The organism is Longimicrobiaceae bacterium (assembly GCA_035936415.1).
Taxonomy (GTDB): Bacteria; Gemmatimonadota; Gemmatimonadetes; order Longimicrobiales; family Longimicrobiaceae; genus JAFAYN01.
Genome location: DASYWD010000330.1, coordinates 1 through 42409, shown reverse-complemented (window position 1 = coordinate 42409; position 42409 = coordinate 1). Strand labels below are relative to the sequence as shown.

At 72.1% G+C, this 42409-nt stretch carries 37 protein-coding genes and 1 tRNA gene; 25 read left to right on the top strand and 13 right to left on the bottom strand.

Features of this window, described 5'->3' with window-relative positions:
• Positions 1–848 (bottom strand): serine/threonine-protein kinase (locus VGR37_13630; GenBank protein ID HEV2148437.1); only part of this gene is annotated, 848 nt, incomplete at its 3' end.
• A gap of 64 nt (positions 849–912) precedes the next feature.
• Positions 913–2208, bottom strand: coding sequence for a L,D-transpeptidase family protein (locus VGR37_13625; protein HEV2148436.1), 1296 nt, complete (start codon positions 2206–2208; stop codon positions 913–915).
• A 226-nt stretch (positions 2209–2434) separates the two neighbouring features.
• Between VGR37_13625 and VGR37_13620 the strand changes: the two genes are divergently transcribed.
• The 3 genes from VGR37_13620 (at position 2435) to VGR37_13610 (ending at position 4075) form a co-directional block, all read left to right on the top strand.
• Positions 2435–2517 (top strand) — tRNA-Ser (locus tag VGR37_13620).
• Positions 2518–2598: 81 nt separating this feature from the next.
• Positions 2599–3351 (top strand): class I SAM-dependent methyltransferase, encoded by a 753-nt coding sequence (locus VGR37_13615; GenBank protein ID HEV2148435.1) that lies wholly within the window; start codon positions 2599–2601, stop codon positions 3349–3351.
• Positions 3352–3421: 70 nt separating this feature from the next.
• Positions 3422–4075, top strand: a complete 654-nt coding sequence (locus VGR37_13610) for a hypothetical protein (GenBank protein ID HEV2148434.1) — start codon at positions 3422–3424, stop codon at positions 4073–4075.
• A 19-nt stretch (positions 4076–4094) separates the two neighbouring features.
• On the opposite strand, the gene VGR37_13605 is transcribed toward VGR37_13610, so the two are convergent.
• Positions 4095–4727, bottom strand: coding sequence for a TetR/AcrR family transcriptional regulator (locus VGR37_13605; protein ID HEV2148433.1), 633 nt, complete (start codon positions 4725–4727; stop codon positions 4095–4097).
• Positions 4728–5198: 471 nt separating this feature from the next.
• On the opposite strand from VGR37_13605, the gene hppD reads away from it, so the two are divergent.
• The 7 genes from hppD (at position 5199) to VGR37_13570 (ending at position 13798) form a co-directional block, all read left to right on the top strand.
• Positions 5199–6311: a 4-hydroxyphenylpyruvate dioxygenase gene (hppD, locus tag VGR37_13600; GenBank protein ID HEV2148432.1), complete on the top strand. Its 1113-nt coding sequence runs from the start codon at positions 5199–5201 to the stop codon at positions 6309–6311.
• A gap of 10 nt (positions 6312–6321) precedes the next feature.
• Entirely contained in the window at positions 6322–7533 is a 1212-nt protein-coding gene (locus tag VGR37_13595; protein HEV2148431.1) for a PLP-dependent aminotransferase family protein, read from the top strand.
• Positions 7533–8639: an Ldh family oxidoreductase gene (locus VGR37_13590; GenBank protein ID HEV2148430.1), complete on the top strand. Its 1107-nt coding sequence runs from the start codon at positions 7533–7535 to the stop codon at positions 8637–8639. The genes VGR37_13595 and VGR37_13590 overlap by 1 nt, the downstream gene beginning before the upstream one ends.
• Positions 8640–8808: 169 nt before the next feature.
• Positions 8809–9573 carry an alpha/beta fold hydrolase gene (locus VGR37_13585; GenBank protein ID HEV2148429.1) on the top strand — a complete coding sequence of 255 codons (765 nt, stop codon included), beginning with the start codon at positions 8809–8811 and terminating at the stop codon, positions 9571–9573.
• A 37-nt stretch (positions 9574–9610) separates the two neighbouring features.
• Positions 9611–10738 carry a capreomycidine synthase gene (vioD, locus tag VGR37_13580; GenBank protein HEV2148428.1) on the top strand — a complete coding sequence of 376 codons (1128 nt, stop codon included), beginning with the start codon at positions 9611–9613 and terminating at the stop codon, positions 10736–10738.
• 38 nt (positions 10739–10776) lie between these two features.
• A complete protein-coding gene (gene gntD, locus VGR37_13575; GenBank protein HEV2148427.1) occupies positions 10777–11811 on the top strand; it encodes a guanitoxin biosynthesis L-enduracididine beta-hydroxylase GntD in 1035 nt (344 codons plus the stop codon).
• Between the two features lie 91 nt (positions 11812–11902).
• Positions 11903–13798 (top strand): methyltransferase domain-containing protein, encoded by a 1896-nt coding sequence (locus tag VGR37_13570; protein ID HEV2148426.1) that lies wholly within the window; start codon positions 11903–11905, stop codon positions 13796–13798.
• A 117-nt stretch (positions 13799–13915) separates the two neighbouring features.
• On the opposite strand, the gene VGR37_13565 is transcribed toward VGR37_13570, so the two are convergent.
• From VGR37_13565 to VGR37_13555, 3 genes are all read right to left on the bottom strand, one after another.
• On the bottom strand, positions 13916–14794 hold the full coding sequence (locus tag VGR37_13565) for a DNA/RNA non-specific endonuclease (protein HEV2148425.1): 879 nt from the start codon (positions 14792–14794) through the stop codon (positions 13916–13918).
• A 103-nt stretch (positions 14795–14897) separates the two neighbouring features.
• Positions 14898–17519, bottom strand: coding sequence for a DNA mismatch repair protein MutS (gene mutS / locus VGR37_13560; protein ID HEV2148424.1), 2622 nt, complete (start codon positions 17517–17519; stop codon positions 14898–14900).
• Positions 17520–17715: 196 nt separating this feature from the next.
• Positions 17716–19911: a S9 family peptidase gene (locus VGR37_13555; GenBank protein ID HEV2148423.1), complete on the bottom strand. Its 2196-nt coding sequence runs from the start codon at positions 19909–19911 to the stop codon at positions 17716–17718.
• A gap of 231 nt (positions 19912–20142) precedes the next feature.
• Here VGR37_13555 and VGR37_13550 point away from each other — a divergent pair, with 231 nt between their 5' ends.
• A complete protein-coding gene (locus tag VGR37_13550; GenBank protein HEV2148422.1) occupies positions 20143–21567 on the top strand; it encodes a Na+/H+ antiporter NhaC family protein in 1425 nt (474 codons plus the stop codon).
• A 74-nt stretch (positions 21568–21641) separates the two neighbouring features.
• Here VGR37_13550 and VGR37_13545 read toward each other — a convergent pair whose 3' ends face one another.
• Complete coding sequence (locus VGR37_13545) at positions 21642–22100, bottom strand: hypothetical protein (GenBank protein HEV2148421.1); 459 nt, start codon at positions 22098–22100, stop codon at positions 21642–21644.
• Positions 22101–22285: 185 nt separating this feature from the next.
• On the opposite strand from VGR37_13545, the gene VGR37_13540 reads away from it, so the two are divergent.
• Complete coding sequence (locus VGR37_13540; protein HEV2148420.1) at positions 22286–23635, top strand: glycine--tRNA ligase; 1350 nt, start codon at positions 22286–22288, stop codon at positions 23633–23635.
• A gap of 111 nt (positions 23636–23746) precedes the next feature.
• On the opposite strand, the gene VGR37_13535 is transcribed toward VGR37_13540, so the two are convergent.
• From VGR37_13535 to VGR37_13520, 4 genes are all read right to left on the bottom strand, one after another.
• Positions 23747–23917: a hypothetical protein gene (locus VGR37_13535; protein ID HEV2148419.1), complete on the bottom strand. Its 171-nt coding sequence runs from the start codon at positions 23915–23917 to the stop codon at positions 23747–23749.
• Entirely contained in the window at positions 23914–24057 is a 144-nt protein-coding gene (locus VGR37_13530; protein HEV2148418.1) for a hypothetical protein, read from the bottom strand. The genes VGR37_13535 and VGR37_13530 overlap by 4 nt, the downstream gene beginning before the upstream one ends.
• A complete protein-coding gene (locus tag VGR37_13525) occupies positions 24054–24713 on the bottom strand; it encodes a DedA family protein (protein HEV2148417.1) in 660 nt (219 codons plus the stop codon). Before VGR37_13525 ends, VGR37_13530 begins: the two co-directional genes overlap by 4 nt.
• A 179-nt stretch (positions 24714–24892) precedes the next feature.
• Entirely contained in the window at positions 24893–25249 is a 357-nt protein-coding gene (locus tag VGR37_13520; GenBank protein HEV2148416.1) for a hypothetical protein, read from the bottom strand.
• Positions 25250–25318: 69 nt separating this feature from the next.
• Here VGR37_13520 and VGR37_13515 point away from each other — a divergent pair, with 69 nt between their 5' ends.
• The 8 genes from VGR37_13515 to asnS all read left to right on the top strand — a co-directional run bounded on the left by VGR37_13515 (position 25319) and on the right by asnS (position 34351).
• Positions 25319–25453, top strand: coding sequence for a hypothetical protein (locus VGR37_13515; protein HEV2148415.1), 135 nt, complete (start codon positions 25319–25321; stop codon positions 25451–25453).
• Between the two features lie 111 nt (positions 25454–25564).
• Positions 25565–27292 (top strand): sodium-dependent transporter, encoded by a 1728-nt coding sequence (locus VGR37_13510; protein HEV2148414.1) that lies wholly within the window; start codon positions 25565–25567, stop codon positions 27290–27292.
• 25 nt (positions 27293–27317) lie between these two features.
• Positions 27318–28520, top strand: coding sequence for a hypothetical protein (locus tag VGR37_13505; protein ID HEV2148413.1), 1203 nt, complete (start codon positions 27318–27320; stop codon positions 28518–28520).
• A 235-nt stretch (positions 28521–28755) separates the two neighbouring features.
• Complete coding sequence (locus VGR37_13500; GenBank protein ID HEV2148412.1) at positions 28756–29511, top strand: metallopeptidase family protein; 756 nt, start codon at positions 28756–28758, stop codon at positions 29509–29511.
• 102 nt (positions 29512–29613) lie between these two features.
• The gene (locus tag VGR37_13495) at positions 29614–30477 is read left to right on the top strand and encodes a hypothetical protein (GenBank protein ID HEV2148411.1); all 864 of its coding nucleotides are present in this window, start codon (positions 29614–29616) and stop codon (positions 30475–30477) included.
• Positions 30474–32243, top strand: coding sequence for a DNA polymerase/3'-5' exonuclease PolX (gene polX / locus VGR37_13490; protein HEV2148410.1), 1770 nt, complete (start codon positions 30474–30476; stop codon positions 32241–32243). The genes VGR37_13495 and polX overlap by 4 nt, the downstream gene beginning before the upstream one ends.
• Positions 32191–32853, top strand: a complete 663-nt coding sequence (gene nth / locus VGR37_13485) for an endonuclease III (GenBank protein ID HEV2148409.1) — start codon at positions 32191–32193, stop codon at positions 32851–32853. Before polX ends, nth begins: the two co-directional genes overlap by 53 nt.
• 97 nt (positions 32854–32950) lie before the next feature.
• On the top strand, positions 32951–34351 hold the full coding sequence (gene asnS / locus VGR37_13480; GenBank protein ID HEV2148408.1) for an asparagine--tRNA ligase: 1401 nt from the start codon (positions 32951–32953) through the stop codon (positions 34349–34351).
• Positions 34352–34559: 208 nt separating this feature from the next.
• Here the strand turns inward: asnS and VGR37_13475 are convergent, their stop codons facing one another.
• Positions 34560–35708 carry a hypothetical protein gene (locus tag VGR37_13475; protein ID HEV2148407.1) on the bottom strand — a complete coding sequence of 383 codons (1149 nt, stop codon included), beginning with the start codon at positions 35706–35708 and terminating at the stop codon, positions 34560–34562.
• A 393-nt stretch (positions 35709–36101) separates the two neighbouring features.
• On the opposite strand from VGR37_13475, the gene VGR37_13470 reads away from it, so the two are divergent.
• Positions 36102–36677 carry an HD domain-containing protein gene (locus tag VGR37_13470; GenBank protein ID HEV2148406.1) on the top strand — a complete coding sequence of 192 codons (576 nt, stop codon included), beginning with the start codon at positions 36102–36104 and terminating at the stop codon, positions 36675–36677.
• 124 nt (positions 36678–36801) lie between these two features.
• On the opposite strand, the gene VGR37_13465 is transcribed toward VGR37_13470, so the two are convergent.
• Positions 36802–37791 carry a HEAT repeat domain-containing protein gene (locus VGR37_13465; protein ID HEV2148405.1) on the bottom strand — a complete coding sequence of 330 codons (990 nt, stop codon included), beginning with the start codon at positions 37789–37791 and terminating at the stop codon, positions 36802–36804.
• A gap of 167 nt (positions 37792–37958) precedes the next feature.
• Between VGR37_13465 and VGR37_13460 the strand changes: the two genes are divergently transcribed.
• The 4 genes from VGR37_13460 (at position 37959) to VGR37_13445 (ending at position 42028) form a co-directional block, all read left to right on the top strand.
• Positions 37959–38501 carry an RNA polymerase sigma factor gene (locus tag VGR37_13460; GenBank protein HEV2148404.1) on the top strand — a complete coding sequence of 181 codons (543 nt, stop codon included), beginning with the start codon at positions 37959–37961 and terminating at the stop codon, positions 38499–38501.
• A gap of 122 nt (positions 38502–38623) precedes the next feature.
• Positions 38624–39133, top strand: a complete 510-nt coding sequence (locus tag VGR37_13455) for a hypothetical protein (GenBank protein HEV2148403.1) — start codon at positions 38624–38626, stop codon at positions 39131–39133.
• A gap of 10 nt (positions 39134–39143) precedes the next feature.
• Positions 39144–40511: a HEAT repeat domain-containing protein gene (locus VGR37_13450; protein HEV2148402.1), complete on the top strand. Its 1368-nt coding sequence runs from the start codon at positions 39144–39146 to the stop codon at positions 40509–40511.
• Between the two features lie 194 nt (positions 40512–40705).
• Positions 40706–42028: an NCS2 family permease gene (locus tag VGR37_13445; GenBank protein ID HEV2148401.1), complete on the top strand. Its 1323-nt coding sequence runs from the start codon at positions 40706–40708 to the stop codon at positions 42026–42028.
• The last annotated feature ends 381 nt before the right edge of the window (positions 42029–42409 follow it).

Sequence of the window (42409 nt, the reverse complement as noted above, 5' to 3'; positions counted from 1 at the left end):
GCTTCGGCCATGGCCCCGGCGTCGGGGAAGCGCTCCTCCGGGCGGATCCGCAGCGCGCGCTCCAGCACCGCGCGCAGCTCGGCCGGGGCCGCCGCCCAGCGCCCGCGGACCGGGAGGGGGACGTCCTCGCCGGCGCGAATCCGCTCGCGGTCGTCGTCCTCGAAGGGCCGCTCCCCCGCGAGCAGCTCGTAGCCGATGAGCCCCAGCTGGTACACGTCGGAGGCAGGGGTCATCACCCGCGCGCCGCGGAGCTGCTCCGGGGAGGCGTAGGCGGGGGAGTAGGCCACCATCCCGGTGCGGGTGAGGTCGTGCGCCGGCTCGGCCTCCAGCGGCTTGGCGATGCCGAAGTCCAGGAGGCACACGGACTCGATCTCCTCCCCGCCGGTCAGGAACACGTTGGCGGGCTTCACGTCGCGGTGCACCAGCCCCACCCGGTGTCCGGCCGCCAGCCCCCGCGCGGCCTCCCGGAGGACGCGCACGGACTCGGGAAGGGAGAGCCCCCCGGCCGCGGCGGCCTCCTTGAGGTCGCGCCCCTGCAGGAGCTCCATGACGATGAAGTCCAGGTCGAGCTCGGGGTCGGTGCCGTAGTCGTAGATCTGCACCACGTTGGGGTGGTGCGGGATGCTCGCGGCGGCGGCGGCCTCGCGCCGGAAGCGCGCGCGCAGGTCGGCGCGGGCGTCGCCCCCGCCCGCGGGGAGGCTCACCACCTTCACCGCCACCGGACGGCCCAGGTTGCGGTCCACGGCGCGGTAGACGACGCTCATCCCGCCGCTCCCGATCAGCTCCCGGACCTCGTAGCGCCCCGCCAGGGTCCGCCCCTGGAGCAGCCGCTGGTACGCCTGTGTCATCGGTCCCTCCCGGCCGGAGCGGCGGGGAGGAGCCCGCGCTCCGCCCCGCCCTGCGTCGTTCGGCTCATCCGCGCCCGGCGGTGTCGGCGCGGCTCCGCGCCGAAGGCCGTCCGGCGGTGGCGGTGTCGGAGCGGGTGTCCCGCGCGGCCGCGCCGCCGGTGCGGGTGTCGCGGAACTTCACCGGCGTCCCCTTGGCCACCCGCCTGCTCAGGAAGAGCGCGTCCCAGTTGGTGAGGCGGACGCACCCGGCCGAGGTGGTGTAGCCGATCGTCTCCGGGGCCTTGGTCCCGTGGATCCCGTAGTGCGGCTCCGACAGGTCCATCCACACCACGCCCACGGCGTTGTTGGGGCCTGCAGGGATCATCGCCTCCGGCTTGTCGTCCGGGACGTGCGCCAGGATCGACGGCTGGTAGTGCCAGGTCGGGTCCTCGGTTACGGAGACGATCCTGAAGTCGCCCTGCGGCGAGGGGTCGTACGAGGAGCCCAGGGTGGACGGGAAGTGGTACAGGATGCGCCCCTGGGCGTCCAGCGCGTGCACGAAGCTTCCCTGGCCGGACACCTCGATCCGCGCCACCTGCCCCTGCGCGCGGAACTCGGGGTCGCGCACGTTGGGGACCTGGATGGTCTGTCCGGCGCGGAGCGAGTCCAGCTTCGCGGCCGGGTTCAGCTTCTCCAGCAGCTCGGGGGAGACGTGGAAGGTCTCGCTCAGCTTCTCGGAGAGCGACTCGTAGCAGGTGCACTCCATCTTCGCGATCTGGTAGATCGCATCGTCGCCCTCGGGGAGGTCCACGAAGGGCCCCTTCACGTCCTCGGCGGTGAGGGTGTGCGCGCGGACGAGCTGCGCGGGCGCCCCGGCGAGCTGCACCAGCCGCGCGAAGGTGACGCTGTCCATCCGCGCCGTGGCGGGGAGCCCCTCGCGCTTCTGCAGCCAGTACACGGCCTTGGCGGTGTTCTTCCCCCAGCGCCCGTCGATCACCCCCGGCGAGAAGAGCGCGCGGTCCAGGAGGATCTGCGTGCGGAGCACGGTGGGACCGGCGACGTCGCCGTGCACGGGGAGGTGGACGGGCCCGCCGTTGACGCTGCGCGGGGTGATCTGCTCCCACTTCTCGGGGTTGCGCGCGGCGTCGCCCGCCGCGGCGGAGTCCAGCTGCACCACGGACTGCCAGGAGGCGTCCAGCCGCCCGCGCTCCAGCTCTTCGCGGGTGAGGCCGCGCTCGTCGCCCCAGTAGGGCGCGGCGGGCCGCGGGGTGCTGGCCCGGGCGACGCCGCGCTGCGACTGGGCGCGAGCCTCCGGCTCCTCGTCGCCGCCGCACGCGGCGAGCACGAGCAGGGCGGCGGGGATGTATGCGAATCGACTCATCTGGTTGTCCGGTTTCGCGTTGCACTGCGCATCGGGTGTGCCCGCGTCGTGCAAGCGGTATGCCCGGTGGGAAACTCCTGCGGGGGCGCGGGCCGGCGGGTCCGCGGGCGCGCGGCCCGGGCGGGGAGGGTGCGTCGAGAGGGGCGGACGGGTTGACGGGGAGGGGGAAAACTCCGAAATTTCGGGGTGCGCCGGGTCGGCCCTTCCGGGGGCGGGCGCGGTGCGGGGAGGGTTGGCAGAACGGCTATTGCACCGGTCTTGAAAACCGGCGTCCGAAAGGACTTCTGGGTTCGAGTCCCAGGCCCTCCGCTGGCCCCCGTGGCGCGCCCGTCGCCGCGGGGGCGTCCTTCTGCAGGCCGCCGTCCGCCACCCATCGCACCCTGCGCCATCATGCCCGGACCCCGGGAGGCGGCGTACACGCCGCGCCACGTCTTCAGCCGCAGCCGCATCCTCGCCTGGAGCCACCGCAGCCGCTTCCGGCGCGCCCGGATGCTCGTGCGCCCGTACGCGGGCGGGCGCCTGCTCGACTACGGGTGCGGCGACGGACTCTTCCTGGAGATGGTCCGGGACCTGTTCCCGGAGCGGGTCGGCACCGACGTGTGGGAGGCCCAGCTCGACGAGTGTCGTGAGCGGTACGCCGGCGACGCGGGGGTCTCCTTCCTCTCCCCGGCCGCCCTCGGGGCGGAGCACGACGGCGCCTACCCCGTGGTCACCTGCATGGAGGTGCTGGAGCACTGCCCGCCCGCGGAGCTGGAAGGGGTGCTCCGCGACCTGGCGCGGCTGGTGTCGCCCGGGGGGGTCGTGCTGGTCAGCGTCCCGGTGGAGCTGGGGCTCAGCCTCGCGCTGAAGCACTCCGTTCGCCTGGCGGCGTCGCTGCGCGGGCTGGGGCCGTACCGGGATCCCAACGAGCTGTACCGCCCCGGCGAGTTCCTGCGCATGGTCTTCGCCGGGGAGCGGACGTCGATCCCGCGGCCGGTCTACTGGTACGGACAGCACGGCCACAAGGGCTTCAACTGGCGCAGCCTGAGGGCCAGGCTTGCGCAGACGTTCGTGGTGGAGGACGTCTCGTTCTCGCCCCTCCCGCCCCTGCGCGGCGTGCTCAACAGCCAGGTCTGGCTCCGCTGCAGCCCGCGTCCGCACTAGCAGCCGCGTTCTTCCCCATGCGGCACCGGGCTTCCCGGGCCGCTCCACCCTCCAGCGCAGCATCCTCCGCATGGCCGTCCTCGTTCCCGCCCGCGGCAGCGAGCCCACCGACCCGGTCCGGGTCCGGGCTTTCGCCGCCTTCTTCAAGCGCTACATGAGCATCTCCTCCGTGGTGGCGGCGGCCCTGCCGATCCCCGTCACGGCGTTCGGGGTCATTCCCACGTACGGCGCCCACACCGGGCTGCTGTCGGCCTACACCTCGCTCTTCTGCTTCCTGGCGCTGGCGTTCATCTTCTACTCGCGCCACCAGTTCGCGCGGGTGATGTTCTCGGAGACGGTGTCCGGCAGCGCGCTGCTGAGGGCCGGGGCGTGGCTGCACCGCACGCTCGTCCAGCTCCTCCCCCTGGTGCTGATCGTCGGCTCGGCGTTCTGCCTGTACCGGTACCATTCGCTCCTGGACCTGTCCGTGGCGGCGGCCCACCCGGAGGAGGGCTCTCCGCTCGCGGGTACGCCGCTCGACCAGATCCCCCTCGGCACGGAGCTGGTGCTCTACTACATCGGGATCTTCGTCTGCGCGGAGGCGGCGTTCATCGTCATGGCGATCCGGGAGTACCTGCAGGACCTGGTCGGCCTTTCCGAGCAGGACCTGATCTTCGGCCGTGAAGCAGAGGATGCTGCGGAGCGGCGCCCCGACGGGCAGCCGATGATCGCGGCGGTGGGGTGACCGGGCGAGGTCACTCCGGTCAGCCCGCCTGCGCGCTGGGCATCGGCCGCGGGGACCCTGGGGAAGCCGCGCCGCCCGCCGGTGCGAACCGCCGCGCGAGCACCTCGCCGACCTCCCGGAGCGGATAGTGCTCGGGATCGAGCAGGTACTGCTGTACGCCGCCGTCCAGGGCCGCGACCAGGGCGCGCGCCTCCGTGGCCGGGTCGCCCGCGCCGGCTCCGGCGAGGAGCGCGGCGATCCTCGGCTCGAGCGCGGCCCAGTGGGCCGGTACGTCCCGCCCGAGCTCAGCGAGCACGTCCGGCTGCATCCGGAGCTGGTACACGAACCGCCAGGTGAGCGGATCCGCGCGCACGAGGCCGAGTGCGGCGTCGACCAGCCTGCGCAGGCGATCCGCCGATGGGCCGTCTCCGTCCGCCGCCTCCAGGGTGCGCTGCACCTGGCCCATGCTCCGCTCGAAGATGGCGCGGAGCAGCTCCCGCTTCGCCGGAAACCAGTTGTACATCAGGCTGCGCGAGACGCCGGCCTCCGCGGCGATCCGCCGTACCGATGCGCCGGTGTAGCCGTGGCGGGCGAACATCGCCAGCGCGCTCTGCACGATGTCCTCCCTGTGGTTTGCACTCTTGGGCTGCGAGCCCTCCGCTGAGCGCGTCATCTGCTCCTCCGGGTTGCGCATTTTCCGTCCTCTGAAGCCGGAGGACGTCGACCAGCTGAGCAGGGGCGCAACCCGGGTGCCTGCCGGCCGGGACGCGCTATTCCCTTACGGCTGCAGGCTTTGCGCGATGCCGGGAGGTGGGCGGGGAAGGCGGAGGTGGCTCGATTCGAGACATCGCGTTCCGCCTTGCTACAGCAGATGTTTTCTGTCTATCTACAAACCTGTCCCTAACTTATAGGCCGAGCCCTGCCAGCGTTTGAGGGTGGTGGCGCTCCAGCGGCGGCTCGCGTGAGGACGAGAGTGCCCCAGCCGCGCCGGATCGGGGCACTCTCGCCCATGTGGACCCTGGCGTGCGGGCAGGCCTTGCATTTTGAAATTAACGATGCGAATATAACCGGACGCATCCTGTGAGAGGAGGCCCTCCCGCGCTGGCTCGGGGCCGCCACGTACCCCAGAGGAAAGGCAGAGACCATGGCGAAGATCGAGGCAGAGGTCGCGACGGAGAGCGCCGTTCAGCTCCGGGGCATCGACCACGTGGAGATGTGGGTCGGGAATGCCTTTCAGGCGGCCCACTTCTACCGCACGATCTTCGGCTTCCGGCCCATCGCGCGGGCGGGCCTCGCTACCGGGGTCCGCGACCGCGCCTCCTTCGCGCTGGAGCAGGGCGGGGTACGGCTGGTGGTGAGCAGCGGGCTGGAGCCGGACGGCGCCATCGCGCGGCACGTGCACCGGCACGGAGACGGCGTGCGCGACGTGGCCTTCACCGTGGACGACGTGGAGCAGGCGTTCGAGGCTGCGGTCTCGCGCGGCGCCACTCCGATCATGGAGCCCACAGCCTACGCCGACGAGCACGGCCGGGTGGTCAAGGCCACCATCGGCGCCTTCGGCGACACGGTGCACTCCTTCATCCAGCGCGGCGACTACGCCGGGCGCTTCGTCCCGCACTTCCAGCCCGTGGACCACATGGGCCCGGCGGCGGCGGTCGGGCTCCTGGCCGTGGACCACGTCGCCGTCAGCCTGGAGGAAGGCGACCTGGACGCCATGGTGGACTTCTACACCCACGTGCTCGGCTTCCACCAGTCCAAGCACGAGATGATCTGGACCGAGCGGAGCGCGATGAACTCCAAGGTGGTGGAGGATCCCACCGGGACCATCAAGTTCCCCATGCAGGAGCCCGCCCCGAGCAAGGGCAGGTCGCAGGTCGAAGAGTACCTGGACTTCCACAAGGGCGCCGGGAGCCAGCACGTCGCCTACCTCACGGACGACATCTTCTCCGCCGTGCGCTCGCTGCAGCAGGACGGCATCAGGTTCCTGCGGGTCCCACAGACCTATTACGACGCGCTCGAGGCCCGGATCGGGCCGGTCGATCCCGGCGACATGGCGGCGGCCCGCGAGCTGGGGGTGCTGATCGACCGCGAGGAGGAGGGGGTCCTGCTCCAGACCTTTACGGAGCCGCTGGAGGGCCGCCCCACCTTCTTCGTGGAGGTGATCGAGCGGCGCGGCGCCCACGGCTTCGGCGCCGGGAACATCAAGGCGCTCTTCGAGGCGCTGGAGGCCGAGCAGGCGCTCCGGGGCAACATCTGACCCTCCGCACATGACCGCCACGGCCACGCCCGCCGCGGAGGCCCCGGAGCTCGCCCTCTGGGCCCGCGAGATCCGCCCCTCTGCACTGCAGACCATGCTCGCCCGCAGCGCCGAGCCGGGCGTGCTGTCGCTCGCGCTGGGGCTTCCCGCCCCGGAGCTGTTCCCGGCCGCCGGGCTCGCCGAGGCCTCCGCGCGTGTGCTGGCGCGGGACGCCGCCGCGCTGCAGTACTCGCCGCCCTTCCTCCCCCTCAAGCACCAGGTGGTGGAGCTGATGCGGCGGCGCGGGGTGGAGTGCGCCGTCGAGCAGGTGTTCCTCACGGCGGGCGGGCAGCAGGGGATGAGCCTTCTCACCCGGATCCTGCTGAACCCCGGGGGGAAGGTGCTCACCGAGCGGCTCTGCTACACCGGGTTCCAGCAGGCGGTGGAGCCCTTCCGGCCCGAGGTGCTCACCGTCCCCACCGACCTGGACACCGGGATCGACGTGGACGCGGTGGAGGCGCTCCTCGCGGCGGGGGAGCGCCCGGCGCTGATCTACGTCGTCACCGACGGGAGCAACCCGCTGGGGGTGAGCGTCAGCGCGGAGAAGCGGCGCCGGCTGGTGGAGCTGGCCAGTGAGCACCGCGTCCCGCTGCTGGAGGACGACGCCTACGGCTTCTTCCAGTACCTGGACGACCCCCTGCCTCCCCTGCGGGCGCTGGACGACCGCTGGGTGCTCTACATGGGCACCTTCTCCAAGATCTTCGCGCCCGCGCTCCGCGTGGGGTGGCTGGTGGTTCCGGAGGCGCTGGTCCGTCCGCTCGCGATCGTCAAGGAGGCCACGGACATCAACACCAGCACCTTCACCCAGCGGGTGATCTCCGCCTTCATCGCCGAGGGGCGCCTCCCCGCGCACCTGGACGCGCTGCGTCGCGAGTACGGCGCCCGGCGCGACGCGATGGACGCCGCGCTCCGCGAGCACCTGGGGCACGTGGCTCGCTGGCGGACCCCCACCGCCGGCGTGTTCACCTGGGTGGAGCTCCCCGACGGGACCGACGCCACCGCGCTCCTGGCGACCGCGCTGGACACCGAGGGCGTGGCGTTCTTCCCGGGGAGCGCCTTCGCTGTGGGCAGCGACGGGCACGCCTCCCACTGCCTGCGGCTCAACTTCTCCCATTGCGGCCCCGAGCGGATCCGCGAGGGGGTGGCCCGCCTGGGGCGGGTGGTGCGGGAGGCGTGCGCCTGATGGGGAGCGCGGCGGAGGCCTCGCCCGCGGCCGAGGTGTTCCCCATCGAGCGGCTGCGGGAGTTCTCGGAGGGGGTGTTCCGCTCGTGCGGCCTTCCGGGCCAGGACGCGCGGCTCGCCGCGGACGTCCTCGCCACCGCGGACCTGCGGGGGATCGACACCCACGGGGTGGCGCGGCTGGGACAGTACCACGAGATGTTCCGGCGCGGATGGATCAACCCCCGCCCGGAGCTGCGCATCGTCCGCGAGCTGCCGGGGACGGCCACAGTGGACGGCGACAACGGGCTGGGGCTGGTGGTGGGCCCCCGCGCCACCGGCATCGCCATGGAGAAGGCGGAGGCGGTGGGGTGCGGCTCCGTCGCCGTGCGCAACAGCAATCACTTCGGGATCGGCGAGTACTACGCGCTCCAGGGGCTCCCGCGCGACCTGATCGTGTGGGCCATGACCAACTCGCCGCCCCAGGTGGCGCCGCTCTGGGGCGCCGAGCGGATGCTGGGGACGAACCCCATGGCGATCGCCTTCCCGGCCGGCGACGAGCCGCCGGTGGTGATCGACGTCACCACCAGCGCCATGGCGTTCGGCAAGGTGGAGCACGCGGCACGCAGGGGGGAGCGGATCCCGGAGGGGTGCGCGACCGACCGCGAGGGGCGGCCGACCACCGACCCGCGCGAGATGCTGGACGGCGGCGCCCTCCTCCCTCTGGGCGGCGACTTCGCCCACGGCGGCCACAAGGGGTACTGCCTCGCCACCCTGGTGGACATGCTCTCCGCCGTGCTCAGCGGGGCCAACTGGGGGCCCTTTCCGCCGCCCTTCCCGGCGGACCTCCCGGCCCCGGCGCGCTCCGTGGGGAAGGGGGTGGGGCACTTCTTCCTGGCGCTGCGGATCGACGGCTTCATCGACCCCGACGAGTTCCGGAGCCGGGCCGACGACTGGATCCGCACCATCCGCGGCACCCGCCCCGCGGCGGGCACCCCGGGGCCCATGATCCCCGGCGAGCCCAACCGGCGCGCGGAGGAGAGGCGCCGCGCCGAGGGGGTGCCGGTGATCGCCGCGGTGGTGGAGGAGCTGCGGCGTCTCTCCGCCCGGACCGGCGTCGCCTTCGACTGACGCCGCCTCAACATGTTGCGGGTATTTCACGACAGCCGGGGGTTGCGAACTCGGTAGAGGGAGCGTAACTTTGGCGCTCCCGGTGGGCAAAAGTCCCGGTACGCACGTTTACATCCGGCCAGGATGGTGGGCGCCGCGAGCCCGCTGCGGCCCCGAACGGTGGAAGGAAGTGAACCAGGCAGCGAAGTCCGCCCTCGTCGTCGATGCAGACCGCCCCGGGCCGGGGGTGCGCCTGCGGCTCTTCTGCCTTCCCTACGCCGGGGGGGGCGCAGCCGTGTACCGCGAGTGGGGACGCCTGGTGCCGCCCGAGGTGCAGCTCCTCCCCGTGCACCTCCCGGGGCGGGGGAACCGCTTCGGCGAGCCGCCGGTGACCCGTTCCGACGCACTGGTGGAGCGGCTGGCGGAGGAGCTGGATCCGTTCCTGGACCTCCCCTTCGCCCTGTTCGGGCACAGCATGGGGGCCATGCTGGCCTTCGAGCTGACCCGGCGCCTCCGGGCGCGGGGAGGGCCGCGCCCCGAGATCCTCCTGGTTTCCGGACGCCGGGCCCCGGACCGGCCCAGCGGGAAGCGCCCGCTGCACGCCCTGCCGGAGAGCGAGTTCCGGGACGAGCTGAGGGGCCTGAACGGCACCCCGGACGAGATCCTGGAGCACCCGGAGCTGATGGAGCTGTTCTCGCCCATCCTGCGGGCCGACTTCGAGCTGTGCGAGACGTACGCGCTCCGCGAGGAGGAGCCGCTCGACCTCCCCATCTCCGCCTTCGGGGGGCTGGAGGACACGGACGTCGGCCGCGACGACCTCCTCGCCTGGCGGAAGCACACCTGCGCTCCCTTCAGGCTGCGCATGTTCCCCGGCGGACACTTCTTCCTGAGCGGGGCGCGCACCCAGCTCGTGCACGCCGTGTCCGAGGACCTGATGCGCCTGGCGCTCCGCTGAGGAGCGGGGCTCCACCGCAACCACCCCTGGACGAGCCATGAAGCTGCCGCCGGCGCTCCTCGAGAACTGGATGCGCGACTACTACTTCGACACCGACCTCGACCTCGGGAGCAGCGGCGTCGACGACTTCACCATGGTGGACCTCCGCCGGCTGCTGGGGCTCACCGAGGCCGACTTCGACCGCGTGGTCTTCGCCGACAGCATGTCGCTGGGCGGGGAGGGGCTGCGCCGCGCCCTGGCCGACCGGTGGCTGGGGGGCGACACGTCGCGCGTCATGGCCACCCACGGCTCCAGCGAGGCCAACTTCCTCCTGGACCACGCGCTCCTCCGGCCGGGCGACGAGGTGGTGGTGCTGGACCCCTGCTACCCCCAGCTCTTCGCCATCGCCGAGGCGCTCGGGTGCACCCTCAAGCAGTGGCCGCTCCGCTGGGAGAACGGCTTCGTCCCGGACGTGGAGGAAGCGAAGCGCCTCATCGGCCCGCGCACGCGGATGGTGGTGGTCAACTTCCCCCACAACCCCACCGGCGCGACGCTCGCCCCGGAGCAGCAGGACGAGCTGATCGCCGCGTGCGAGCGGGTGGGCGCCTACCTGCTCTGCGACAACGCCTTCCAGGAGCTCGTCCACGACGGCCCGCCGCTCCCCGAGCCGGTGCTCCGGTACGAGCGCGCCATCTCCACCGGCACCTTCTCCAAGGCGTACGGGCTCCCGGGGCTGCGGGTGGGGTGGTGCTTCGCCGCACCGGAGGTCCTGGAGCAGATGGTCCGGGTCCGCGACTATGTCACGCTGCACCTCTCGCCGCTGGTGGAGATGATCGCCGAGCGCGCGATCGACGGGGCCGACCGGCTCCTGGCGGAGCGCCTGGGGCTGGCGCGGATGAACCGCGAGGTCGTGGCGGAGTGGGTCGAGGACCACGCCGACTTCGTGGAGTGGGTGCCGCCCCGGGGTGGCGTCGCCGCCTTCCCCCGGCTCCACGCGGTGCCGGACGTGGAGGCGTTCTGCCACCGTCTCGCCCAGGAGCAGCGGGTGCTCCTGGTGCCGGGGAGCTGCTTCGGCCACCCGCAGCACGTACGGCTGGGGTTCGGCCGCTCCACCCGGGTGCTGGAGGAGGGCCTCGCCCGTCTCTCGCACCTGCTGCAGGGAACCGCGGCGCCCGCGCTGGTCTGAGGCGCTGCCCACACACGTCCACAATCGGAGAGACCGTCATGTCCAAGGTGGTGCTGAGCGGCGACGAGATCGAGGCCATCCGCAGCCTCCTCGGCGAGGTCGCCGGGCGCTACGGATCCCCCGAGGACCCGGAGTTCCTGCGGCAGGCCGACGTGTTCGCGCACGAGCTGCCGCGCCGCGTCCGCGCCGCGCTGCGCGAGTTCCGGCTCACCGAGCCGAAGGGCGCGCTCCTGGTGGTCTCCGGCTACCCGGTGGACCAGGAGAAGGTCGGCCCCACGCCGAAGCACTGGAGGGAAAAGGACCCCGCGAACCGGACCACGGAAGAGGAGATGCTCCTCGTCCTCCTGGGCTCGCTCCTGGGCGACGTGATCGGCTGGTCCACCCAGCAGGACGGCCGGATCGTCCACGACATCTTCCCCATCCAGGGGCACGAGCACGAGCAGCTGGGGAGCGGAAGCGAGGAGCTCCTCACCTGGCACACCGAGGACGCCTTCCACCCGTATCGGGGCGACTACCTGGGGCTGATGTGCCTCCGCAACCCGGACGGCGTCCCCACCACCTTCGCCTCGCTGGAGCGGGTGCTCCTCACCCCGGAGCAGGTCCGCGTCCTTTCCGAGCCGCACTTCACCATCCGCCCGGACGAGTCGCACCTGGCGAAGAACCGCGGCAAGCAGAACGGCCGCTCCCCCGAGGAGGAGGCGCTGCTGCAGCGCGCCTACGCCAGGATCGAGCAGATGTGGAGCTCGCCGGAGAGGGTCGCGATCTTCTCGGGCGGCGGCGACTCGCCCTACCTGCGGCTGGATCCGTACTTCATGGACCCGGTCCGCGACAACCACGATGCGCAGGCCGCGCTCGACGAGCTGATCCGCCAGGTGGACTCCGTCATCGAGGACCAGGTGCTCGGTCCCGGCGACTTCATCTTCGTGGACAACTACAAGGCGGTGCACGGCCGAAAGCCGTTCCGGGCCCGCTACGACGGGACGGACCGCTGGCTCAAGCGGGTCAACATCACCCGCGACCTGCGCAAGTCGCGCGACGTCCGCCTCACGCCGGACTCCCGCGTCATCCACTGACGCGCGCCGCGCCCCACCGCCCCCCTCGCGGCCCCGAGCACGCCGGGGCGGTCCGGCGGACGTCCGCGCACATGCATCGAGGAGGTTTCGAATGGCGATCGACCAGGGCACGCGGGGACTCGCCGAGCCGGCGCCGGCACCCGCGTCGAGCGGGCCATTGCACGACCGGGGGGTGCGGAGCGCTCCCCCCGCCGCGGCGGCTCCGCTCTCCCGCGAGGCGAAGCGGGTCCGCGATGGGCTGGGGCTCCCCATCACGGCCCTCCCCGGCGTGGAGCGGGAGGGCCGCGCCTACCTGCACGACCACTCGGAGGCGCTGAACCGGCTGATCGTGGGCGAGGCATCGGAGGCGGGGATCTGGCGCTTCCTGCGGGCGCACCTCCCCGCGGACGCCTTCGCGGCGCTGCGGGGCCGCGCGCGGGTGGCGTTCTCGCCGCTCTGGGAGCGCGACGAGCTGAAAGCGCTGGAAGGGCGCGACCTGGCCGGGCTGGAGGCGGAGTGGAAGGCGCGCATCGCGGCGCACCCGCGCTGGTCGGCGGTGTCCGCGGTGATCCGCGACCGCGGCGACTACGCGGCCATCTGGCGCGACATCCTGGGCGGCGACTTCGATCTGCGCGGCCGCGGCGCGGAGTACACGCGGGGGATGGAGGCCTTCCAGGCGAGCCGCTGGCTGGGTGCGCGCACCCTCCTGGAGCTGCTCGGCGCGCGCGGCGGGGATCCCGGGATCTTCCTGGACGTGCTGGGGGGAGACGGCTACGTCTGGCGGCTGCTGGAGGCGGAGAAGGGGGTCGCGGACACGCGGCTGGTGATCGTGGAGGACGACCACCTCTTCTTCGGGGAGGGGGAGGCGGTCCCCGCCGGGCTCCCGGAGCTCATGCGGCGCCTGGCGGAGACGGACGCGCACGTGGCGGTGGTGGTGGTCCGCCCGGAGGAGGGCGCGAGCGAAGACGACGAGGGCCGCGGTGAGGCGCGCTACCGCGCGCGCGTCCTGGCCGCCCCCGCCGGCGAGCTCGCCGTCTCCGCGGAGACGGCCGTCGCCGGCGCGGAGCTGCTGCACCTGGTGCACGCGGGCGAGGCGTCGTGGCTGGTGGCCGCCGACGCCGCGGGCCTCCCCACGGTGGCGGAGCGGGCGGAGGCCCTCGTCGCGGCCGGGCGGGACTCGCGGGACGGGGCGCTGATCGTGACCAACGACATCTCCCCCCACATGTTCTACCGGGCGGGGCTGTGGGGGCTCCCCACGCGCGAGGACGCCACCCGCCTGTCGCGGAGCTTCCACGCGGACTCGCTGGACGGGGTGCTCTTCGCCTACGGGACGCACCACATCCCGGACATGTTCGCGGCCACGCGCGAGGCCCGCGCGGTGATGAAGCCGGGGGCCGTGGTGGTGGTGCACGACTTCTTCGACGAAGGGCCGGCGGGGCAGTGGTTCCACCACGTGGTGGACAAGCACAGCAAGACGGGGCACGACATCCCGCACATCGGCCCGGTGCAGATGGCCGTGGTGCTCTTCGCGGCCGGCTTCCAGGATGTGGCGCTGCACGAGACGCAGGACCCCTTCTTCTTCGCCAGCGGTGCCGGAGAGGAGAAGGCCAGGGACCTCGCGCTCCACTACCTCCTGGGGATGTACGGCATGGAGGAGAGCTTCCGCGGGCGCCTGGACCACTTCGAGGCGGTGGTGAAGACGGTGCTCACCTACCCCGAGGTGAACGAGACTCCGGTCTTCACGGAGGAATTCGTCTACGTGCCCCGCCGCGCGGTGGTCGCGCGTGCCCGCCGCCCGGAGGGCGAGGCGCCCCGCTATGCGGCGGGCGACCGGGTGCTGATCCGGGCCATCACGGAGCTGTTCCGGCAGGAGCCGGACGAGGTCATGCGCCGCGCCGGGGCGCCGGAGGAGGTCCGGCAGTACTGGTTCGGCGCCGACGGGAGCCGCTGGGGGATTTCCCCGGAGCGGCAGCGGGAGTGGTTGGAGTGGGCGCAGACGGTGGTCTGAGCCGCGCCTCGGCTTCCCTTGTGACGAACCGCCCCGGACCGTGATGGCCCGGGGCGGTCCTGGTCTGTGGCTCTGTCCTCACGCGAAGGTGGTGAGCCGCATTTGCGGTTCTCCCCCTCAGGTGCGGCCCTCCCAGTACGTCTCGATGCTGTCCGGGAGCTTGTGCAGGAAGTCGCAGTTGGTGAACGACTCCAGGCGGTCCACGGTGGTCCGGTACGCGGTCCAGTCGTTGGCGGCGATCCCCGTGACGTTGGGCATGTCCACGGCGATCACCTGCAGGCTGGAGTTGGAGGTGACGTTGGCGAGGCCCTGCCCGTACGGCATGATCACCGCGATCTTCCAGGTGTAGCGCGGGATCGTGACCTTCCCCTCGCCCTTCAGCGTCCCGTAGCTCCCGCTGCCGCCCGCGATCAGGTAGATCTCCTTGTTCGAGTTCTGCGCCAGGCCCTGCAGGTACGCCTCGAACCTGTACCAGGGGCCTGCGTTCAGGTCGTGCGTCTGCGGGAGGATGTTGGTCATCAGGAAGGTCAGCTTGTTGTCGTCCGAGGACCAGGTGCGCTCCTCGCTCCGCACCATGTGGCCGCGGTCGTAGCCGCCGTTGGTGTAGTCGGACGACACCACGCGGTACATGCCGTCGGGGAGGGTGGGGTCCGCGTAGAACGAGCTGGAGCGCGGAGCGTCGCCGTAGTGCGTCTTGTTCAGGTTCCAGGAGACCCAGTTGGGCCCGCCCTTGTTCTGGTTGTAGGAGAGGTAGTGCGTCCGCTTGGACAGGCGGTAGTCCGTGGTGCTGGTCAGGCTCCCGCACGCCGGGATCCCGAACTCCACGTGGCTGCGGTAGATGGCGCTGGGGTACGTGTAGTACGAGGGCTGCTCCGGCGGCACCGCCGGGGCGGTGGGGACGGCCCCGTCCCGCGCGCACGCGGCGAGCAGGACAGCGGCGAGAGGCGCCAGCGCCGCGAGGGTACGGCGGGACGACGCGCCACGGGTGGGGTGCATGCTGGGGCTCCTGGAGTGGGGACGGGTGGTCGGGGAAGGCGTCGTATAATATGCGGGCTACACCGTGAATGCGAGCGCTGCGGCGCCGCCCGTACCGAAAGGGCTATCCCTTCGCCCCGTCCAGCTCCGTCCGCAGCTCGGCGAGCAGCGCCAGCGCGTCCAGCGGGGTCGTCCGATTGGGGTCGAGCGCCCGGATGCGCTCGGCCACCCGGCGCTCCGGGCCGGGCGCCTCCGGGGCGGCGGCGCGGGCCGCCGTGTCCGCGGCGAAGACCTCCTCGGCCAGGTGCTCGATGACGCGGCTCTCTGCCGAACGGGAGCCCTCCAGCGTGCGCAGGATCTCCCGGGCGCGGGCGATCACCCCGGGCGGGATCCCGGCCATGCGCGCCACCTCGATCCCGTAGGAGCGGTCGGCGCCGCCGGGGGCCAGCCGGTGCAGGAAGACGATGCGGTCACCCTCCTCGCGCGCCTCCACGTTGAAGTTGACCACCCCCGGGAGGAGGTCGGCGAGCTGGGTGAGCTCGTGGTAGTGGGTGGCGAAGATGGTCTTCGCCTCCATGACCCCGTGCAGGTGCTCGGTGATGGCCCAGGCCAGGCTCACCCCGTCCCAGGTGGCGGTGCCGCGCCCCACCTCGTCCATCAGGACCAGCGAGCGGCGCGAGCCGCCGTTCAGGATGGTGGCGCACTCGCTCGCCTCCACCATGAAGGTGCTCTGGCCGCGCACCAGGTTGTCCGAGGCGCCCACGCGCGTGAACACCCGGTCGCAGACGCCCACGGAGGCGCGGTCCGCCGGGACGAAGGCGCCTACCTGCGCCAGGAGCTGCACCAGCCCCACCATGCGCAGCAGCGTGGACTTCCCGGCCATGTTGGGGCCGGTGAGGATCATCACCCGCCCCTCCTCGTCCAGCACCACGTCGTTGGGGATGTAGCGGTCGCGCGGCATCATGGTCTCCACCACGGGGTGGCGCCCCCCGCGGACCTCCAGCCGGTAGCCGTCGTGCACCTCCGGGCGCGTGTAGCCGCGGCGCACGGCGCACTCGGCGAGGCCGGCGAGCACGTCCAGCGTCGCGACGCGCACCGCGGCGTCCTGGAAGCGCTTCACCTGGGTGGCGAGCGCCTGCCGCAGCTCGCCGAAGAGGCGCGCCTCCATCTCCGCGATCCGCTCCTCCGCCCCCAGGATCCGGCCCTCCCACTCCTTCAGCTCGCCGGTGACGAAGCGCTCCAGGTTGGCGAGGGTCTGCTTGCGCTCGTACTCGCCGGGGACGCGGTCGGCGTGGCTGCGCGGCACCTCCAGGAAGTACCCGAAGACGCGGTTGTAGCCCACCTTGAGGCTGGTGATCCCGCTCCGCTCGCGCTCCCGCGCCTGGAGCCGCGCCATCCAGTCGGTGCCGCCCTCGCGCAGGGTGCGCAGCTCGTCCAGCTCCGGGTCGAAGCCGGCGCGGATCACCCCCTCCCCCTCGGCGAAGGTGGCGGCGGGGGCATCGGCCAGGGTGCGGTCGATCCGCTCGCGCACGTCGTCCAGCGGGTCCAGCGTACGGAGCAGCTTCCGCAGCGGCCCGGAGCCGGCGCTCTCCTCCAGCCGGCCGAGCCGGGGGAGGCGGGCCAGCGAGTCGGCCAGCGTCCGCATCTCCCGCGGGCCGATGCGCCCGGAGGCCACCTTGTTCGCCAGGCGCTCCAGGTCGCGCACCTGGGCCAGCTCGCGGCGGACGCGCCCGCGCAGCTCGCCGTCGTCCACCAGCTCGGCCACGGACTCCTGGCGCGCGTGGATCCGGTCGAGCGCCACCATCGGCCGGAGGAGCCAGCCTCGCAGCAGGCGCGCGCCCATGGGGGTGAGCGTCTCGTCCACCACCCCCAGCAGCGTCCCCTCGCCGGGCTTCATCCCCGGCTCGCGGCGGAGCGGCTCCGTGAGCTCCAGGTTGCGGCGGGTCATCTCGTCCAGCACCATGGCCTCGCCGGGGCGCTCCAGCCGCGGCGGGCGCAGGTTGCCGACGCCCCCGGGCTGCACCTCGCGCAGGTACGCAAGCAGGCCGCCGAGCGCGGAGACCAGCGCCTCGTCCTGGGGGCCGATGCCGAACCCTTCGGGCGACTGCACGCCGTAGCGGAAGCAGATCTCGTCCCAGGCGAAGCGCGCGTCGAACATCACCTGCGGACGGCGGGTCACGCGGACCCGGTCCAGCCCCGCCAGCTCGTGGCCGCCCCATTCGGCGGGGACGAGCAGCTCCGCGGGCTCGATGCGCGCCAGCTCGGACTCCAGCGTCTCGGCGCTGGCGGAGGTCACCACCACCTCGCCGGTGGAAACGTCCGCCGCCGCCAGGCCCATCTCGCCGTTGGGGTCGCCGGTGAGCGCGGCCAGGAAGTTGTTGCGGCGCTCCTGGAGGAGCCCGTCCGCGAAGTGCACGCCGGGCGTGACCACCTCCGTCACCTCGCGCCGCACGGTCCCCTTCGCCTCGGCGGGGTCCTCCACCTGCTCGCATAGCGCGACGCGGAACCCCTCGCCCGCCAGGCGCTCCACGTACTCGTCGCGCGACTTCGCCGGCACGCCGGCCATGGGGATGGCGCCGGGGCCGCCCTTGCCGGTGAGCGTGAGCCCCAGCACGCGGACGCCCACGTCCGCGTCCGGCCCGAGCAGCTCGTAGAAGTCGCCGACGCGGATCATCACCACCGCGTCGGGGTGCTTCTCCTTGGCCGTCTGCCACTGCTTCATCAGTGGGGTGCTCGCTCCCGACATCGCTTCTCCGCTGGGTTTTCCGTTTTCCTCCGCCCGCGCACCGCCGTCCACCCTGTTACACCGCAACACCTTCGGGGATCACCCGAAAGTCCGGTTTTTCCCGCGGGCTGGTGCGCCGTCCGCGGCGGCATGGAGAAGGGGCCGCCCCGTGGATCGGAGCGGCCCCTCTCGCTTCACGCGCCGTGCGGCCGCCGGACTACAGGTTCCGCTCCAGCCAGTCCGTCATCAGGGTGAACAGGTGCAGCTGCGTCTGGGCGCCGGGAATGGCGTGGTTCTTGTTCGGGTACAGCATGAAAGAGAACTGCTTCCCGGCCCGCTGCAGCGCGTCCGCGAGCTGCACCGAGTTCTGGAAGTGGACGTTGTCGTCCGCGGTGCCGTGGATGAGCAGGTAGCTGGCCTTGATCCCCTCCGCCTGCTTCACCACCGAGGTCGCGTCGTACCCCGCCGGGTTCTGCTGCGGGAGGCCCATGAAGCGCTCGGTGTAGATGTTGTCGTACAGCCGCCAGTCCGTCACCGGCGCCACCGAGATCCCCGCCTTGAACAGCTCACCGCCGCGCGCCAGCGAGAGGCCGGTGGTGTAGCCGCCGCCGCTCCACCCCCACATCCCGATGCGGCTCGCGTCCACGTAGGGGAGGGACGCGGCGTAGCGGGCCGCCGTGACCAGGTCGTCCGTCACCTGCACGCCGTGGCGCCCGTACCCGGTCTTCTCCCAGGCGCGGCCGCGGTTGGAGGTGCCGCGGGTGTCCACGCTCATGACGATGTACCCCTTCTGCGCCAGGAGCTGGTGCCACATGTACCGGCTCCCGCCCCAGGCGTTCGTCACCGTCTGGGCCCCCGGGGTGCCGTACACGTAGAAGAGCACCGGGTACTTCTTCGCCGGGTCGAAGTCCGCCGGCTTGATCATCAGCGCGTTCATCTCCGCGCCGTCCGGCGTACGGATGCGGAAGAACTCCGGCGGGCTCAGCTTCGCCGCCGCGAGGTTCGCCTGCACCCGCGCGTTGTCGCGCAGCGTGCGGATCACGGACCCGTCCACGTTGTGCAGCCGGCTCACCGCCGGCACCCCGGCGCGGGAGTACACGTCCACGAAGCGGCGCCCGTCCGGGCTCACGGTGGCGTTGTGCGTCCCCGGCTCGCGGGTCAGCTTCTGCAGCCCCGAGCCGTCCAGCTTCACCCGGAACAGGTGGCGCTCGGCGGCGTTCCCGCCCGTCCCGGTGAAGTAGACCCACCCCCCGCGCTCGTCCACCCGGTTCACCTGGGTGACGTCCCAGGGCTCGCGGGTGAGCTTCCGGATCAGGCGGCCGTCGCGCCCGTACAGGTAGAGCTGGTTGTATCCTTCGCGCTCGCTGCTCCAGATGAGCTCGCGTCCGCCGCGGACGAAGGTCAGGTCGTCGTCCACGTCCACCCACGCCGAGTCGGTGTCGGTGAGCACGACGCGGCTGCGGCCGGTGTTCGCGTCGGTGAGCAGGACGTCGATGCGGTTCTGCAGGCGGTTCATCCGCTGGATCACCAGCTCGTCGGGCGACTCCGCCCAGTCCATGCGGGCCAGGTACTCGGCCTCGCCGGTGTCCATCCAGCGCGTCTCGCCCCCCGCCGCGTCGACGACCCCGATGCGGACGCGCGAGTTGGGCTCGCCGGGCTTGGGGTAGCGGAGCCCCACGGGGACCGAGTACTGCCCGGCGAGGTCGTTCACCCAGGAGAAGACGGGGACCGGCGCCTGGTTGAGCTGCCAGTAGGCGATCCGCTTCCCGTCCGGGCTCCAGCGCCAGCCGTCCTGCAGCCCCAGCTCCTCCTCGTACACCCAGTCGAAGGTGCCGTTGATGATGGTGTCGCTCCCGGTGCGGGTGAGCTGCGTCTCCCTCCCGGTCGCCAGGTCCACCACGAAGAGGTCGTTGTTGCGGACGAAGCCCACGCGCGTCCCGTCCGGCGAGATCTTGGCGAACTGCTGCCACCCCTCGCCGCGGCTGAGCGGCACCAGGCGCTCCGACTCCAGGTCGTAGACGTAGTAGGTGCCCTTGGTGCGCTGCCGCCAGACCTGCTGCGAGTTGGTGTAGACGAGCGCGCGCCTCCCGTCCGCGGTCCAGGCGATCTCCTCGACCTGGATGGGGTCGGTCTGGCCGTCCACGCGCAGCTTGGAGCCCTGGATGCGGCGCGAGCGCTTGCCGTCGTCGATCCCCACCGTCCAGACGTCGGACGCCTGCGTCTGCGTGTCCGTCTCCACGACGACGAAGCTCTGCCCGTCGGCGGACCACTGCGGGTGGAAGCTCCCCGCGGCGAACTCTCCGCGGGCGAAGATGCCCTCCAGGGTGAGCTGCTGGGCGCCCACGGCGGGGGCCAGCGCGAGGACCGCGGCCGCGGAAAGCCCGACGGCGGCGGAGCGGAGCCGGATCGTCATGTCGTTCCCTGCTGGAGTGGATGCTCCCGGCCGGCGGCGCCTCCGGGGCGATTCGAGACAGAATGCAGGGTAGTACGGGGATACGCCAGCGCTGTTCCCGGGACGGAGTGCGAAAGTGCGGGAGTGCGGGCTGTCGGGGCGGGGGGGAGCGCGTTATCTTCGCCGGATCTCCGAAGAAGCTTCTCCTGCGCGCTCCCGCGCGCCGCCTCTCGCCCCTTGCGTTCCCCGCGCATGCAGACGCCGATCGAGCCCGGCTGGATCTCGCTCCTCCCCCCCGTCCTCGCCATCGCCCTCGCCATCTGGACGCGGCAGGTGTACCTCTCGCTCGCCGCGGGGATCTTCCTGGGGTGGACCATCCTGGAAGGGTGGAACCCGCTGGCGGGGCTGGGCCGCTCCATCGGGGAGACGGTGGGCGTGTTCACGGCGGTGGACCGCACCGAGGTGCTTCTCTTCACCCTGGTCATCGGCGCGCTGATCGCGACGGTGGAAACGTTCGGGGGGGTGAAGGGGTTCGTGCGCGAGCTGGAGGAGCGCAACTGGGTGACGACGCCGCGGCGCGCGCGGCTGCTGGTGTTCCTCACGGGGTGCGCCATCTTCATCGAGAGCAACATCACCGTGCTCGTGGCCGGCTCGGTGGGGCGGCCGCTCTTCGACCGCTTCCGCATCTCCCGCGAGAAGCTGGCGTACCTGGTGGACGCCACCTCGGCCGCGATCTGCATCCTGATCCCGCTGAACGCCTGGGGCGCGTACATCCTGGGAATCCTGGGCGAGCTGGGCGTGGCGAACCCGCTCGGCGTCTTCGTCGCCTCCATCCCCCTGAACTTCTACGCGCTGGCGACGGTGCTCATGGCCGGGGCGGTCGCCGTCACCGGGCTCGACATCGGGCCCATGCGCCGGGCCGAGGAGCGGACGGCGGGCGGGCGCCTCCTCTGGGAGGGCGCCACCCCCATGCTCGATCCGGACGCGCTGGCCCCGGAGGCGATGCGCGCCGAGGCGAAGCCGCGCGCCCTGAACATGATCCTCCCCATCGCGGCCATGGTCGTGTCCATGCCGTTCTTCCTGTACGTCACCGGGAACGGCGACATGCGCGAGGGGTCGGGCTCCACCAGCGTCCTGTGGGCGGTGCTCGCCGGGCTGGCGACGGCCTGGGTGCTCCTCATCTCGCAGCGCTCCGCGACCGTGGACTCGCTCACGAAGACGGGGCTGCGGGGGGCCGGGGGGCTGGTGGGGCTGGCGCTGGTGCTGCTCCTCGCCCTCGCCCTGGCCGACGTGGCGAAGGCGCTGGGGACCGGGAGGTACGTGGCGGAGGTGGTCTCCGGGACGCTCTCCCCGGCGCTCTTCCTCCCGCTGGTGTTCCTGGTGGGGGCGTTCGTCGCCTTCGCCACCGGGACGAGCTGGGGGACCTTCGCCATCATGCTCCCCATCGCCGTCCCCGCGGCGGCGGCGCTCGGGCTTCCGCTGGCGCCGTTCGTGGCGGCGTCGCTCTCGGGCGGCATCTTCGGCGACCACGCCTCGCCCATCAGCGACACCACCATCATCTCCTCGATGGCCGCGGCCACGGACCACATCGACCACGTCCGCACGCAGATTCCCTACGCGGCGATCGCCGCGGCGGCCGCCACGATCGGCTTCGGGATCGTCGGCGCCTCGCTCTAGGCCTGCCTGGCGGACGCGAAAGGGGGGCGGCCCGCGCGGGCCGCCCCCTTCGTCGGCGCGGGACCGGCGGCCGGCTACTTCCGGAAGACGCGATATCCGTAGTAGCACATGCTCCCGCTGCACTTCGACATGTCGACGGCGAGCATGTATCGCCCGGTCCTGGGCGCGACGAAGGTGAGCATCGGGTAGTCGTCGTCCTTGGTGTCCTCCGCTACCGGAGTGGTGCTGTCCGCGGAGAAGATGCGGAGGTCCATGTCGCTGCAGTCGTTGTCGCAGGCGGCGGCGATGAAGTAGCTCGTGCCCTGCGTGAGGTTCAGCTCCATGAAGGCGCTGGTCCCGGGGGCAAGCATCCCCACGATGGCGTCCCTGCTGAGCACGTCGCCGTCCTGGCGGAAGCCGCTGTTCACGACGGGGCGGGCGGCCGCGTCGAGCTGGGAGAGTACGGTGGACCGGTAGTCCTGCGCCGAGCCGGAGGCCGGAACGAGAGCGAGAGCCGCCGCCGCGAAGGCGACGGAGAGGAGAGGTCTGCGCATGGGCTTTGTTCGGAGGAGTGACAGGAGGGGGTGAAGCGGACGACGAAACATAGTAGGAAGGGCGGGGCCGGCAGGCAAGGCGGGCCGGGATTTGCCTCGCATGGAGGCCGCCGCTAATATCCCCGCCCGAGCGGCGCCGCCGCCGACCCGTTCGCGCGATCCCCTGCTTTCCGACCAGGCAAGTCATGGCCGACACCGACGTGATGGACAAGCTCGTCTCGCTGTGCAAGAGGCGGGGCTACGTCTTCCAGTCTTCCGAGATCTACGGCGGCACCGGCTCCGTGTGGGACTACGGCCCGCTGGGCGTGGAGCTCAAGCGCAACGTGAAGGACGCGTGGTGGCGCAGCATGGTGCACGAGCGCGACGACATCGAGGGGCTGGACGCGGCCATCCTCATGCACCCGCGCGTGTGGGAGGCCTCCGGCCACGTGGCGGAGTTCAGCGACCCGCTGGTGGAGTGCCTGAACTGCCACCGCCGCTTCCGCGAGGACACCCTCCGGGAGCAGGCCGGGACGAGCGACCCGGCGGCGATCCAGTGCCCCTCCTGCGGGGTGACGGGGAAGTGGTCGGAGCCGCGCCAGTTCAACCTGATGTTCAAGACCTTCATGGGTCCAGTGGAGGACGCGGCGGCCACCGTGTACCTGCGCCCGGAGACGGCGCAGGGGATCTTCGTGAACTTCCTGAACGTCCAGACCTCCGCCCGCCAGAAGGTCCCCTTCGGAATCGCGCAGATCGGCAAGGCGTTCCGCAACGAGATCACCCCGGGGAACTTCACCTTCCGGACCCGCGAGTTCGAGCAGATGGAGATGCAGTTCTTCGTCGAGCCCGGGACGGACGCGGAGTGGTTCGAGCGGTGGCGCGACGCGCGCTTCCGCTGGCACCGGGAGGTGCTGGGCCTCTCCGAGGACCGTCTGCGCTACCACCCGCACGAGAAGCTCGCGCACTACGCGAGCGCCGCGGGCGACGTGGAGTTCCGCTTCGGCGGCACCATCGGCGAGGACGGGTGGGGCGAGGTGGAGGGGATCCACAACCGCACCGACTTCGACCTCCGCCGCCACCAGGAGTTCTCCGGGAAGCGGCTGGAGTACATCGACCCCGCGCAGAACAAGCGCTACCTCCCCTACATCATCGAGACCTCGGTGGGGGCGGACCGCATCACGCTGGCCGTGCTCTTCAACTCCTACCGCGAGGAGGAGGTGGAGGGGGAGACGCGCGTGGTGCTGGGCATTAAGCCTTCGCTTGCCCCCATCAAGGTGGGCGTCTTCCCGCTGGTGAAGAAGGACGGCATGCCGGAGCGCGCGGTCGCCATCCACGAGGACCTGCGCCGGCGAGGGATCCCCAGCTTCTACGACGAGTCCGGCGCCATCGGCCGCCGCTACCGCCGCCAGGACGAGGCCGGGACGCCGTTCGGGATCACCGTGGACGGCGAGACGATGGAGAGCGGCACAGTCACCATCCGCGACCGCGACACCATGGAGCAGGTGCGGGTGGACCAGGAGCAGATCGTGGAGTTCGTCTCCGAGCGGCTGCGCTGACGCCCACGCCGGCAGCAGGACACGAGAGCGGATCCGGGCCCACCGGATCCGCTCTCGTGTTTCGACTCCCTCCGCCGAGGACTGCCATCTCCCCCGCGGCCGCGGACTCGCTCAGCGTGGCGCCGCGCGCTCGGTCTGCGCGGGCTCCGGCGGGACCGCCGGCCCGATCCCGTCCGGGTCGAAGTGCTTCCGGGCGCGCAGGATCTTCGCGAAGGACCAGAAGGTGAGGCCCAGTACGAAGGCCCAGCTGGCGGCCATGAAGACGACGGCTCCGGCGGTCATCGGGACATCTCGCGTGAAGGGCTGGACTGCATGGGGAACCGGAGAAAGCCGCCGAGCCCGACGGCGTTCCCCGCCATGGCGTGGATGAGCCCGATCCGGCTCCCCCACGCCTCGTTGGACGGTCCTGCGCTGCTGCTCATGTGGGTTCTTCCGTGAGAGGGGGTACCTGGCGCCGGTGGCGGACGAAGTCCACAACGGCCGGGACGAGGGAGGCGAGGACGATGGCGATCACCACCACCCCGAAGTTGTCCCTGACCGGGGGGAGGTTGCCGAAGAGGTATCCCGCCAGCGTGAGCGAGAAGACCCACACGAACGCTCCCACGACGTTGTAGAGCGCAAAGCGGGGGTAGCTCATCCGCGAGGCCCCCGCCACGAAGGGGGCGAAGGTGCGTACGATGGGGACGAAGCGGGCGATGACGATGGTCTTCCCGCCGTGCCGCTCGTAGAACTGCGTGGTCCGCTCCAGGTGCGCGGTCTTCAGGATGTGTGCGTCCGGCCGGAACGCCCGCAGCCCCACCTGTGCCCCCACCTGGTAGTTGACCGCGTCTCCCACCACCGCCGCGACGAAGAGACCGGCGAGCAGGACCGGGAGCTCCAGCGCGCCCGTGGCGGCGAGCGCTCCCGCGGCGAAAAGGAGCGAGTCGCCGGGGAGGAAGGGCGTCACCACCAGCCCGGTCTCGGCGAAGACGATCAGGAACAGCAGGACGTACGTGCCCGTCCCGTACTGCTGCACGGCGGCCGCGAGGTGCGCGTCCAGGTGCAGGAACAGCCCGGCGAGGCCCTGGATCCGGTCCATGGCGGCTCTCCCGTCAGGGTGTAACCTCGCGGGAGCACACGGCCGGGCGGACGCGGAGCGCCCCCGGCGGGAGTGGATCCGGCCGGACGGACGCACCCGTCCCCGCCGCGGTCGCCGCGGGTCGGTGCTGGGGCGCGGCGCCGGAGCTCTCCGGCGCGCGCGGATGTCGAGTGGGGGTGCTAGCCGCGGTGGGGAGGTGCGGTAGCCTGGTAGGGGAGCCGTTCGCAGAGCGGGGTGCAGCCGTCCGGTGCGGGGAGGGCTCCGTCCCGCGCCGGAGAGGAGGCGGGACGAAGCGAGCGCGCGTCCCGCGCCTCCAGGTCGGGGAGGACGCCGGTGGGGCCTCTCCCCGGACCCCGGCCCTGCTCGCGCGGGGCGACGAGCTCGACGCCGCTCCCCGCCCGGAACTGGTCGCCGGCGTAGTGCCCGGGATCGGCTACGTAGTGCTCTTTCTCCGGCACCGGCGCCCGCTCGCACGCCGCCGCCGGGGTCGGCAGCAGCGCGAGGAGCAGGGCGGCGAGGAGCCAGAGCCTGTGCATCCGGGCGGGACGAAAGGGAAAATATCGAGGAGCAGAGACAAAGCTGCTGGATTTCCACGGGGCCGTCAAGTGCGGCGTGCGCCGGGAGCTACGGCCGTTGCCCAGGAGGTGTACGGCCGCGAGCACACCGAGCGGGTGATCACCGCCGCCCTGGCCGACTACGACGCCCGGTTCCGTGGTGCCCCGGAAGACGCGGCGCCGTAGACGCCGCCCGCCTGCGGACCGGCGGCGTCGTTCGTTGCGCGCCGGTCCGCAGCCTCCGTATAATCCTCCCTCCCGCCACCACGCTCTTCACCCTCCGACCGGACGGTGCCCTTGGCCGGACACCCCCAGCAGACCTTCACCTCCCGCACCGCCATGCTCCTCGCCATGCTCAGCATGGCGGTGGGGACGGGCAACATCTGGCGGTTCCCGCGGATCGCGGCGGCGAACGGCGGCGGCACCTTCCTGATCCCCTGGATCATCTTCCTCTTCATGTGGTCCATCCCCCTCCTCATCGTGGAGTTCTCCATGGGGAAGGGGACGCGCTACGGGGCGGTGGGGGCGTTCTCGAAGCTGCTCGGACGGGGGTACGCCTGGATGGGGGCGTGGGTGGCGTGGTGCGCCACCGCCATCATGTTCTACTACTCCGTGGTCTCCGGGTGGACGCTGCGCTACTTCTGGGCGGCGGTCACGGGGGAGCTGGAAGGCGAGATCCCGGGGGCGCTCTGGTCGCGCTACCCGGAGACGCTGTGGGCGGTGGTGACCCACGCCGTCGCCATCGGCTTCGGCGTGTGGGTGGTCTCCCGGGGGGTGAGGGGGATCCAGCGCGTCACCAGCCTCCTCCTCCCCTCGCTCTTCGTGCTGGTGGTCCTCCTCGCGGTGCGGGCGCTCACCCTCCCCGGGGCGGGGGACGGGCTGGCCTTCCTCTTCACCCCGGACTTCTCGCAGCTGGGGAACGCGCGGATCTGGCTGGAGGCGCTGACGCAGAACGCCTGGGACACCGGGGCCGGGTGGGGGCTGGCGCTCACCTACGCGGTGTACGCGCGGCAGCAGGAGAACACCACCTCCAACGCCTTCCTGCTGGGGATCGGCAACAACTCCATCAGTATCCTCGCCGGGATCATGGTGATCTGCACCGTGTTCTCGGTCGGTCCGTCGCTCGCGGAACGGATCTCCCAGACGCCCGTGGGGTTCGAACAGAGCCTGACCGCGTACCCTGGGCTGCAGTCGGAGCTGGAGTCGCGGCTGGCGGAGCCCGGCGCGGCCGCGGCGGCGGAGCGGCTGGGGGTGGCCGTCCACCCGGACTCGGTCCGCGGCTTCTTCGCCAACCGGGCGGTGCCGGTGGAGACGCGGCTGGAGATCGCCCGCGCCACCGGCGGGCTGGAGGGGCGCAGCGTCTCCGAGGCGGTGCTGGGGAGCGGGAACAACGGGCTCACCTTCATCTGGGTGCCACAGATCTTCAACACCCTCCCGCTGGGGAGGCTGCTGACCTCGGTGTTCTTCCTGGCGCTCGCCTTCGCCGCCGTCACCTCGCTGATCTCCATGATCGAGCTGGCGACGCGGGTGCTGGTGGACGGCGGGATGGAGCGGCCGAAGGCGATCCGCGTCATCGGCGGCGTCGGCTTCCTCATGGGGATCCCCTCGGCGCTCTCCATGGCGGTGTTCGACAACCAGGACTTCGTCTGGGGCGTGGGGCTGATGCTCTCCGGCTTCTTCTTCGCCTTCGCGGTGGTCCGCTACGGCGTGCGGCGCTTCCGGGAGAGCTTCGTGAACAACCAGCCGGGGGTGATGCACGTGGGGGCCTGGTGGGATGCGCTGATCTACCTGGTGCTCGTGCAGGCCGTCGTGCTCATGGGGTGGTGGCTGTACCAGGCCGTGGACCCCGCGGACCTGGGGGCGACCTTCACACCCTTCTCGTCCTTCAACGTGGGAACGGTGCTGGTCCAGTGGGCCATCGCCATCGGCTGCTTCGTCGCCCTGAACGGCTGGATCGCCCGCCGCACCGTGGTCGAGGCGCGCGGCGAGCCGCCTCCGGGCGGGATGCCGCCCTCGATCCCCTGAACCCGCACCACCCCGGAGAACGCGCATGAGCAGCATCGCCCGATCCGTCTTCACCGCCGCCCTGCTGGCCGCGGCGCTCGCTCCCGCCGCCGCCGCGCAGGGGCAGCCAGCGTCGGGGCGCTTCGAGACGGTGGGGCGCGGCGTCGTCAGCGCCACCCGCACTACGGGGGTCGCGGCGTTCCGGGGGCCCGACGGCCGCGACTACGCGCTGACCGGCACCTGGGGCGGGTGCTCCGGGTGCAAGGGCGACCGCGTCTACGTCTGGGACGTGACCGACCCCGCGGCGCCCGTGCTGACCGACTCGGTGGTGGTGGACGCCAAGGTCGTCAACGACGTGGCGGTGAACCCCGAGGGGACGCTCGCCGTGCTCACCCGGCAGCAGTCCCGGAGCAAGCGGGACGGCCTGGTCGTGCTGGACCTGGCGGAGCCCGCGCACCCGAAGGTGGCGGCGGACTACTTCGAGACCGTCACCGCCGGCGTGCAAAGCGTGGCGATCGACGGCAGCCTGCTCTACGCGGTGAACGCCGGCACGGGCGAGCTGCACGTGATCGACCTCGCCGACCCGCGCGACCCGCGGGAGATCGGCCGCTGGGGGCTCCCCAAGCCCGACAAGCACCTGGAGGACGTGGCGGTCCGGGACGGGCTGGCGTACCTCTCCCACTGGAACGACGGGCTGGTGATCCTGGACGTGGGGAACGGCGTCAAGGGCGGCACCCCCGCGAAGCCGGAGCTGGTGTCGCAGTTCCGCTACCGCGTCACCTGGCGGCGCCAGGAGTACGGGAACACCGCCGCCGCCGTGCCGCACACCAACGCCGCCGGGAACGCATACGTGTTCGTGGGCGACAAGATCTTCCCGCAGCGGGTGAACCTGGACCGCCCGATGGAGACCGCCGGCTACGTGCACGTGCTGGACGTGAGCCGCCCGGAGCGCCCGCTGGAGGTGGCGCGCTGGGAGGTCTCCGGGGCCGGGGTGAGCGCCCTGAAGGTGCAGGGGGACACCCTCTACGCCGCCTTCCACAACGGCGGCCTCCGCGCTCTGGACGTCTCCGGCGAGCTGCGGGGTGAGCTGCACGGGCGCGAGGTCGGGGTGCTCCCCACCGCGGACGGGCGCGGCTACCGGCCGAACCTCCCCTTCACGCTGGACGTCCATCCGCGCGGGGAGCTGGTGTACGCCTCCGACCTGAACTCCGGGCTGTGGATCGCGCGGCTGGCCCCGACGCGGCCGTAGCCGTCGGCGGAGGCGGGGTGCGCGGGGCGGCGGGAGCATCCGCCGCCCCGCGCCGCGTCGTGGCCCCGAACCCGGCTATGTCGCGCAGGGTCGGCGGGGGGAGGCTCCTCCGGCGGTGCGTAACTCGCCCGGCCGGCGGGGCGAGATGTGAGTGCAGCGCGGGCTCACACATACGCCCGCCTGCGGACCCTCCCCCCGCCTCCCGGTCGTCATCTTCGTGGTACCCGGATCCGGTATGACCTTCGCGGAGTTCGAGCGGCGCGCTCACGAGGTGTTCGACGAGATCCCCCCCGAGTACAGGGAGGGGGTCGACGGGCTCCTGGTGGAGCGCCGCGCCGTCGCGCACCCGGAGCTGCCGGAGGTCTACACCCTGGGCGAGTGCCTCACCGAGACGTATCCCACCGAGTGGGGCGGGGCGGGGGAGGTGCGCTCGATGGTGGTCCTCTACTACGGCTCCTTCCTCCGTCTGTCCCGGATGCAGGACGACTGGGACTGGGATGAGGAGGTCTGGGAGACCGTGACCCACGAGGTACGCCATCACCTGGAATCGCTGGCGCTGGACGACGAGCTGGAGGTGCGCGACTACGCCGACGACCAGAACTTCGCCCGGCGCGAGGGGGTGGAGTTCGAGCCCTTCTTCTTCCGCTCCGGCGAGCCCGCGGGCCCCGGCGCCTGGGAGGTGAGCGGCGACGTCTTCCTGGAGTGCGAGGTCTCGGCGGAGCAGGTGCGCGCCGGCACCCCCGTGGAGCTGGAGTGGGACGGAAAGCCCATCTCCCTCCCGCTCCCCTCCCCGCTGGGCGACGTGCACTTCGTCACCCTGGACGACGTGCACGCCCCGAAGGGCGACGTCATCGTGGTCCTGGTGCGCCGCCGCGGGGCATGGGAATCCTTCCGCGCCGCGCTCTCCGGCCGCAAGCCGGAGGTGCTGGAATCCCTGGTCCGGGTGGCAGCCGACGAAGGGGGCGAGGACGAGCCCGACGCATCGCGCTGAGCCCGCAGCCGCCGCGATGCACTTCCGCACTTTCGCACTCACGCACTTTCCTTGCATGGCGTCCCGGACGATCCGTGACCCACCACGCGCCGAGGTGACCGAGTGAGTGACAACAGCACCGCCGGGCTGGCGCGGCTGACGCCGTACGAGCTGGTCTTCGACGAGCCGGCGATCGAGGGGAGGACCTTCCCCGCGATCCAGGACGAAGCGGAGGCGCAGGGGGTGGACCCCGCGCACCCGGAGCGCTTCGCCTTCCTCACGCGCGCCGCGGAGGCGGTCCGCGACGTGGTGCCGGCCGAGGCGTCGCCGGACTCGCTGGACCAGTACCGGATCTTCTTCTATCACGCCTTCAACTTCTGGCGGTTCGGGAAGCGCACCTACGTGCTGGAGCCGGCCGTGGCGCGCTACCTGGTGGAGGCCTCGCCGGACCTGCGCGGCTGGGAGCTGCGGCTCCCCGCCGAGTCCGCGTACGTGCAGCTCCCGCCCAACCTGTTCTGGGCCAGCGTCGCGGCGGATGCGCAGGCGGAGCCGGTGGACGGCTTCTTCGTCTGCTGCGCGCGCCACACCGACGCCGACGGCGAGCCGTACGACACGCTGGAGGTCCTGATGGTGCTGGGGATCCACGGGCAGCGGGCCGGGCTCAGCCTGATCCACTTCGACACGGAGGTGGGGCCGGGGATCCCCGCCACCTGGACGGAGGGGCCCGGGCGCGACGAGGGGACGGACTTCGAGAGCGTGCTTCCCGGCGGGGAGATGGCCGGGCTGTACTCCATTGTCACGGTGACGGAGGCGCTCCGGCTGGTGGGGCGCGCGCTCTGGTACGTGGACGCGCACCCCGGCCACGTCGCGCGGCACGAGACGGCGGAGCGCCGCGCCGCCGAGCGCCCCGGAACCGCCCCCCTCTCCCGCCTACCCTTCCACCGCGTCTCCCTGGCGGAGGCGGACGGCGGCGCGGCGGCGGAGTGAACGCGCGCGAGGTCGCGGCGGTCCTGGAGGAGATCGCCATGCTCGGGGAGCTGGCGGGGGAGAACGCCTTCCGCACCCGGGCCTTCTCCGCAGCCGCCCGCACGCTCGAGGGCACTACGGCGGACCTGGCGGAGCTGGCCCGCGCCGGGGAATTGACCACCCTCCCAGGCGTGGGCCCCGCCATCGCGGACACCATCGCCGAGCTGCTGGAGACCGGCCGCTCCACGCAGCACGAGCGGCTGCGCGCCAGCGTCCCCGTGGGGGTGCACGACCTGCTCCACATCCCCGGGCTGGGAAGGCGGCGCGTCCGGACGCTGTACGCCGAGCTGGGCGTGGAGTCGCTGGACCAGCTCGAAGACGCCGCCCGCGCCGGTACCATTGCGGCGCTCCCCGGCTTCGGCCGCAAGACGCAGGACAGGGTGCTGCAGGGGCTCGCCTTCGTGCGCGCCTCCGCCGGGCGCCGCCGCTACCCGCGCGGGATGGAGCTGGCGGTCCGCTTCCTGGAGTGGCTGCGCGCCCATCCCGCCGTGGCCGCCGCCGAGATCGCCGGGGAGCTGCGCCGCCGCATGGAGACCGTCGCCACGGTCGACCTGGTGGCCGCCTCGGCGGAGCCGGAGCGGGTGGTGGCGGCGTTCCTGGCGCTGGAGGACGCGGGGGGCAGCGCGGCCCCGGGGGCGGAGGGGCGCTCCACGCTCCGCCTCCGCGACGGGGTGGAGGTCCGCCTCCGCTGCGTGGCCCCGGAGCGCTTCGTCGCCGCCGTCGCCCGGGAGACGGGGAGCGCCGCGCACCTCGCGGATCTGCAGGCGCGGGCGGAGGCGCGCGGGCTGCGGCTGGACGCGGACGGGCTGTGGCGGGGCGGGGAAGCCGTCCCGCTTCCGGACGAGGCGGCGCTCTACGCCGCGCTGGGCCTGGCGTACGTCCCGCCGGAGCTGCGCGAGGGGATGGGCGAGGTCGCCGCGGCGGCCGAGGGGCGCATCCCCCGCCTGGTGGAGACCGCCGACCTGCGGGGCACCTTCCACTGCCACACCACCTGGTCCGACGGCACCGCCACCCTCGCGGAGATGGCGGAGGCTGCGCGCGGGCGCGGGTGGCGGTATCTTGGGATCGCCGACCACTCCCGCTCGGCCTCGTACGCCGGGGGGCTCGTCCCCGCCGCCGCCCGGAAGCAGCAGCGGGAGATCGACGCCTGGAACGCGGCGCACGGCGGCGCGGGCGCGGAGCGCTTCCGCCTCTTCAAGGGGACGGAGTGCGACATCCTCCCGGACGGGCGGCTGGACTACCCGGACGAGCTCCTCGCCGGCTTCGACTACGTGGTGGGCTCCGTCCACTCGCAGTTCGGGATGGGCGAGCAGGCGATGACGGACCGCTTCGTCCGGGCCGTCTCCAACCCGCACCTGACGATGCTGGGGCACCCCACGGGGCGCGTCCTGCTGTACCGCGACGCCTACGCCGTGGACGTGCGGGCGGTGATCGACGCCGCCGCGGAGCACGGCGTCGCCATCGAGATCAACGCCGACCCCAGCCGGCTGGACCTGGACTGGCGGCACGTGCGCTACGCCGCCGGGCGGGGGGTGCTGGTCCCGGTCAACCCGGACGCCCACTCCACGGGCGGGCTGGACAACGTCGCCTACGGCGTGAACGCCGCCCGCAAGGGGTGGCTGGCCGCGCCGCAGGTGCTGAACACGTGGGAACTGGAAGCGGTCGAGGAGCACTTTGCCAAGAGAAAGCAAGGCGGCGCGGCAGGAGCGCACCGCCCGGATCCTTGAGGGGCTCGCCGCCCTTTACCCGGAGAGCCGCTGCTCGCTGGACCACGAGACGCCGCTGCAGCTGCTGGTGGCAACCGTGCTCTCCGCGCAGTGCACGGACGCCATGGTGAACCGGGTCACCCCGGCGCTCTTCGCGAAGTACAGCACCGCGCAGGACTACGCCGACGCCACGCAGGAGGAGATGGAGCAGGCCGTCCGCGCCATCAACTTCTACCGCAACAAGGCGAAGGCGCTGATCGGGCTGGGGCGCGCGCTGGTGGAGCGGCACGGCGGCGAGGTCCCGCGCGACATGGAGGCGCTGGTCGCGCTCCCCGGCGTCGGGCGGAAGACGGCCAACGTGGTGCGCGGGATCGCCTTCGGCGAGGCGGACGGGGTGGTGGTGGACACCCACGTGAAGCGCATCGCCGCGCGCCTGGGCCTCACCCGGGAGGAGGACCCGGAGCGGATCGAGGTGGACCTCCTCAAGCTGCTCCCGTACGAGTCCCGCGTGGTCTTCACGCACCGCGTGATCGACCACGGCCGGGCCGTCTGCACGGCGCGCAGGGCGCACTGCGAGCGCTGCACCCTGGCGGAGCACTGCCCCTCGGCGCCGCACCCGGAGCGGGCGTAGGACCCCCTCCCCCGGCCCCTCCCCGGAGGGGGGAGGGGAGAACGGCGGGAGCCCGGTTTCGCACTCACGCACTCACGCACTCACGCACTTCGTTCAAATGCCGCGTACGCTGATCGCAGACCTCCTGCAGGGAAAGGTCGAGCCGGGCAACCAGGTCACGGTGAAGGGATGGGTCCGCACCCGCCGCGACTCCAAGGCGGGGATCTCCTTCGTCAACGTCCACGACGGGTCGTCCTTCGACGCGATCCAGGTGGTGGCCGGGGGCGACCTCCCCAACTACGCGAGCGAGGTGCAGCGCCTCACCGCGGGCTGCTCCGTGGCCGTGACGGGGGAGCTGGTCCCCACGCCGGGGCGGCCGCAGCCGGTGGAGGTGAAGGCCACCTCCGTAGAGGTGCTGGGGTGGGTGGACGACCCCGAGACCTACCCCATCCAGCCCAAGCAGCACTCCTTCGAGTTCCTGCGCGAGGTGGCGCACCTCCGGCCGCGCACCAACACCTTCGGCGCCGTCACGCGGCTGCGGCACACGCTCGCCATGGCGGTGCACCGCTTCTTCGACGAGCGGCGGTTCCTCTGGATCCACACCCCCATCATCACCACCAGCGACGCCGAGGGCGCGGGGCAGATGTTCCGCGTCTCCACGCTGGACCTGGTGAACCTCCCGCGCACGCCGGAGGGCGAGGTGGACTTCTCGCAGGACTTCTTCGGCCAGTCCGCCAGCCTCACGGTTTCCGGGCAGCTCAACGTGGAGGCGTACTGCCAGGCGCTCTCCAACGTGTACACCTTCGGCCCCACCTTCCGCGCCGAGAACTCCAACACCTCGCGCCACCTGGCCGAGTTCTGGATGGTGGAGCCGGAGATCGCCTTCGCCGACCTCCACGACGACGCCGACCTGGCCGAGGACTTCCTGAAGTACATCTTCAGAGTGGTTCTGGAGGAGCGCGCGGACGACATGAAGTTCTTCGACGAACGCATCCAGAAGGGCGTGGTCGAGCGGCTGGAGCGCTTCGTGGAGTCCAGCTTCGAGCGGATGAGCTACACCGAGGCCGTGGACGCGCTGCAGAAGTCCGGGAGGAAGTGGGAGTTCCCGGTGGAGTGGGGGCTGGACCTGCAGTCCGAGCACGAGCGCTGGCTCACCGAGGAGCACGTCGGCCGGCCGGTGGTGGTGATGAACTATCCCAAGGAGATCAAGTCGTTCTACATGCGCCTGAACGACGACGGCCGCACCGTGGCCGCCATGGACGTCCTCGCCCCCGGGATCGGCGAGATCATCGGCGGCTCCCAGCGCGAGGAGCGGCTGGACGTGCTGGACGCCCGCATGGAAGAGATGGGGCTCCCGAAGGAGCCGTACTGGTGGTACCGCGACCTGCGCCGCTACGGCACCGTCCCGCACGCCGGGTTCGGGCTGGGGTTCGAGCGCACCATCATGTACGCGTCCGGGATGCAGAACATCCGCGACGTGATCCCGTTCCCCAGGACTCCCGGCTCGGCGGAGTTCTGATTTGAACTGCCCGGTCGGGCGTGTCCCCCGCTGGCGCGGGGGCCGGGCTGCGGCGCGGTAACGCACGATACGACCGTGCGTAACCGCGGCGAGCCGCGGAAACGGCCCCGCGTCTCGCCCCTTCGGGCTCGCATCCCTCACGCGACGGCGCCCCCACCGGGATCTCCCGGTAGGGGCGCCGTTTCGCACTTCGCACTCACGGACTCCGTCAGTTCAGCGGACAGCCCGCGTTGTTGAAGCCGTCCAGCTGGCTGGCCAGGGCGAGCATGGTGCTCCGGCTGCGGGTGTCCAGGGCCGCGTTCACCTGCGCGATGACCTGGGCGGTAGTCAGCTCGTAGTCGACGTCCGGGTGCGCCGCGTTGAGGAGCGCCGCGACGGCCTGCTTGAGCAGGAGCCGCGCGGCCGCGGTCGCGTCGCTCCCGCCCTTGAACTCCAGCGCGCTCGCCAGCGAAACGTTGTCGAGGCCGAACGTGTCCGGCACGTCGAACACCGATTCCAGCGTCTGCGCCGGGGCGAACCCGGTCGCGACCCACGAGTCGAAGTGGTGCTGCTGCTTCCAGTAGCCCAGCGTGCAACCCTCGCCGCCCGTGTTCTGGAGGCTGCAGATCCGGATCCCGTCGATGGCGCCCGAGCCGGTACGGGTGTCCGCCACCTCGGTGCCGAGCTGGAAGGAAAAGCTGCTGCCGATGGTGTGCGGGGTGCCGACGGCCACCGTCTGCACGCTTCCGTTTCCGAGGTTCGCGGACTGGGCGACCTGCGTTCCGTCCACCAGGAGCCGGACCCCCGGCGAGCTGGCGTCGATGTCCACCGCGATGAAGGACTGCAGGTAGTAGCTGCCGCCCGAGAAGTTGCCCGAGAAGGTGATGGTTCCCCCCCAGACTGCGTCGCCCCAGGGGACGAACGGGCGGTCGTCGGGGATGACCAGGAGCCGTCCGAGCCCCTCGCAGCCCGCGCACTCGCCGCCGTCGTCGGTCTCCCCCCCGAACGGGTTGTCCTCCCCCCGCCACTGCAGGTCGTCGTCCTCCACCACCACCGAGCCGGGGCCGAACGGGTTGTCGTTCAGCCCGTCGGTCTCGAACGCTCGGGCGCTGACCGCTCCGGCCGAGCCCCCGCCCGGATCGGCGAAGCGCATCGTGGAAACGTTGAGGGTGAGCCCGAGCGTCGGCAGCGACACGGAGGTGACCGCGTCGCCGTGGCGGAACTGGTCGAAGTCGATCACCTCGCACATCTCGACGGTCGCCGCGCGCGCCCCGTCCTCGGGCGCTGGTACGCCGGTGAGAGGCTGGTCCGTGCATCCGGCCGCGGTGAATGCGCCGAGGATCGCTATCCCCAGGAGCCCAGGTAAGCGCTTACTCATGATGCCTCCTCTCGTGCGTGGACCAGCCCGGAAGCGGTGCACTCCGGGCGCATGGAGCCCGTGGCGGAAGAGCTCGCCGAGAGCGGCATCGCGCCGTCTCAGGCAAGCGAGGGCTGGTTCACATCACGTGCCGCGATCCGGATGTTCCCACGATCGCCCGCAAAGCGTTGCGGGAGGCCGCTTGGGGGGCCGCCGCCCGCAGGCGCCGTCGTACGGAAGTCGCGGCGCCGCAACGATTCTGCCTGCCGTGGTGGGACAGAAGTGCCCCACCACGCCGACGGCACCCGGGCGTGCGGCCCTTCGCTTTCGCCGGGGCGGGGGGTGGCGTAGATTGGCCGCCCTGCCCGGGGCCGCGCCCCCGGCGCGCACCGGCCGTCCACCCGACGCGAGATCATGGCCCAGCTTCCCCCGCGCGAGGAGTCCGGCGCGCTCATGCACGCCCACGTGCAGAGCGAATCGCTCCGCCGCCACATGTACTCCGTAGAGGCGGCGTGCCGCGCCTACGCCCGCCGCTTCGGCGAGGACGAGGAGCTGTTCGGCGCCGCCGGGCTCCTGCACGACTTCGACTACGAGGAGCACCCGGACGAGCACCCCCTCTACGGCGCCCGGATCCTGCGGGAGCGCGGGTACCCGGAGGAGCTGGTGCACGCGGTGGAGGCGCACTACGCCGCCCGAACCGGGGTGCAGCCGGAGACGCTGCTGGACCGCACCCTCTGGGCGTGCGACGAGATCACCGGGCTGGTGACCGCCGCGGCGCTGGTGCGCCCCTCGAAGTCCATCATGGACCTGGAGGCCAGCTCCGTGCTCAAGAAGTTCAAGGACCGCGCGTTCGCCGCTGGCGTGAGCCGCGAGGAGGTGCAGCACGCGGTGGAGCTCCTGGGCGAGGACCTGAAGGAGCACACGCAGTTCGTGATCGAGGCGATGCGGGGAATCGCGGGCGAGCTGGGATTGGAGGGCGTGAGACAGTAGCCCGGGCGGCTGCACCAAGCGCTTCCTCGATCGCATGCGACGAAAGCCGCACGATCGTGCGGCTTTCGTGCTCGCAGGAGGTGCCGCGCTCAGGACCTCCGCCGTCGAACCGTTCGCGGCGGCGCTAGTGACGGAGGATCTCCTCGAAGAACGCGACGGCGCGCGGGTCGCCCGTCTCCCCCAGCCAGAACATCGCCCGCTTCCGGAGCCTGGGATTCGGGTTCTCCCGCGCGATCCGGATCAGCGCCGGGACGGCCTCGTCGCGCGGACGCTGAGAGAGCGCGAAGATGGCGTGCTCCTTCACCTCCGTGGGTACCCCCTGCTCCTCCACCATTCCTCCCAGCTCGCGGGTCGCCTCCCGGCCCGCGGCCTGCCCCAGCCAGAAGACCGCCTTTTTCCGCAGCCGCACGTCGCCGTCCGCGCGCGCGATACGGAGCAGCTCCCGCACGGCCTCCGGATCCCTTCGCTGTGAATACGCGAAGATGACCTGCTCCTGCACCTCGGGCTCGGAGGCAGCCGCGTACAGACGCGCGAGATCTCCGACGGGAGCACCGGTCTGTCCGGCCCAGAACACCGCCTGCTTCCGCGTCTTCGCGGCGGCCTCCGGTCGCGCCGCCAGGCGGAGGAGTTGAGGGTGCACGGGCGCACCTTCCGCGAGCACCGCGGCGACGACGGCCTCCTTCCCCACCTCTCCCGGCGCCTGCGCGGCCAGCGCCATCAGGTACTCGACGGCGGCCGCCGGGGAGACCATCCCCAGGTCTCTCCCTGCCGGCTCGTCGCCCCCGCCCACGGTGGTGCGCATGCCGGTCACCTGTCCTCCGGCCACGCGAAGCTCCACGCGTACCGGGCCAGGCTCGCAAACCAGGTCCCCGTCGCGGCCTCCGCCGGGGAAGCTCCAGCGGATGAGGTTGGTGCCGTCCCCCGTCCGCGGATCGCGGATGGCGATCCCGCTCCCGGATCCGCACACCCCCGGGCGGGATGGGAAGCTCATCCGCACCACGCCGTCCCCCACACGGGCGACCTGCTCCGCGATCCCCTGGGCATGGGCGGAGCCGAAGGGGAGGAGAAGGGCGAGCCCCAGGGCGCCCACGAGGGACCTCTGCAACCGTTTCATGCGCTCTTCGCTCCGTGCCAGGGTGATTCCGGGTTCAAACGTACGACACGGCCAGGCCGGGAAGGGTTGCAGCGCATCTTCGAAGGGGCGACTGCAACCCTTCTCGCCGGGCGTGTGTCCTATCCCACGAGCAGGCGCTTGACTCCCTCCTCGAACGGGCCGGCCGGGTGGACGAAAAAGAGCTGATCCGACGCGTTCTCAGCGGAGATCCGGTCGCAGAGCGTGCGCTGTACGACGCGCACGTGGATCGCATCTTCCGGCTCGCGTACCGCATGACGGGCGACGAGGAGCTGGCGAAGGAGTTCACCCAGGAGGCGTTCATCCGGGCGTTCACCCGTCTGCCGAGCTTCCGGGCGGAGGCGGCGCTCTCGACCTGGCTGCACTCGGTCGCGGCTTCGGTGATCATCAACGGTCTGAGGAAGGTGCGGCGGGACCGGCAGCGGGAGATGGGGCTGGACGAGGCACCGGAGATCGCCGTCGGTCCGGGAGTCGGCGAGCCGCGCCTGAGGGCCCGGCTCAAGAGCGCGCTCGACGCGCTGTCCGATCGGTACCGCGCGGTGTTCGTGATGCACGAGATGGAAGGCTACACGCACGAGGAGATCGGCTCCGCGCTGCAGATCGCGCAGGGGACGTCGAAGGCGATGCTCTCCCGGGCACGTGCGAAGCTCCGCGAGCAGCTCGCGGACCTGGCAAAGGAGTTTGTGCTGTGAACCACGAATCGTTCGATGAGCTCCTGCACCGGGCAGCGCAGGAATATCACGTCCCACCGGAAACCCCACGCGAGGAGATCTGGGCAGGGATCGAGCGCGCCCGGTCCGCGGACGAGCTCCGGATGCGGCGGAGGGCGAGCCTCCGGCAGCGGGTCTGGTGGGGGGCGGGGGTCGCGGCCGTCCTGCTGATGGGGATCTCGATCGGCCGGCTCACGGTCGGGGCGGAGCGGCCGTCGGCGGTCGCGGTCGGCGCGCCCGCCCCCGCGCCGCGAGCGGCCCATCACGTGGCGGCTACCCAGCACCTGAGCCGGGTGGAGGTGCTCCTCACCACCGCCCGGACCGAGGCGGCCGCGGGCTCCGTCGACCAGCAGACCGTCGCCTGGGCGAGGGAGCTCCTCTCCACCACGCGTCTGCTCCTGGATTCCCGCGCCGCCGCGGACCCGGAGCTCCGCCTCCTCCTGGAGGACCTGGAGATGGTCCTGGCCCAGATCGTCCAGCTTCCGGCCGGAACCGCTCCGGAGGCGGTCGTCGAAGAGGAGCTGGGCCTGGTGAAGGACGCGATCGAGCGGAGGGACGTCCTTCCGCGGCTGCGAGGCGCGATTCCGGCCGGCCCCCCGGCCCTTACGACCTGAGGAGAGATCCGTGAAGCACGCCATTACGTGGCTCGCGCTCGCCGCGGCCCTGGCCTCGACCGACGCCCTGGCGCACGTGGCACCGGCGCCTCCCGCGCCCGGGGCCTTCTCGGACGGGCCGGAAGATCCGCCGCCAGCGCGCCATCCCCAGGATCCGGCCGACGCACTGTATCGTACCGCCCGGACCGCCCTGAGCCAGAACGACTATCGCCGGGCCGCCCAGCTCTTCCGGCAGATCGCGGACCGGCATCCCCGCTCGGCGTACACGCCCGATGCGTACTACTGGGAGGCCTTCGCGCTCTACAGGATCGGGGGGAGCGCCAACCTCCGCGCCGCCCTGGAGCGGCTGGAAAGCCAGCGGGGCGCCCATCCGCGCGCGGCCAGCCGCGGGGACGCCGACGTGCTCGTCACCCGCGTGCGGGGCGAGCTGGCCCGCCTGGGGGACGCGGGCGCGGCAGAGCAGGTGAGCCGGCAGGCCTCCAGGACCGCGGAGTCGTGCCCCCAGGAGCGCGACGAGGTCCGCACCGCCGCGCTGAACGCCCTGCTGCAGATGAACGCCGAGCAGGCGCTTCCCATCCTCCGGCAGGTGCTCGCGCGGCGGGACGCCTGCTCCGCGAAGCTCCGCGAGCGGGCGGTCTTCCTCGTGGCGGAGAAGCGCACTGCCGACACGGAGAGCCTCCTCCTCGACGTGGCGCGCAGCGATCCGGACCGCCGGGTCCGCGAGCAGGCGGTCTTCTGGCTCTCGGAGATCCCCACCGAGCGCGCGGTCGCCACCCTGGAGCAGATCCTCCGGACGTCGAGCGATTCCAGGATCCGGGAGAAGGCCCTGTTCGCGCTTTCCCGCCACCGCAGCCCCCGCGCCGCCCGGCTCCTCCGGGAGGCCGCGGAGCAGAGCGACCTCCCCGTCGACCTGCGGGCGAACGCGATCTTCTGGCTGCACGAGAACCGCTCCGCGGAGAACGTCGCCTACCTCCGCGACCTCTACCGGCGCCTGGACCGCCCGGAGCTGAAGGAGAAGGCCCTGTTCTCCCTCTCGCAGATGCGCGGCCAGGGAAACGACCGCTGGCTTCTCGGAGTGGCCCTCGAAGCGGGCGAGCCGATCCAGATGCGCAAGAAGGCCCTCTTCTGGGCGAGCGAATCGGGCGCCCCGGCGGCGGAGATCGTCAACGTGTACGACCGCGCCCAGGACCGCCCGATGCGAGAGCACGTCATCTTCGTCCTCTCGCAGCGTCCGGAGCCCGCCGCGCTCGACAAGCTGATCTCGATCGCCCGCAGCGACCGCGATCCTCACCTCCGCAAGAAGGCGGTCTTCTGGCTCTCGCAGTCGAAGGATCCCCGTGCCGCGAGGGTGCTGCAGGAGATCATCGCCGGCGAGTAACGTCGTCACCACCCGCGTCTTCCGCCGGGCTCCCGCCGGCAGCATCGGCCGTACGGCGGGCCGCACCCTTCGACACGCCTCCCGAGCAGGCCGCTCCACGAGCGTCACGCAGCACCCGGGCACGCCCGGTGCGATCCATGCGGCGGGCCGCCGGGGGCCGCGGGTCGGCGTGAACGGTGAACGGGACGGTGACGATGGCGAGCGCGCGCGGGGCGGGGGTGCTGGAGCGGTGGTTCCACCTCCGTGCGCACGGGACCGACGTGCGCAGGGAGGTGGAGGCGGGGCTCACCACCTTCCTGACCATGGCGTACATCCTCGCGGTGAACCCGCAGATCCTGGGGGAGGCGGGGGTGCCGGTGGAGGGGGCGCTCTTCGCCACGGCCGTCTCCGCCGCGATCGGCTCGGTGCTGATGGGCGTGCTGGCGAACTACCCCTTCGCGCTGGCGCCGGGGATGGGGCTCAATGCCTACTTCACCTACTCGGTCGTCATCGGGATGGGGGTGCCGTGGCAGACGGCGCTCGGGGCGGTGTTCATCTCCGGCGTCGTCTTCATCGTGCTCACGGTGGGGAGGGTGCGCGAGCTGGTGGTGCGCGCCATCCCGCTCACGCTCAAGCTCGCCACGGGGGGCGGGATCGGCCTCTTCATCGCCTTCATCGGGCTCCGCAACTCCGGGGTGGTGGCCGCCAGCCCGGCCACCTTCGTCACCCTGGGCGAGGTCGCCTCGCCCCCCGTGCTCCTGGCGCTGGGCGGGCTGGTCCTCACGGCGGCGCTCATGGCGCGGGGGTGGAAGAGCGCCGTCATCCTCGGGATCGTCGCCACGGCGGCCGGGGCCTACCTCACCGGGGTGGCCCGGCCCCCGACGCGGCTGGTCGCCATCCCGGACGCGGGCGCCACCTTCCTGCAGATGGACGTGGCCGGCGCGCTGGGGCTGGGGCTGCTGCAGGTGGTGTTCGTCTTCCTGTTCGTGGACATGTTCGACAGCGTGGGGACGCTGGTGGGGCTCGGCCGGCAGGCGGGGTACCTCACGCCGGAGGGCGACCTGCCCCGCGCCAAGCGCGCCCTCATGGCGGACGCGGTGGCGACCACCGCGGGCGCGGCGCTGGGGACGTCCACCGTCACCGCGTACATCGAGAGCGCCACCGGCGTGGCGGAGGGCGGGCGGACGGGGCTCACCGCGGTCACGGTGGGCGCACTCTTCGCGCTCGCGGTCTTCTTCTCCCCGCTGGCGGCGGCGGTCCCCGCGGTCGCCACGGCCCCGGCGCTGATCATCGTCGGGAGCCTGATGCTCAAGGCGGCGCTGGGCGTCTCCTGGGACGACGCCACCGAGGCGGTCCCCGCCTTCGTCACGCTGGTCGCCATGCCGCTCACCTTCTCCATCGCCAACGGGCTGGCGCTGGGGTTCATCACCTACCCGGTGATCAAGGTGCTCGCCGGACGGGCGCGGGAGGTCAGCCCGCTGGTGTACGTGCTGGCCGCGCTCTTCGCCCTGCGCTTCGCCTACCTCGGGGGCGGGTAGCGGCGCTTCCCGCCGCTGTGCCATGGGGCTGCCGGACCCGCATTGCTCGGCTACTGCGGGAAACGTAAATTCCCCCGCATGGCCGACATCGACGAGATCGAACGGGCCGTCGGCGGTCTCTTCCCGCGGGGCTCTCCAGGTTCCGGGAATCGTTCCCGGAGTTCGACCCGGAGGCAGACCGCCTCGTCTCGGCCGCTGCACGCCTTCCCGGCGCCGGTTCGTCCTCTTCCCTCCACCCGCTTCCCGGAGCACACCGGATGAAGAACCGTACCAGCCTCTGGCCCGCCGCCGCCATCCTGCTGGCGCTCGGCGGGTGCGCCACGCAGACCGCGGCCGTCCCCCCGCAGGCGCCGGGCGGCTCCGCGCCGGCCGCCGCCGAGC

What these genes read in the sequence shown, in the direction of transcription:
- VGR37_13545 (HEV2148421.1), bottom strand. Translation starts at nt 22,100, where the DNA reads ATGCGCAGACCTCTCCTCTCCGTCGCCTTCGCGGCGGCGGCTCTCGCT.
- VGR37_13505 (HEV2148413.1), top strand. Translation starts at nt 27,318, where the DNA reads ATGAGCAGCATCGCCCGATCCGTCTTCACCGCCGCCCTGCTGGCCGCG.
- VGR37_13445 (HEV2148401.1), top strand. Translation starts at nt 40,706, where the DNA reads ATGGCGAGCGCGCGCGGGGCGGGGGTGCTGGAGCGGTGGTTCCACCTC.
- VGR37_13555 (HEV2148423.1), bottom strand. Translation starts at nt 19,911, where the DNA reads ATGACGATCCGGCTCCGCTCCGCCGCCGTCGGGCTTTCCGCGGCCGCG.
- vioD (HEV2148428.1), top strand. Translation starts at nt 9,611, where the DNA reads ATGAAGCTGCCGCCGGCGCTCCTCGAGAACTGGATGCGCGACTACTAC.
- VGR37_13525 (HEV2148417.1), bottom strand. Translation starts at nt 24,713, where the DNA reads ATGGACCGGATCCAGGGCCTCGCCGGGCTGTTCCTGCACCTGGACGCG.
- VGR37_13615 (HEV2148435.1), top strand. Translation starts at nt 2,599, where the DNA reads ATGCCCGGACCCCGGGAGGCGGCGTACACGCCGCGCCACGTCTTCAGC.
- VGR37_13570 (HEV2148426.1), top strand. Translation starts at nt 11,903, where the DNA reads ATGGCGATCGACCAGGGCACGCGGGGACTCGCCGAGCCGGCGCCGGCA.
- VGR37_13565 (HEV2148425.1), bottom strand. Translation starts at nt 14,794, where the DNA reads ATGCACCCCACCCGTGGCGCGTCGTCCCGCCGTACCCTCGCGGCGCTG.
- VGR37_13590 (HEV2148430.1), top strand. Translation starts at nt 7,533, where the DNA reads ATGGGGAGCGCGGCGGAGGCCTCGCCCGCGGCCGAGGTGTTCCCCATC.
- asnS (HEV2148408.1), top strand. Translation starts at nt 32,951, where the DNA reads ATGCCGCGTACGCTGATCGCAGACCTCCTGCAGGGAAAGGTCGAGCCG.
- VGR37_13455 (HEV2148403.1), top strand. Translation starts at nt 38,624, where the DNA reads ATGCGGCGGAGGGCGAGCCTCCGGCAGCGGGTCTGGTGGGGGGCGGGG.
- hppD (HEV2148432.1), top strand. Translation starts at nt 5,199, where the DNA reads ATGGCGAAGATCGAGGCAGAGGTCGCGACGGAGAGCGCCGTTCAGCTC.
- VGR37_13465 (HEV2148405.1), bottom strand. Translation starts at nt 37,791, where the DNA reads ATGAAACGGTTGCAGAGGTCCCTCGTGGGCGCCCTGGGGCTCGCCCTT.
- VGR37_13520 (HEV2148416.1), bottom strand. Translation starts at nt 25,249, where the DNA reads ATGCACAGGCTCTGGCTCCTCGCCGCCCTGCTCCTCGCGCTGCTGCCG.
- VGR37_13475 (HEV2148407.1), bottom strand. Translation starts at nt 35,708, where the DNA reads ATGAGTAAGCGCTTACCTGGGCTCCTGGGGATAGCGATCCTCGGCGCA.
- VGR37_13595 (HEV2148431.1), top strand. Translation starts at nt 6,322, where the DNA reads ATGACCGCCACGGCCACGCCCGCCGCGGAGGCCCCGGAGCTCGCCCTC.
- VGR37_13540 (HEV2148420.1), top strand. Translation starts at nt 22,286, where the DNA reads ATGGCCGACACCGACGTGATGGACAAGCTCGTCTCGCTGTGCAAGAGG.
- VGR37_13500 (HEV2148412.1), top strand. Translation starts at nt 28,756, where the DNA reads ATGACCTTCGCGGAGTTCGAGCGGCGCGCTCACGAGGTGTTCGACGAG.
- mutS (HEV2148424.1), bottom strand. Translation starts at nt 17,519, where the DNA reads ATGTCGGGAGCGAGCACCCCACTGATGAAGCAGTGGCAGACGGCCAAG.
- VGR37_13605 (HEV2148433.1), bottom strand. Translation starts at nt 4,727, where the DNA reads ATGACGCGCTCAGCGGAGGGCTCGCAGCCCAAGAGTGCAAACCACAGG.
- VGR37_13535 (HEV2148419.1), bottom strand. Translation starts at nt 23,917, where the DNA reads ATGACCGCCGGAGCCGTCGTCTTCATGGCCGCCAGCTGGGCCTTCGTA.
- VGR37_13610 (HEV2148434.1), top strand. Translation starts at nt 3,422, where the DNA reads ATGGCCGTCCTCGTTCCCGCCCGCGGCAGCGAGCCCACCGACCCGGTC.
- VGR37_13625 (HEV2148436.1), bottom strand. Translation starts at nt 2,208, where the DNA reads ATGAGTCGATTCGCATACATCCCCGCCGCCCTGCTCGTGCTCGCCGCG.
- VGR37_13550 (HEV2148422.1), top strand. Translation starts at nt 20,143, where the DNA reads ATGCAGACGCCGATCGAGCCCGGCTGGATCTCGCTCCTCCCCCCCGTC.
- gntD (HEV2148427.1), top strand. Translation starts at nt 10,777, where the DNA reads ATGTCCAAGGTGGTGCTGAGCGGCGACGAGATCGAGGCCATCCGCAGC.
- VGR37_13530 (HEV2148418.1), bottom strand. Translation starts at nt 24,057, where the DNA reads ATGAGCAGCAGCGCAGGACCGTCCAACGAGGCGTGGGGGAGCCGGATC.
- VGR37_13470 (HEV2148406.1), top strand. Translation starts at nt 36,102, where the DNA reads ATGGCCCAGCTTCCCCCGCGCGAGGAGTCCGGCGCGCTCATGCACGCC.